The 55650-nt window shown below is 62.3% G+C and carries 56 protein-coding genes; 23 read left to right on the top strand and 33 right to left on the bottom strand.

What is annotated here, in order from left to right; genetic code table 11:
* Positions 1–24 precede the first annotated feature (24 nt).
* The 12 genes from OLZ32_RS14370 to OLZ32_RS14315 form a co-directional block, all read right to left on the bottom strand.
* On the bottom strand, positions 25–1170 hold the full coding sequence (locus tag OLZ32_RS14370; protein WP_264421462.1) for a hemolysin family protein: 1146 nt from the start codon (positions 1168–1170) through the stop codon (positions 25–27).
* Positions 1167–1682 carry an rRNA maturation RNase YbeY gene (ybeY, locus tag OLZ32_RS14365; protein WP_168304472.1) on the bottom strand — a complete coding sequence of 172 codons (516 nt, stop codon included), beginning with the start codon at positions 1680–1682 and terminating at the stop codon, positions 1167–1169. Before ybeY ends, OLZ32_RS14370 begins: the two co-directional genes overlap by 4 nt.
* On the bottom strand, positions 1682–2731 hold the full coding sequence (locus tag OLZ32_RS14360; RefSeq protein WP_003544862.1) for a PhoH family protein: 1050 nt from the start codon (positions 2729–2731) through the stop codon (positions 1682–1684). The genes ybeY and OLZ32_RS14360 overlap by 1 nt, the downstream gene beginning before the upstream one ends.
* Positions 2732–2749: 18 nt before the next feature.
* The gene (miaB, locus tag OLZ32_RS14355; protein ID WP_264421458.1) at positions 2750–4171 is read right to left on the bottom strand and encodes a tRNA (N6-isopentenyl adenosine(37)-C2)-methylthiotransferase MiaB; all 1422 of its coding nucleotides are present in this window, start codon (positions 4169–4171) and stop codon (positions 2750–2752) included.
* Between the two features lie 49 nt (positions 4172–4220).
* Positions 4221–5018, bottom strand: a complete 798-nt coding sequence (locus OLZ32_RS14350; RefSeq protein ID WP_264421456.1) for a lysophospholipid acyltransferase family protein — start codon at positions 5016–5018, stop codon at positions 4221–4223.
* A gap of 27 nt (positions 5019–5045) precedes the next feature.
* Positions 5046–5474 carry a Fur family transcriptional regulator gene (locus OLZ32_RS14345; protein ID WP_003544875.1) on the bottom strand — a complete coding sequence of 143 codons (429 nt, stop codon included), beginning with the start codon at positions 5472–5474 and terminating at the stop codon, positions 5046–5048.
* 82 nt (positions 5475–5556) lie between these two features.
* Positions 5557–6057, bottom strand: a complete 501-nt coding sequence (locus tag OLZ32_RS14340) for a GNAT family N-acetyltransferase (RefSeq protein WP_264421454.1) — start codon at positions 6055–6057, stop codon at positions 5557–5559.
* Positions 6054–6716: a tRNA (adenosine(37)-N6)-threonylcarbamoyltransferase complex dimerization subunit type 1 TsaB gene (tsaB, locus tag OLZ32_RS14335; RefSeq protein WP_017990084.1), complete on the bottom strand. Its 663-nt coding sequence runs from the start codon at positions 6714–6716 to the stop codon at positions 6054–6056. The genes OLZ32_RS14340 and tsaB overlap by 4 nt, the downstream gene beginning before the upstream one ends.
* 88 nt (positions 6717–6804) lie before the next feature.
* On the bottom strand, positions 6805–7371 hold the full coding sequence (locus OLZ32_RS14330) for a NifU family protein (protein WP_012755783.1): 567 nt from the start codon (positions 7369–7371) through the stop codon (positions 6805–6807).
* Positions 7372–7533: 162 nt separating this feature from the next.
* Positions 7534–8025 (bottom strand): universal stress protein, encoded by a 492-nt coding sequence (locus tag OLZ32_RS14325; protein ID WP_003544884.1) that lies wholly within the window; start codon positions 8023–8025, stop codon positions 7534–7536.
* A gap of 130 nt (positions 8026–8155) precedes the next feature.
* On the bottom strand, positions 8156–9220 hold the full coding sequence (trpS, locus tag OLZ32_RS14320; RefSeq protein ID WP_003544886.1) for a tryptophan--tRNA ligase: 1065 nt from the start codon (positions 9218–9220) through the stop codon (positions 8156–8158).
* Positions 9221–9350: 130 nt separating this feature from the next.
* Positions 9351–9749: a VOC family protein gene (locus OLZ32_RS14315; RefSeq protein ID WP_026160085.1), complete on the bottom strand. Its 399-nt coding sequence runs from the start codon at positions 9747–9749 to the stop codon at positions 9351–9353.
* A 187-nt stretch (positions 9750–9936) separates the two neighbouring features.
* On the opposite strand from OLZ32_RS14315, the gene OLZ32_RS14310 reads away from it, so the two are divergent.
* The gene (locus OLZ32_RS14310; RefSeq protein ID WP_003544890.1) at positions 9937–10365 is read left to right on the top strand and encodes a YcbK family protein; all 429 of its coding nucleotides are present in this window, start codon (positions 9937–9939) and stop codon (positions 10363–10365) included.
* Positions 10366–10447: 82 nt separating this feature from the next.
* Here OLZ32_RS14310 and OLZ32_RS14305 read toward each other — a convergent pair whose 3' ends face one another.
* Entirely contained in the window at positions 10448–11041 is a 594-nt protein-coding gene (locus tag OLZ32_RS14305) for a TetR/AcrR family transcriptional regulator (RefSeq protein WP_003544891.1), read from the bottom strand.
* 84 nt (positions 11042–11125) lie between these two features.
* Here OLZ32_RS14305 and OLZ32_RS14300 point away from each other — a divergent pair, with 84 nt between their 5' ends.
* Together OLZ32_RS14300 and OLZ32_RS14295 are read left to right on the top strand one after the other, a co-directional pair.
* Positions 11126–12232 (top strand): SDR family oxidoreductase, encoded by a 1107-nt coding sequence (locus OLZ32_RS14300; protein ID WP_264399052.1) that lies wholly within the window; start codon positions 11126–11128, stop codon positions 12230–12232.
* A 166-nt stretch (positions 12233–12398) separates the two neighbouring features.
* Positions 12399–12803 carry a nuclear transport factor 2 family protein gene (locus OLZ32_RS14295; RefSeq protein WP_017990087.1) on the top strand — a complete coding sequence of 135 codons (405 nt, stop codon included), beginning with the start codon at positions 12399–12401 and terminating at the stop codon, positions 12801–12803.
* Positions 12804–12830: 27 nt separating this feature from the next.
* On the opposite strand, the gene murJ is transcribed toward OLZ32_RS14295, so the two are convergent.
* The 4 genes from murJ to mutS form a co-directional block, all read right to left on the bottom strand.
* Positions 12831–14411, bottom strand: coding sequence for a murein biosynthesis integral membrane protein MurJ (murJ, locus tag OLZ32_RS14290; protein WP_003544894.1), 1581 nt, complete (start codon positions 14409–14411; stop codon positions 12831–12833).
* Between the two features lie 38 nt (positions 14412–14449).
* Positions 14450–17356, bottom strand: a complete 2907-nt coding sequence (locus tag OLZ32_RS14285; protein ID WP_264421450.1) for a [protein-PII] uridylyltransferase — start codon at positions 17354–17356, stop codon at positions 14450–14452.
* Between the two features lie 134 nt (positions 17357–17490).
* Positions 17491–17766, bottom strand: coding sequence for a hypothetical protein (locus OLZ32_RS14280; RefSeq protein ID WP_003544896.1), 276 nt, complete (start codon positions 17764–17766; stop codon positions 17491–17493).
* Positions 17767–17778: 12 nt separating this feature from the next.
* On the bottom strand, positions 17779–20505 hold the full coding sequence (gene mutS / locus OLZ32_RS14275) for a DNA mismatch repair protein MutS (protein WP_003544897.1): 2727 nt from the start codon (positions 20503–20505) through the stop codon (positions 17779–17781).
* Between the two features lie 113 nt (positions 20506–20618).
* Here mutS and OLZ32_RS14270 point away from each other — a divergent pair, with 113 nt between their 5' ends.
* The gene (locus OLZ32_RS14270; protein ID WP_264421447.1) at positions 20619–22904 is read left to right on the top strand and encodes an NADP-dependent malic enzyme; all 2286 of its coding nucleotides are present in this window, start codon (positions 20619–20621) and stop codon (positions 22902–22904) included.
* A gap of 377 nt (positions 22905–23281) precedes the next feature.
* On the opposite strand, the gene OLZ32_RS14265 is transcribed toward OLZ32_RS14270, so the two are convergent.
* From OLZ32_RS14265 to OLZ32_RS14240, 6 genes are all read right to left on the bottom strand, one after another.
* Entirely contained in the window at positions 23282–24160 is an 879-nt protein-coding gene (locus OLZ32_RS14265) for a GNAT family N-acetyltransferase (RefSeq protein ID WP_017990091.1), read from the bottom strand.
* Between the two features lie 108 nt (positions 24161–24268).
* Entirely contained in the window at positions 24269–26551 is a 2283-nt protein-coding gene (locus tag OLZ32_RS14260) for a PAS domain-containing hybrid sensor histidine kinase/response regulator (RefSeq protein WP_003544908.1), read from the bottom strand.
* Positions 26552–26606: 55 nt separating this feature from the next.
* Entirely contained in the window at positions 26607–27110 is a 504-nt protein-coding gene (lspA, locus tag OLZ32_RS14255; RefSeq protein WP_264399050.1) for a signal peptidase II, read from the bottom strand.
* Positions 27107–27967, bottom strand: a complete 861-nt coding sequence (locus OLZ32_RS14250) for a TrmH family RNA methyltransferase (protein WP_003544913.1) — start codon at positions 27965–27967, stop codon at positions 27107–27109. Before OLZ32_RS14250 ends, lspA begins: the two co-directional genes overlap by 4 nt.
* Complete coding sequence (locus OLZ32_RS14245) at positions 27964–29061, bottom strand: class I SAM-dependent methyltransferase (protein WP_264399049.1); 1098 nt, start codon at positions 29059–29061, stop codon at positions 27964–27966. Before OLZ32_RS14245 ends, OLZ32_RS14250 begins: the two co-directional genes overlap by 4 nt.
* Positions 29062–29246: 185 nt before the next feature.
* On the bottom strand, positions 29247–29837 hold the full coding sequence (locus OLZ32_RS14240; protein WP_264421445.1) for an NUDIX hydrolase: 591 nt from the start codon (positions 29835–29837) through the stop codon (positions 29247–29249).
* A 120-nt stretch (positions 29838–29957) separates the two neighbouring features.
* On the opposite strand from OLZ32_RS14240, the gene OLZ32_RS14235 reads away from it, so the two are divergent.
* Together OLZ32_RS14235 and OLZ32_RS14230 are read left to right on the top strand one after the other, a co-directional pair.
* On the top strand, positions 29958–30413 hold the full coding sequence (locus OLZ32_RS14235; protein ID WP_264399047.1) for an SRPBCC family protein: 456 nt from the start codon (positions 29958–29960) through the stop codon (positions 30411–30413).
* 35 nt (positions 30414–30448) lie between these two features.
* Entirely contained in the window at positions 30449–30883 is a 435-nt protein-coding gene (locus OLZ32_RS14230) for a GNAT family N-acetyltransferase (protein ID WP_264421443.1), read from the top strand.
* A 52-nt stretch (positions 30884–30935) separates the two neighbouring features.
* On the opposite strand, the gene OLZ32_RS14225 is transcribed toward OLZ32_RS14230, so the two are convergent.
* The 3 genes from OLZ32_RS14225 to sppA form a co-directional block, all read right to left on the bottom strand.
* Positions 30936–31268: a LapA family protein gene (locus OLZ32_RS14225; protein ID WP_221964478.1), complete on the bottom strand. Its 333-nt coding sequence runs from the start codon at positions 31266–31268 to the stop codon at positions 30936–30938.
* Positions 31269–31427: 159 nt separating this feature from the next.
* Entirely contained in the window at positions 31428–31727 is a 300-nt protein-coding gene (locus OLZ32_RS14220; protein ID WP_003544934.1) for an integration host factor subunit beta, read from the bottom strand.
* A gap of 29 nt (positions 31728–31756) precedes the next feature.
* Positions 31757–32707 (bottom strand): signal peptide peptidase SppA, encoded by a 951-nt coding sequence (gene sppA / locus OLZ32_RS14215; protein WP_264421441.1) that lies wholly within the window; start codon positions 32705–32707, stop codon positions 31757–31759.
* Positions 32708–32932: 225 nt separating this feature from the next.
* On the opposite strand from sppA, the gene lptC reads away from it, so the two are divergent.
* The 7 genes from lptC (at position 32933) to ptsN (ending at position 39257) form a co-directional block, all read left to right on the top strand.
* On the top strand, positions 32933–33598 hold the full coding sequence (lptC, locus tag OLZ32_RS14210) for an LPS export ABC transporter periplasmic protein LptC (protein ID WP_003544937.1): 666 nt from the start codon (positions 32933–32935) through the stop codon (positions 33596–33598).
* 15 nt (positions 33599–33613) lie between these two features.
* Positions 33614–34252, top strand: a complete 639-nt coding sequence (locus OLZ32_RS14205) for an LptA/OstA family protein (RefSeq protein WP_264399045.1) — start codon at positions 33614–33616, stop codon at positions 34250–34252.
* A gap of 40 nt (positions 34253–34292) precedes the next feature.
* On the top strand, positions 34293–35069 hold the full coding sequence (gene lptB / locus OLZ32_RS14200) for an LPS export ABC transporter ATP-binding protein (protein WP_138332433.1): 777 nt from the start codon (positions 34293–34295) through the stop codon (positions 35067–35069).
* A gap of 173 nt (positions 35070–35242) precedes the next feature.
* Positions 35243–36802, top strand: a complete 1560-nt coding sequence (gene rpoN / locus OLZ32_RS14195; protein WP_003544944.1) for an RNA polymerase factor sigma-54 — start codon at positions 35243–35245, stop codon at positions 36800–36802.
* 128 nt (positions 36803–36930) lie between these two features.
* A complete protein-coding gene (locus tag OLZ32_RS14190; RefSeq protein WP_264421439.1) occupies positions 36931–37854 on the top strand; it encodes a DMT family transporter in 924 nt (307 codons plus the stop codon).
* A 292-nt stretch (positions 37855–38146) separates the two neighbouring features.
* Entirely contained in the window at positions 38147–38722 is a 576-nt protein-coding gene (gene hpf / locus OLZ32_RS14185) for a ribosome hibernation-promoting factor, HPF/YfiA family (protein WP_003544948.1), read from the top strand.
* A gap of 70 nt (positions 38723–38792) precedes the next feature.
* On the top strand, positions 38793–39257 hold the full coding sequence (gene ptsN, locus OLZ32_RS14180) for a PTS IIA-like nitrogen regulatory protein PtsN (RefSeq protein WP_003544950.1): 465 nt from the start codon (positions 38793–38795) through the stop codon (positions 39255–39257).
* A gap of 235 nt (positions 39258–39492) precedes the next feature.
* On the opposite strand, the gene OLZ32_RS14175 is transcribed toward ptsN, so the two are convergent.
* Both OLZ32_RS14175 and OLZ32_RS14170 read right to left on the bottom strand, forming a co-directional pair.
* The gene (locus OLZ32_RS14175) at positions 39493–40392 is read right to left on the bottom strand and encodes a ribokinase (RefSeq protein ID WP_032987372.1); all 900 of its coding nucleotides are present in this window, start codon (positions 40390–40392) and stop codon (positions 39493–39495) included.
* A gap of 80 nt (positions 40393–40472) precedes the next feature.
* Complete coding sequence (locus tag OLZ32_RS14170) at positions 40473–41699, bottom strand: DNA recombination protein RmuC (protein WP_003544953.1); 1227 nt, start codon at positions 41697–41699, stop codon at positions 40473–40475.
* A gap of 204 nt (positions 41700–41903) precedes the next feature.
* Here OLZ32_RS14170 and OLZ32_RS14165 point away from each other — a divergent pair, with 204 nt between their 5' ends.
* The 6 genes from OLZ32_RS14165 (at position 41904) to truA (ending at position 46554) form a co-directional block, all read left to right on the top strand.
* Positions 41904–43400 (top strand): globin-coupled sensor protein, encoded by a 1497-nt coding sequence (locus OLZ32_RS14165; RefSeq protein WP_264421436.1) that lies wholly within the window; start codon positions 41904–41906, stop codon positions 43398–43400.
* 96 nt (positions 43401–43496) lie between these two features.
* The gene (gene def / locus OLZ32_RS14160; RefSeq protein WP_003544956.1) at positions 43497–44012 is read left to right on the top strand and encodes a peptide deformylase; all 516 of its coding nucleotides are present in this window, start codon (positions 43497–43499) and stop codon (positions 44010–44012) included.
* Positions 44013–44076: 64 nt separating this feature from the next.
* A complete protein-coding gene (locus OLZ32_RS14155; protein WP_264421434.1) occupies positions 44077–44361 on the top strand; it encodes a FitA-like ribbon-helix-helix domain-containing protein in 285 nt (94 codons plus the stop codon).
* A complete protein-coding gene (locus OLZ32_RS14150) occupies positions 44358–44780 on the top strand; it encodes a type II toxin-antitoxin system VapC family toxin (RefSeq protein WP_003544958.1) in 423 nt (140 codons plus the stop codon). The genes OLZ32_RS14155 and OLZ32_RS14150 overlap by 4 nt, the downstream gene beginning before the upstream one ends.
* Positions 44781–44800: 20 nt before the next feature.
* Positions 44801–45736, top strand: a complete 936-nt coding sequence (fmt, locus tag OLZ32_RS14145) for a methionyl-tRNA formyltransferase (protein ID WP_264399041.1) — start codon at positions 44801–44803, stop codon at positions 45734–45736.
* The gene (gene truA / locus OLZ32_RS14140) at positions 45736–46554 is read left to right on the top strand and encodes a tRNA pseudouridine(38-40) synthase TruA (RefSeq protein WP_264421432.1); all 819 of its coding nucleotides are present in this window, start codon (positions 45736–45738) and stop codon (positions 46552–46554) included. Before fmt ends, truA begins: the two co-directional genes overlap by 1 nt.
* A 6-nt stretch (positions 46555–46560) precedes the next feature.
* On the opposite strand, the gene OLZ32_RS14135 is transcribed toward truA, so the two are convergent.
* From OLZ32_RS14135 to dapD, 3 genes are all read right to left on the bottom strand, one after another.
* Entirely contained in the window at positions 46561–47157 is a 597-nt protein-coding gene (locus OLZ32_RS14135; RefSeq protein ID WP_003544963.1) for a hypothetical protein, read from the bottom strand.
* Positions 47144–48337 carry a succinyl-diaminopimelate desuccinylase gene (gene dapE, locus OLZ32_RS14130; protein WP_003544966.1) on the bottom strand — a complete coding sequence of 398 codons (1194 nt, stop codon included), beginning with the start codon at positions 48335–48337 and terminating at the stop codon, positions 47144–47146. The genes OLZ32_RS14135 and dapE overlap by 14 nt, the downstream gene beginning before the upstream one ends.
* A 101-nt stretch (positions 48338–48438) precedes the next feature.
* On the bottom strand, positions 48439–49299 hold the full coding sequence (gene dapD, locus OLZ32_RS14125; protein WP_003544968.1) for a 2,3,4,5-tetrahydropyridine-2,6-dicarboxylate N-succinyltransferase: 861 nt from the start codon (positions 49297–49299) through the stop codon (positions 48439–48441).
* A 192-nt stretch (positions 49300–49491) separates the two neighbouring features.
* Between dapD and OLZ32_RS14120 the strand changes: the two genes are divergently transcribed.
* The gene (locus OLZ32_RS14120) at positions 49492–50358 is read left to right on the top strand and encodes an LOG family protein (protein ID WP_003544970.1); all 867 of its coding nucleotides are present in this window, start codon (positions 49492–49494) and stop codon (positions 50356–50358) included.
* A 75-nt stretch (positions 50359–50433) separates the two neighbouring features.
* Here the strand turns inward: OLZ32_RS14120 and OLZ32_RS14115 are convergent, their stop codons facing one another.
* Together OLZ32_RS14115 and OLZ32_RS14110 are read right to left on the bottom strand one after the other, a co-directional pair.
* Complete coding sequence (locus OLZ32_RS14115) at positions 50434–51075, bottom strand: calcium-binding protein (RefSeq protein ID WP_264421429.1); 642 nt, start codon at positions 51073–51075, stop codon at positions 50434–50436.
* A 105-nt stretch (positions 51076–51180) separates the two neighbouring features.
* Complete coding sequence (locus OLZ32_RS14110) at positions 51181–51888, bottom strand: pyrimidine 5'-nucleotidase (protein WP_003544973.1); 708 nt, start codon at positions 51886–51888, stop codon at positions 51181–51183.
* Between the two features lie 191 nt (positions 51889–52079).
* Between OLZ32_RS14110 and bchE the strand changes: the two genes are divergently transcribed.
* From bchE to OLZ32_RS14095, 3 genes are read left to right on the top strand one after another with little or no spacing between them, the layout of a single operon-like run.
* The gene (bchE, locus tag OLZ32_RS14105) at positions 52080–53609 is read left to right on the top strand and encodes a magnesium-protoporphyrin IX monomethyl ester anaerobic oxidative cyclase (protein WP_003544975.1); all 1530 of its coding nucleotides are present in this window, start codon (positions 52080–52082) and stop codon (positions 53607–53609) included.
* Positions 53610–53664: 55 nt separating this feature from the next.
* Entirely contained in the window at positions 53665–54753 is a 1089-nt protein-coding gene (locus OLZ32_RS14100) for a bifunctional transcriptional activator/DNA repair enzyme AdaA (protein WP_264421427.1), read from the top strand.
* Positions 54750–55520 (top strand): isocitrate lyase/PEP mutase family protein, encoded by a 771-nt coding sequence (locus OLZ32_RS14095; RefSeq protein WP_264421425.1) that lies wholly within the window; start codon positions 54750–54752, stop codon positions 55518–55520. Before OLZ32_RS14100 ends, OLZ32_RS14095 begins: the two co-directional genes overlap by 4 nt.
* Positions 55521–55650 lie beyond the last annotated feature (130 nt).

The following is a 55650-nucleotide window of genomic DNA, read 5'->3' as shown; positions in this document are numbered from 1 at the left end:
CTTTGTCCCGTCAGTTGGGTCCTGTCAGTTGGCAGTCGATTTCGCCGGCCGATCGTCGCCGGTCTCGGAGCCGGGAGCGGCGTCGCCATCCGACTTGGCGCGGCGGCGGATCGCGTGGCGCTTGCGGGTGATGCGCAGCCGCTTGATGCGGCGCGGATCGGCGTCGAGGATGTGGAATTCGAAGCCCGGCAGCGCCTGGACGACCTCGCCGCGCACCGGGATGCGGCCGAGTGCCGAGAAGATCAGGCCGCCCAGCGTATCGACCTCGTCGACCTGCTCGCTGATGTCGAAATCCGGCCCGATCGCTTGGGCGATCTCTTCCAGCTCGACGCGGGCGTCGGCGATGAACATGTCCTCGGCGACGCGCTTGAACATCACCTCTTCGTCGTCATGTTCGTCGTCGATGTCGCCGACCACCATTTCGACGATGTCTTCATGCGAGGCAAGCCCGTCGGTGCCGCCATATTCGTCGATGACGAGCGCCATCTGCGTGCGGTTCACCTGCATGCGGCGCAACAGGTCGGACGCCAGCATCGACGGCGGCACGAACAGGATCTTGCGGATGATGCCGGCCTCGGCCAGCGTCTTTTGCAGGTCGACGCGGGCGAGATCGAAATTCTGCTTGGCCGAACGCGCGGTCTTCTGGATGTTTTCGGGCGCAACCTCGATCGCCGGCACGACGGTGGTCGGTTTCGTCGGACCGCGGCGCTTGTTGCGCGCCTGCTTGGCGACATAGGAGAGCAGGTCGCGGATATGCACCATGCCGCGCGGATCATCGAGCGTATCGGCATAGACAGGCATGCGTGAGCGGCCGGATTCCTCGAAGAGGATCATCAGTTCGCCGATGGTGATGTTCTGGTCGACCGCCTCGATATCGGCGCGCGGCACCATCACGTCGGCGACGCGCACCTCGCGAAAGCGCAGGATGTTGTTGAGCATCGCCCGTTCGTCGGGCGAAAAGGCGTCGTCGCCGGCCGCATCGGTCATCAGTGCGTCGGCGAGATCCTCGCGCAGTCGCGAGCCCTGCTGCGGGCGAAGGATGCGCGCGGCGCGCGACCAGAAGGATTGTGATCGGCCAGATGGCCGACTACTACTGCCTGCCTCGTCCGAAGAGGAGGATGGCTCGGAGTCCTTGGCGTCTGCCGCCGGCTTCGTCGTAAAGTCGCTCATGGTTCCATTTTAAGGTCTTGACCCTCGTAGGGATCAGATAGGCCGAGCTGCGCCAAAATGCGAGTCTCCAACCCCTCCATAATTTCGGCTTCGGCACTATTCATATGGTCGTAGCCGAGAAGATGCAAGAAACCGTGCACCAGAAGATGGGTCAGGTGGTCGTCGAAACTCTTTTCGAGCTCGGCCGCTTCCCGCTCCAGCGTCTCCCGGGCGATGATGATGTCGCCGAGCATCGGGCCGGGCATCTTGCCGGGCTGAACCGGAAAGGCCGGAAAGGAGAGCACGTTGGTCGCCTTGTCCTTGCCGCGCCATTCGGCGTTGATGTCCTGGATCGAGGCATCGTCCGTGAAAACAAGCGAAACCTCGGGCGGCATCGTCGGGAAGGGCTGCTTCTCGCTGTCGCGGAGATAGACCGCGGCGGCACCGAGCACACGTTCGCAAAACGACAGCAGCGTCTCCTCGCCGGGCCAGCCGATGTCCTCGACGCTGATCTGGATGTCGAGTTCGGCCATTAGCCCTGCCGGCTGACGTCTTCGGCGACGGCATAGGTGGAATCATAGGCCCTGACGATGCGCCCGACCAGCGGGTGGCGGACGACGTCGGTATCCGTGAAGCGCACGATCGAAATGCCCTCGACGCCGTTCAGAAGCTGCAAGGCCTCGACGAGGCCGGATTTGACGCCGCGCGGCAGGTCGATCTGGCTCGGGTCGCCGGTGACGATCATGCGCGCATTTTCGCCGAGACGCGTCAGGAACATCTTCATCTGCATCGACGTCGTGTTCTGCGCTTCGTCGAGGATGATGGCGGCATTGGCGAGCGTGCGGCCGCGCATGAAGGCGAGCGGCGCGATTTCGATGACGCCGGCAGTGATCGCCCGGTCGACCTTGTCGGCAGGGATCATGTCGTAGAGCGCATCATAGAGCGGGCGAAGATAGGGATCGACCTTTTCCTTCATGTCCCCGGGCAGGAAGCCGAGGCGCTCGCCGGCCTCGACGGCCGGGCGCGACAGGATGATCTTTTCGACAGCGCCCCGCTCCAAGAGCTGGGCGGCATGGGCAACGGCGAGATAGGTCTTGCCGGTGCCGGCCGGGCCGACACCGAAGACAAGCTCGGCGCGTTCCAGCGCCCTGATGTAGGCGTCCTGGGTTGGCGTGCGGGCGATGATCGTCTTCTTGCGGGTGGAAACCTGCGCCATCGTCAGCTTGGCCTTGCGCTCCATGGTCGGCAGGCTGAGCTGATCGTCGGCGGCGACCGCCATGCGGATTGCACCCTCGACGTCGGATCGTTCCACGCTGCCGCCTTTCTGAAGTTTTTCATAGAGATAGTCGAGCGTGCGCCGCGCCTGGTTGGTGGTCACGATATCGCCGGTGATGACGACCGAATTGCCGCGTGCCCGCGCATCGATGTTCAGCCGTTGCTCGAGCAGCTTGAGGTTTTGGTCGAATTGACCAAAGAGCTCGCTGGCGAACCGGTTGTTCTCGAACGTCAGGACGAAGTGATTGGTATCGCTCGGCGTGCGGGGGTGGCGCGGTGAAGAAGAAACCAATTCTTGTCCGTTCAAGCGGTCGGGCTCCTTGGGTTAGACCGCAGCCTCTGCGCGTTCGGCAAACAGGCTGTTTGTTCCGGTCCCTGTGATTCGCACTTTAATAATGTCACCGATTTGCGATGCTTTTGCATCAACATTCACTGATTGAAGCCAGGGAGAACGTCCGATTAGTTGTTCCGGCATGCGACCGGGCTTTTCGAGCAACAGGTCGATCTCTTTGCCGATGCAGGATTCGGCAAATTCCTGCTGCTGCTTCAGAAGAAGCATTTGCAGGCGTTCCAGCCGTTCTGCCTTGATCTCTTCCGGCACCTGGTCCTTCAGTTCCGCGCCGGGCGTGCCCGGCCGTGTCGAGTATTTGAACGAGAAGGCCTGTGCATAACGGACCCCCTCCACAAGTCTCAATGTATCCTCAAAATCCTCATCTGTCTCCCCCGGAAAGCCGGTGATGAAATCGCCCGACAGCGCAATGTCGGGCCGCACCGTGCGAATGCGCTCGATCAGCGCCAGATATTCGGCCGCCGTGTGGCGCCGGTTCATCGCTTTCAGGATGCGGTCGGAGCCCGATTGCACCGGCAGGTGCAGATAAGGCATCAGTGCGCTGAGGTCGCGATGGGCATTGATCAGCCGGTCGTCCATGTCGCGCGGATGGCTTGTGGTATAGCGCAGCCGCGCAAGGCCGGGGATCTCGGCCAGCCGGTAGAGCAGGTCGCCGAGGCTCCATGCCTCGCCTTGGCTCCCGGCGCCGTGCCAGGCGTTGACGTTCTGCCCGAGCAGGGTGATTTCGCGCACCCCGCTGTCGGCGAGCTTTTCGGCTTCCTCGACGATCTGGGAAACCGGCCGCGACACTTCCGAGCCGCGTGTATAGGGCACGACGCAGAAGGTGCAGAATTTGTCGCAGCCTTCCTGCACCGTCAGGAAGGCGGTGACGCCGCGGGCGCGGATCCTTCGGCTCTCGGCGATCGGTAGATGCTCGAACTTGTCCTCGATCGCATATTCGGTGTCGACGACGCGCTGGCCTTGTTTGGCCCGGCGCAACGCCTCCGGCAGGCGGTGGTAGGTCTGCGGGCCGATGACGACGTCGACGGCGGGTGCACGGCGCAGGATCTCTTCGCCTTCGGCCTGGGCGACGCAGCCGGCAACGCCGATCATCATCTCCCGGCCGTCCGCCGCCTTCTTCTTTTTCATCTCGCGCAGCCGCCCGAGCGCCGAATAGACCTTCTCGGCCGCCTTCTCGCGGATATGGCAGGTGTTGAGGAGAACGAGGTCCGCCTCTTCCATATCTTCCGTCGGCTCATAGCCGTCGCGGGCGAGCGCATCGCTCATGCGCGTCGAATCGTAGACGTTCATCTGACAGCCATAGGTCTTGATGAAGACCTTCCGGCTGTTGCTGCCATCGCGGAGGCTCTCGCTGGGAATTGCCGCCGGGGCCTGGAGAAGGGCGCTGTCCTGTGTCATGGCGCGCTATTTAGTGGTTTTTGCCGCCGGAGAAAATCGAAATCTTCTTTCAGGAGATTTCCCGCCCGCGCAGGCGGCTGTTCAGGAGGTTGCGGATGCGCAAGGCGATCGTCGCGCTCACCTCCTTGCGGCTGGTCTCGGCGCGGTAATCGACCGCCTCGCCGAAGGAAACCTCGGCGTCGATGGCGCCGCAGCGGACGATGTCGAGGAGATGCGGCAGCAGCTCGATATCACCCGGCCAGGCGGCGAGCGGCCGATGATAGCGCCCCATGGCGATGCCGTGCACCCTGGTATAGGCAACCGCCACCGGCTGCACCACGACGGTTCCCGTCGGCGAATAAGGCACGGCCATCGCGGCGGCGCCGAACAGCGAGGACTTGACCTCCAGCAGCCGGTTGCCGTCCGAGGTCGTGCCCTCGGGGAAGAGCACGACGATCTCACCGTCGGCCATGCGCCCGGCGATCTCGTTTGCCTGATGACCGGTCTTGCGCCGCTCCTCGCGCACGACGAAGACGCTCTTCTGCAGCTTGGCGAGCGTGCCGAAGATCGGCCAGTCGCGCACCTCGATCTTGGCGATGAAGACGACGTCGGCAACCGCCGACATCACCATGATATCCAGCCAGGAGGAATGGTTGGAACAGAGCATCAGCGGCCGGCGATCTTCCAGCTTGCCGCTCACTCGGACGCGGATGCCGAGGCAATAGCAGACGATCCGGTGCCAGGCGCGCGGAAGCCGGCGGCGCAGCCGCCAGTCGAACCGCAGCGCCAATACCTGCAGCGGCATGAGCACGATGCTGACGGCGAGGATGGCGACCGCGGCGAAGGCGATGCGCAGCCAGGCGATCAAATGCTGGTCTCCCGGGCTGCCATTGCTTCAGAGATCTTCTTTCTTCAGCGGAACGCCGTAGAGCTCGAGGCGGTGGTCGACCAGCCGGAAGCCGTGCTCGCGGGCGATGCGCTCCTGCAGCGCCTCGATCTCCGGCGAGCGGAATTCGATGACCGTGCCGGTCTTCAGGTCAATGAGATGGTCGTGATGTTCTTCCGGCACCGTTTCGTAGCGCGAGCGCCCGTCGCGGAAGTCGTGGCGGGCGATGATGCCGGCATCCTCGAACAGTTTCACGGTGCGATAGACGGTCGAGATCGAGATCTTCGCATCGACTTTCACCGAGCGGCGGTAGAGTTCTTCGACGTCGGGATGGTCTTCCGAATCTTCCAGGATGCGCGCGATCACGCGGCGCTGCTCGGTCATGCGCATGCCGCGTTCGGTGCAAAGCTCCTCAAGGGTCTTGGCTACATCAGTCATCGCCGGCCTATAGAGATATTCGTGTTTCGACAACGCCGCACGGCATTCGCGCCGGCCTGCATGTTATCTCGCTGCCAGGGAACTACCGAAGAACGCGCTTCATGACAAGCGCCGTGGAGAGGGCGCCGTTTTCTTGTTTGTAGTAACCCTGACGTTCGCCGACCTTTTCGAAGCCGAGCTTGCGGTAGAGGCCAAGCGCTGCCGTATTGCCGTTGTCGACCTCGAGAAACATGCTCTCGCCGCCGCGCGACCGCGCTTCCCGCATCGCCGCCTGCATCAGCCGCCAGCCAAGCCCGGCACGGGCGGCCTTCGCCTGCACGGCAATGGTGAGGATCTCCGCCTCGCCGGCGACATGGCGGGCGAGGATGAACCCCGGAAGCGGCTTTTTCAGGATGGCATTGGTCTGGCGCGCGACGAAGCCGAACACGGTATCCTGCATCAGCAGGCCGTGAAATTCACCGTCGCCCCAGGGCCGAGCGAACCGCTCGCCGTGCAGGAGGGCGACCTCGCGGCAATCCTCGCGCTCCATGGCGATGATCTCGAATTCCGGTTTCAGCGTCAGATAGGCTTCCAGCATCGTCATACTCGTCGCGCAATCGCATACCCGGCCTGCGGCTTGGCATCGGGTCCGCGCAGATAAAGGGGCTTCGGCTTTCCGGCATCGGGGGAGGCGGCAGCGCCCAGGCGCGCCACGACGGAGATCGGGAACCTGTTGGTGTGATCGCCGCCGGCGTCCGCCATCAGGAGGGCCGTCGCCGAACCGGTAACCTCGCCGTCGAAGCCGGCAGCATATGCCTGCGCTTCTGCAACGCTGACTGCCCGTGGTGCGTCGAGGGGCGAACCGTCGGCCGCAAAGGACTGGAGATAGATTTCGTCCCGCTTGGCATCCATCGCCGCCAGCACGGCGCGATGAGGCGTCTTGTCGCGCTGGGCTGATGCCATGACTTCCAGCGTGGTGACGCCGACGGCCGGTACATTGAGGGAAAGCGCAAAACCACGGACTGCGGCAACGCCGACGCGGATACCGGTAAAGGAGCCGGGACCGATGGTGACGGCAAGGCGGTCGACATCCGAAAGGGCCAGTCCCGCCTGATCGAGTGCGCGATCGACGATACCAATCAGATGTTCAGCATGCCCCTTGCCGATCATGTCCGATGCCTCCCCCAGCACCGTATCCCTGCCGCTGTCATAGACGGCGGCAGCGCAGTCCACGCCTGCCGTGTCGAGCGCCAGAATGATCATGCCATCAATTTCCGAATAAACCAGTGTCGCCTATCGATAAATCCGTTCGGCCGAACCGGAGATGAACGGCGGGACGAATTCAGGATTTTTAAGCGGCAATCACTTCCTGCACTTCCGGAACGAAATGGCGCAGCAGGTTCTGGACGCCGTGCTTCAGCGTTGCCGTCGAAGACGGGCAGCCGGCGCAGGAACCCTTCATATTCAGATAGACCTTGCCGTCCTTGAAGCCGCGGAAGGTGATGTCGCCGCCATCCTGGGCAACGGCCGGGCGCACGCGGGTCTCCAGAAGCTCCTTGATGGTCAGCACGATCGATTCATCGCCTTCGTCGAAGAATTCGTCGCCGGCATCGGCGTCTTCGGAAAGGATGGAAGCATCGCCCATGACCGGCTTGCCGGACATGAAATGCTCCATGATCGAGCCTAATATAGCCGGCTTAAGATGCTGCCAGTCGGCATTATCCTTGGACACGGAAATGAAATCATAGCCGAAATAGACGCCGGTAACGCCCGATATTTCGAACAGGCGGGCAGCGAGCGGCGAGGCTTGAGCCTCCTCAGTGCTGCGGAACTCGGCCGTGCCGTTTTCCATCACCACCTTGCCCGGCAGGAACTTCTGCGTAGCGGGGTTCGGCGTGGCTTCGGTCTGAATGAACATCTGATTCTCCATGCGGCCGGCCCATGGTCTCGGCCGTCTTTAGAATTCTTCAAAAGAAGATAAGCCGATTGACGGCTCTAATCAAGAGACTTGTACTCAAGAAATGCTACAGTTAGAGCATGATGTCGTCCGAAAACCGCTCAGAGTTTTCGGCATCATGCTCTAGCAGAGAGCATCGATTTCCTCGTTGGTCAGCGTATCCGGCAGCACGGTGACCGGGATCGGAAACGCTGCCGCGCGACCGGCGACCGACGAGACCAGCGGCCCTGGACCTTCCTTCGCAGAACCGGCGGCCAGAACCAGGATCGCCACATCGCGGTCCTCCTCGATCACGGCGTTGATCTGTTCGGCAGCACCGCCCTCGCGGATGACGACCTCAGGCTCGATGCCAATGGTCTCGCGGACGATCTGGGCGATCTTGGCAACGACCGCCTCGGCTTCCTCGCGCGCTTCGGCCCGCATGATCTCTTCGACGCCGAGCCATTGCTGGAAATCCCCGTCGGGGATCACGTAGAGCAGCACCAGCCCGCCATTGGAATTCTTCGCGCGCCGGCCGGCATAATGAACGGCGCGTTGGCATTCGGGTGTACCGTCGATCACCGCCATGAATTTGCGGCGATGACCTTCGAGCCGTGAGAGTCGCTTCGATACCATGGCGCGGACTCTGACACCCGAAGCGGAAAATTTGCAAGCCCAGTTTTTGCCCTGATGCCCCGGAAGAAATCCTCTTCTCCCCAGGGGAAGGCCCCCCTTCTCCCGCGACAGGGAGAAGAGGAGATTTATCTCAATAGAGGAAGCCGATGACGTCGCGCACCTGGCGCATCGTCACCTCGGCGCGGGCCCTTGCGCGTTCGCCGCCCTTGCGCAGGATCGCGTCGATATGGCTGGTATCGTCCATCAACCGGCGCATTTCGCCGGTGATCGGCGCGAGCACGTTGATTGCCAGGTCGACCAGCGCCGGCTTAAAGACGGAGAATTGCTGGCCGCCGAATTCGGCAAGCACGTCCGCCTTCGACTTGTCGGCGAGTGCGGCATAGATCGCCACCAGATTGTCGGCTTCCGGACGGCCCTGCAGCCCGTCGATCTCGCTCGGCAAGCCGTCCGGATCGGTCTTGGCCTTGCGGATCTTCTTCGAGATCGCGTCCTCGTCGTCCATCAGGTTGATGCGCGAGAGATCGGAAGGGTCCGACTTCGACATTTTCTTGGTGCCGTCGCGCAGCGACATGACGCGCGGCGCCGGTCCGCCGATCAACGGCTCGACCATCGGGAAATAGGCGTGCACCGGCTCGTTGCCGACGGTGATGTCGACGCCGTAGCCGGTCCTGCTGATATGCTCGGCATAGTCGAGGTTGAACTTCATCGCGATGTCGCGGGCAAGCTCCAGATGCTGCTTCTGGTCCTCACCAACAGGCACATGGGTGGCGCGATAGACGAGAATGTCGGCAGCCATCAGGCTCGGATAGGCGTAAAGGCCGAGCGAGGCCTGCTCGCGGTCCTTGCCGGCCTTGTCCTTGAACTGCGTCATGCGGTTCATCCAGCCGATGCGGGCGACGCAATTGAAGATCCAGGCGAGTTCGGCATGCTGCGGCACGGCCGACTGATTGAAGACGATATGCTTTTCCGGATCGATGCCGGCGGCGATGAAGGCGGCGGCGATCGAGCGCGTCTGGCTCGGCATGTCCTCATGCACGAGCTGGGCGGTGAGCGCATGCATGTCGACGACGCAGTAGATGCAGTCATTGCCTTCCTGCAGCGCCACGAAGCGGCGGATCGCGCCGAGATAATTGCCGAGATGCAGGTTGCCGGTCGGCTGCACGCCGGAAAATACGAGTTTCTTGAATTCGCTCATGTCGTCCTCAATAGGCTGGTGGAGGGCCCACGCCGTCACAGTTTAAATTGCTGCAGAATGCAGCAGGGCTTTTCGCCCATGTTGTTAACGCCGCGGCTTATGCACGGGCAACCGGTCGCAATCAAGGGGTTCAGGCGGCAGCGTGCTGGATCAGATCGAAAGTGTTGCCGTAGGGATCCGCAAACACCGCCACCGTGCCGTAAACCTCGTGACGCGGCTCTTCCAGAAAGCGCACGCCGACTGCCAGCATCGCGGCATGGTCGCGGGCGAAATCGTCGGTCTTCAGAAAGAAGCCGACACGCCCGCCGGTCTGATTGCCGATGGCCGCGCGCTGCGTCTCGTCTGCCGCCTGCGCCAGCAGAAAGGCGGCTCCATCCCCACCCCTCGGCTTCACCACTACCCAGCGCTTGCCCTCCGGCTGCAGCTCGTCCTGAAGGCAATCGAAACCGAGCCCATCGCAATAAAAAGCCTTGGCGCGGTCGTAGTCGTCGACCACGAGGGTGACGAGGAAAAGAGACTGGATCGTCATGGGTTGCCTCGCGTTTGAGATGTTTATTCCAGTTTGGAGCGGCAATTCCCCGTATTTTAAGCCAAATTGATCAACAGACTTACTCATAATTGAGTATAAAATTTCACAAAAAAGCTTTTTTTGAACCGAAAATCCTGCGCCTGATGCCGGCGCCGTTGGGGTCGCTGGATAGCCGATCGGAGCGACCATGCAGAACGCAATTTTGCTCGCCATGGCAGGCCTTTTCGCCTTTCAATCAGCAACGGGTGCCGTCGGTCAAGACATGAAAAGGCATGCCGCTCATCTTCCAAAATATCAGGCACGTCTCGCCTACACGGTCCAGACCGTCAGCGTTCGTGCCGGCTGCTTTCCAGGGCGCCTGCGAGCGATCCTGTCGCATATTGCTGCAAAGACCGGCCGACGCCCTGTGATAACCTCGGGCCACAGACCGCATCCCCGCCGCCTTGGGTCCCTGCACGGGAAATGTCTGGCGGCCGATTTCAGGATGCCCGGCCTGTCGGAGCGCACCATCATCGCCGCCGCAAGAAGCGCGCCGGGCATCGGCGGCATCGGCAGCTATTGCAACGGCATCATCCATGTCGACGTCGGACCGCAGCGACGATGGGTGGATTGCTGAGGAATCATGCGCTCCACCTTTTCCCATTCTGGTTTAAGGATTGCCGATTCAGTGGCGGCGAAAGGACGTGCCGCGACCGCCTCTATTGGCCGCTCCGCGGCGTCACCGCCACCCGCAAGAGGCGCATGAATAGTTTTGTATCGTCATCGAGGCTGGAACCATTCCATTGCGCGTGTTTGATCCCATCCATTGCAGCCATCATGATATTGGCCAGTTGAAGAGGCGAGGCCTGCAGTGGTCCGAGATCGATTTCCTTGGTTTCCGCAGCTGCATTCAGCGTCTGTGTCAGCATAGTCGATAGCCGTGTCCGCGCGTCGAGCGTGATATCCGCAGCCAAGGCCATATTGGCGGCAAACAGTTCTTCTGCATCGGAACTGCCGCCAAAAGGGGCGATTAACTCCCGCTGAAACACTGCTATGGCCATTTCCATGCGGTCAAGCGCGTTCCCCTGTCCTGCCAGGGCCGCTCCCACCTCATCCAATGCGAGAGTATGCGCTCGCATGGAGCCGGCTCGGAAAAGCTCTTCCTTGCTGTTGAAGCTCAGATAGAGCGATGCTCGCGAAATTCCTGCGGCGCGCGCAATGTCGGCCATGGAAGTCTTGCGAAAGCCGAAGCGCACGAACACAGGCAGGGCAGCATCCAGGATTTGAGCGATTTTTCGATCATTCTGCGTCATTTGGACAGACTGGCATTTCGTGACCATTCTGTCAAAAGACGAGTAGACAAATAATGTATAGCTGTCTAAATCGATGAAGGCGCATTGGCGCGCGGTCAGGAGATACCCATGAGTATCACATCAGATAATTCTAATGGCGCCACCGTACTGGTGACCGGCATTGGCGGATTTCTCGCAGGCCACATTGCCTTGCAGTTGCTCAAGCAGGGGTATCGGGTCAGAGGAAGCCTGCGCAGCATCGGTACAAGTGCTGCGACGGTCGGTCAGCTTGGAGCGCACACCGACGGGCAACTGCAAAATCTCGGTTTGGTGCAGGCCGATCTTGACAGCGATAGCGGTTGGGCTGCGGCTGTCGAAGGATGCGACTATGTCATTCACACCGCATCGCCGTTCCCTCCGGGATATCCCGAAAATGAGAATGCACTGATCCAGACAGCCCGCGATGGTGCGTTGCGCGTGCTTCGCGAGGCGCATCGGGCACGGGTCAAACGTGTGGTTCTGACATCCTCCATAGCTGCCACCAACCATGGCGACGGGCAGGCGCCCTTTACCGAAGAGAATTGGACCGACCCGGAAAGCCCGCGGGCGACGCCCTATTACAAATCCAAGACGCTGACTGAGCGAGCTGCCTGGGCCTTTGCTCATGAAGTCGGGCTCAATCTGGCCGTGATCAATCCAAGCATGATCCTCGGGCCGTTACTCGGGCCGAATTTCGGGACGTCTGTTGGATTGATCCACCATTTGATGACGGGACGATTCAACGGTATCCCGCGCTTTGGCTTCTCCGTCGTGGATGTGCGCGATACCGCCGATGCCCACATTCGAGCGATGACCAATCCTGCTGCCGGCGGCCAGCGGTTCATCATCGGTGGGCGGTTTTTCTGGCTCAAGGACCTTGTGGCCATTCTTGCCCATTCCTTTCCCGACCATGCCTCCCGCCTGCCGTCCGGCGAAGTCTCTGACGAGATCGTCAGGGCCATGGCGCAATCCGACCCCAATGCGCGAACCATTGTTCATGAGCTCAATCGCGATCTCAGTGTCAGTGCAGCAAAAGCCCACGGCGTCCTCGGGTGGCGCTCACGCCCAGAAGAGCAATGCATCCGCGCCAGTGCCCAAAGCCTCATCGACTTGGGATTGGTGCCGACCTCGAATGGAGAGCCGGCAACGCGACGGCCAGTGACCGCATCATAGTCGCCACCTATGCCGAGAGAATTGAACGATCCTTAGAACAGGATGATTTTAGGCCACTCGGCCTGAGATAGAATCCTGTTCCAAATTAAATAGTTAGAGCATGATGTCGTCCGAAAGCCGCCGACGCTTTTCGGCATCATGCTCCAGCTTCAATTGGAGAACGGACATGACAATCCCGACCGTTGACGCATCCCTACTGGCCAGTGAGGCCAACCTTCTTCGCGAAACGGAGCGCGCGAGGCTGCGTGCCCTGATCAACGCCGACATGGTTCGGGCGCAACAGCTTCACGCTCCGGACTTCCAGCTGATAACGCCGATCGGCGCCACGCTTTCAAAGGAAGAATATCTGGGTGCGATCGCCTCCGGGCAGATCAAATACCTGACCTGGCAGCCCGCTCATATTGCCGTGCGCCTTTATGACGGGGTCGCCGTTCTTCGGTATCGTGCTCAACTTGAGGTCGTCTTCGGCGGCCATAAAGTCGCTCTCAACGACTACTGGCACACCGACACTTATGAGCGGCATGACGAACAATGGATGGTTGTCTGGTCGCAAGCCACAGCCATAAAGTAGCCGGAGTCACGGTGGTTGCGACCGGCCTCACCCGTCCTTTGCCGGCGCCGGCTTGCGGTTCAGATTGCGTCGGATCATGCCGAGATTTGCCCCGCCGACCAGGAAAGCGGCGGCGAAATAGATCAGCATGGCGATTGCAATCAGCAACCCGAGGGTGCCGATCTTGGTGAGAAGCGGCGCGCCGGAAGCAAGCGACGGCGCCCAATATTGCTTGAGGAAGACGATGGCCGCACCCATGACGGCCGCAGCGACGATCAGCAAAGCGGTGCGTTTTGCCAGCGCCCACTCCCATGTCAGGTGGCCACGGCGCAAAAGCGTGGCAAACAGCAGCACGGTGCTGATCCAGCCGGCGGTGGCTTCGGCAACCGCGATGCCGGGCGCGCCCATATAGGGAAAGAGGGTGAGCGCCGTGGCGCAGTTGGTCGCAACCGCGATAGCCGAAAAACGCATCGGCGTCTTGGTGTCCTCGCGAGCATAGAAGCCGGGCTGCAACGCCTTGATCAGCACGAAAGCCGGCAGGCCGATGCCGTAAATCGCCAGGATCGAGCCGACGACGGCGGTGTTTTCCTGATGGAAGGCGCCGCGCTCGTAGAGCACGCGGATGATCTCGTCGGAGAGGATCCAGAGCGCGAAGGCGGCGGGGATCGTCAGGAACAGCACGAATTCGATCGAGCGGTTCTGCAGGTTTCCGGCCTCGCGCAGGTTGCCGCCCTTCAGCGCCCGGGCAAGCTCCGGCAGAAGCACCACGCCGACGGCGACGCCGACGACGCCGAGCGGCAGCTGATAGATGCGGTCGGCATATTGCAGCGCTGCGATCGCGCCGTCGCGGGACGACGCGATCGCCTGGCCGATCAACTGGTTGATCTGGGTGATGCCGCCGGTCACCGCCGCCGGCACCGCCAGGATCAGCAGCCGCTTGACATTAGGCGTCATCTTCGGGAAACGGAAGCCAATGCTCATGCCGGCCGCAAGCACGCCGACATAAACGACGGCGAGCTGCAGGACGCCGGCGGCAAGAACGCCCCAGGAGAGGTACCAGGCGGTCGCCAGCGGATCGGCGCCGGTATAGAGCGCATAAAACAGCGCCCCGATCATCACCACGTTGAGGAAGACGGGCGCGATGGCGGCGGCGAAGAAATGATGCAGCGAATTCAGCATGCCGCTCATCATCGCCGTCAGCGACATGCACATCAGATAGGGAAACATCACCGCCGCCATGCGGATCGTGATCGAGAACTTTTCGGGATCGTCGGCAAAGCCCGGCGCGATGACGAAGCGCACCAAGAGCGGCATGGCAAGTTCCATCACGATGGTGATGAGGAGCAGCACCGAAAACAGCACGCCGAAGACTTCTTCCGAAAAGCGCTTGGCGCCATCGGTGCCGTTCGCCTCGATCTCCTTGGCAAAGAGCGGCACGAAGGCGGCGTTGAAGGCGCCTTCGGCAAACAGCCGGCGGAAGAGATTCGGAAAGCGGAAGGCGGCGTAGAAGACGTCGGCCATCGGTCCGGTGCCGAGGGCCGCAGCCATCAGCGTTTCACGGGCGAAGCCGAAGATGCGGCTGCCGAGGGTGGCGCCGCCGACGGTCGCGAATTTCTTGACCAAGCTCATGCGTTTGGGCTCATGCGTGGGGACTCATGCGTTCAAGCTCATATGGGGGAACCCGCCTTCTTTTCGCTGGCGGGCGGGGTCCGGGCGGTGGCGGCCGGTGCGATGATGCCGGAGGGCATACGCTCGCGCAGCTCGTCTTCTTCCTCGGCCATGACGGCCTTCATCCGGGCGGTGATGTTGGCACGCTTGCTGTCGCCGGAAATTTTCTGGCCGACCAGATCGGTAACGTAGAAGGTGTCGATCACCTTCTCGCCGAAAGTGGTGATGCGGGCCGACTGGATGTCGAGCGACAGATCGGAAAGGACGGCGGTGATCTCCGACAGCAGCCCCGGCCGGTCGAGGCATTCGACTTCGATAACCGTGAACTTGTTCGACAGGCTGTTGGTGATGTTGACCGACGGCGGAATGACGAAGGCCTTGCTCTTCTTGCGGTTGCGCGCGCGCGTGGCGATGACCTCGGGCAGACGCTTGCGGCCGGACAGCACGTCCTCGATCATCCGGCCGATCGTCGCGGCCCGGCGCAGCTCGTCGGCATCGTCGGTAAATTCGCGGCTGACATGGATCGTGTCGAGCGCCCGCCCGTCCGATGTCGTGAAGATCTGGGCGTCGACGATGTTGGCCCCGGCCGCAGCACAGGCGCCTGCAATGACGGCGAGCAGTCGCGGATGGTCGGGCGACAGCACGGTGATCTCGGTGATCGCGTGGAAACTGTCGGTGCGCACCGTGGTGGCGAGCGCCTGGCCCGCCTTGTCGGCCTGGCGAATGAAATGGGCATGGCGGATCTGGTCTTCCAGCGGCACGGAGAGCAGATAGGGTTGGTAGTGCAGCTTGGTATAGGTATTGCGGTCCTTCTGGCTCCAGCCGGCGAGTGCCGAATGCAGCGCCTCGGCGGCCGCATTGGCCCGCTCCTTGCGGGAGACCTCCGAAAAGCCGCCGGCAAGCAGCAGCTCGGTTTCATAGTAGAGCGTGCGCAGCAGCTGGCCCTTCCAGCCGTTCCACACACCCGGACCGACGGCGCGGATATCGCAGATCGTCAGGATCAAGAGCATCTTCAGCCGGTCCAGCGACTGCACGCGGTCGGCGAAATCGGTGATGGTCTTGCGGTCGGTGAGGTCGCGGGTCTGCGCCACCATCGACATGGTCAGATGTTCTTCGATCAGCCACACGACGATTTCCGTCTGCTTCTGCGACAGGCCGAAGCGGGCGCAGAGCTTGCGGGCGACGCGGGCGCCGGCGATCGAATGATCCTCCTGGCGGCCCTTGGCGATGTCGTGGAGGAGCACGGCGACATAAAGCGCCTCGCGGTCCTCGATGCCGGGCATCAGCTTGTTGGCGAGCGGATGCAGATCCTCGGCGCGTCCCTTGTCGATCTCGGAGAGAATGTCGACGGTGCGGATCAGATGTTCGTCGACCGTATAGTGGTGATACATGTTGAACTGCATCATCGCGACGATCTTGCCGAATTCGGGGATGAAGCGGCCGAGCACGCCGGCTTCGTTCATCCGGCGCAGGATGAGCGCCGGATCCCGCTTCGACGTCAGGATCGACATGAACAGCCGGTTCGCCTCGTCGTTTTCCCGCAAGGCGTTGTCGATAAGCGCGAGGGAACGGGTGACGCGTTTCAGCGCGTCCGGATGGAATTCCAGCCCATTAATGTCGGCGACATGGAAGAGCCGGATGATGTTGATCGGATCGCGCTTGAAGACGTCGGGGTCGGCCAGCGCAATGCGGCCGCGGTCTTCAACGAATTCGACGCTGCCGGCGATCTTGCGGTTGCGATGGGTGAAGCGGCTGATGACGCCGGTGAGGCCCGGGATCGACTTCGCCTGCTGGTCTTCAAGTGCGGCGCAGAGGATGCGCGTGAGATCGCCGACATCCTTGGCGACGAGGAAATAGTGTTTCATGAAGCGCTCGACGGCCGAAAGGCCCGGGCGTGTATGATAGCCGAAAGCTTCGGCGATCTCGCGCTGGATATCGAAGGACAGACGCTCCTCGGCCTTGCCGGTCAGGAAGTGCATATGGCAGCGCACCGCCCAGAGAAAATCGTCGGCTTTCTCGAGCAGGCGGTATTCGTGCTTGGAGAGCACCCCGAGTTTGACCAGCTCCGCCTGGTCGCGCACGTGATAATAATATTTCGAGATCCAGAACAGCGTGTGCAGGTCGCGAAGCCCGCCCTTGCCTTCCTTGACGTTCGGTTCGACGAGATAACGCGTGTCGCCCGCCTTGCGATGGCGCTCATCGCGCTCGGCAAGCTTGGCGGCGATGAATTCGGGACCGGTGCCGGTGACGATCTCCTTGTCGAAGCGGGTCTCGAGCTCGGTTTCCAGCCGCTGCAGGCCGCAGATGTAGCGCATCTCCAGGATGGCGGTGCGGATCGTCATGTCGGACTTGGAAAGCGCGATGCATTCCTCCACCGTGCGGGTGGCGTGGCCGACCTTGAAGCCCATGTCCCAGAGCACGTAGAGCATGAATTCGACCGCTTTGTGCGTCTCTTCCGCCGGCCTCGGCAGGAAGAGGAAGAGCAGGTCGATATCGGAGCCCGGCGCCAGCGTGTCGCGGCCGTAGCCGCCGACGGCGGTCACCGCGAACTTGTCCTTCTGCTGCGGAAAGATATGGGCGGTGGCGAAATTGTAGAGGACGGTGGTGATCTGGTCCTGCAGCCAGGAAATCCGGTAGGCGCAATTCAGCCCGCCGCCGTCGGCCATAAGGGCCTCGCGCGCCTTCTGCCGGCCTTCGGTGCTCGCCTTCTTCAGCACCGCCAGAAGATCGGCGCGCAGAATGTCGGGCCGGTTGCGGTTGGCCTCGGCAACGGCGTCGCATTGCTTCTGCAAGAGCTCGACGTCGAGGATATTGGAGAAATCGAGGTCGCGCATCGCTGTCGCCGGGGCGGTTTCCTGTTCATGCCGGACTGCCGGTTCACGGCCTGCCGCTTGTTTCGTCTGCATGCGCTATAGCCCCTTTGCCCTGCGATTGACACGGGCTTTCATACTGCAAGAACCTTTAAATTTGGCGAAATGGTGTTGGTTCGCCGCAAGAGGCGACGGCGCTTTGACGCAAGGCGCCGACTTTCCCGAAATCGTCAGCCGGCCGCCCGCGCATTCAGCAAATGCAGCACCTGCCGTGTCTCGCGCATGATCTCCTCGAGCGCCTGCCTGTCGCATTCGCGATAGCCGGCCTTGGCAATCGAGGTGCCGAGCTCTGAGATCACGGCGCAGCAGCGGGTGATTTTCAGCATGCCGATCGGAGACGTCCAGCCGCGGGCATTGCGGTCCTTATCGGCGCGCCGCATCGTATCGAGCATGGAGCAGATGAGCGAGAGGCGCTCGGTTTCGCGAACCAGTTTTTCCATGAACATGGCGCGCCGCTCCTATTTCAGCTTTTTCTTGAGGTCGTAAAGCGCATCCATTGCCTCGCGCGGCGTCATGTCGTCAAGGCTCATCGCCTTCAGCGCCTCCTCGACCTTGGAGGAACCGCGGGCCGTTTCCTCGCGGCGCACCGCCACCTGGAAGAGCGGCAGGTCGTCGATCAGCTGGCTCGCCGGGTTCTTGCGGTCGGCATCTTCCAGACGGGTGAGCACGTCGCGGGCCCGCGCCACGACCGAGGCCGGAAGCCCGGCAAGGCGCGCGACCTGGATGCCGTAGGAGCGGTCCGCCGCACCCGGCCCGACCTCATGCAGGAAAATGACGTCGCCGTCCCATTCCTTGACGCGCATCGTCGCGTTCGATAGCCGGCCAAGCTTTTCCGAAAGCACGGTCAACTCGTGGAAATGCGTGGCGAAGAGGCCGCGGCAGCGATTGGCCTCATGCAGGTGCTCGACGGCGGCCCAGGCGATCGAAAGACCGTCGAACGTCGCGGTGCCGCGGCCGATCTCATCGAGGATGACGAGCGAACGGTCGCTCGCCTGGTTGAGGATCGCCGCCGTTTCCACCATCTCGACCATGAAGGTCGAGCGCCCACGCGCCAGATCGTCGGAGGCGCCGACGCGGGAGAAAAGCCGGTCGACGATGCCGATATGCGCCGATGTCGCCGGCACGAAAGAACCCATCTGCGCTAGAATGGCAATGAGCGCATTCTGGCGCAGGAAGGTCGACTTGCCGCCCATGTTCGGGCCGGTCAGCAGCCAGATCGCCCCGTCCCGGTCGCCGTTCTTTGGCGAGAGATCGCAATGATTGGCGACGAAGGGGCCGCCCGCCTGCCGCCGCAGCGCCTGCTCGACAACAGGATGGCGCCCGCCCTCGATGGCAAACATCTTCGAGCCGTCGACCTGCGGGCGGCAATAGGCCTGCTCCTCGGCGAGAAGCGCCAGGCCTGATGCGACGTCGATGACGGCGAGCGCCCGGGCGCCCGACTTGATCGCCTCGGCTTCCGCAACAACGGCCGCCGTCATCCTGTCGAAGGCTTCGAGTTCGATCGTCAGCGCCTGGTCGGCGGCATTGGCGATGCGGCTTTCGAGATCTGCAAGTTCGGTCGTGGTGAAGCGCATCGCGTTCGCCATCGTCTGGCGGTGGATGAAGCGGGCCTTCGCCTCCGCCGTCTCCGTCATCGGTGACGCATTGCCGGCGGTGACTTCGATGAAATAGCCGAGGACGTTGTTGTGCTTGATCTTCAGCGACCGGATGCCGGTTTCCTCGGCATACTGCAATTGCAGGCCGGCGATGACGCGACGCGACTGGTCGCGCAGTGCCCGGACCTCGTCGAGCTCGGCGTTGGCGCCGTCGCGCAGAAAGCCGCCATCGCGTTTCAACAGCGGCAATTCGTCGGCGAGCGTTTCGGCAAGCAGCTTCTCCACTGCCGCGGGAAGGGCCTGCAGCCCGGATAGCGCCTGGCCGAGCTCTTCGGGCAGCATCGCCTTGCCGAGCATGGCCGCAACTCCGCCCGCCGCGTCAAGGCCCTGGCGGATCGCCCAGAGATCACGCGGGCCGCCGCGGTCGAGCGCCAGCCGCGACAGGGCGCGCGGCATGTCGGGCACATGTGTCAGCGTGTCGCGGAGATTGCCGCAGAGCAGGGGTTCGTCGATCAGGAAGCCGATCGAATCGAGCCGCGCATTGATGCGGGCGGGGTCGGTCAGCGGCGACATCAGCCGCTCGGCAAGGAGCCTGGCGCCGCCGCCGGTGACGGTGCGGTCGATCGCCTTCAAGAGCGAACCGTTGCGATCGCCCGAAAGCGTGCGGGCAAGTTCGAGATTGGCGCGGGTGGCGGGATCGATGAACAGCGTCGAAGCGGCACTTTCCCGTTCCGGCTTTCCAAGCGGCGGCCGCTCGGCGATCTGCGTCTTCTCGACATAGGCGACGGCGGCGGCCGCCGCCGCCAGTTCGGCGCGCGAAAAGGTGCCGAAGCCGTCGAGCGTCGCGACGCCGAAATACCGCGCGATCCGGCCTTCGGCGCTGGCGCTGTCGAAGAGCACGGAAGGCTGCGGCACGGCTGTGCGGCCGAGCACGTCGAAGACCGGCTTGAGTTCGGGATCGTGGAAGATGGTGTCGGGCAGGATGAGTTCGCGCGGATCGATGCGCAGGATATCGGCAAGCAGGCGCGAGGCTTCGGTCTCGGCAAGCCGGAAGACGCCGGTGGAAATATCGATCCAGGCAAGCGCCAGCAAGGCCTCGCCACTGGCGCGAATGCGGGTCAGCGCCATCAGATAGTTGGATTCCGAGGGCGAAAGCAGCTTTTCCTCGGTGATCGTACCGGGAGTGACGAGGCGGACGACGTCGCGCCTGACGACGGATTTCGCGCCGCGTTTCTTCGCTTCCGCGGGATCCTCGATCTGCTCGCAGACGGCGACGCGGAAGCCGAGCGAAATCAGCTTCTGCAGGTAATCGTCGGCCGCATGCACCGGAACGCCGCACATCGGGATATCCTGGCCCATGTGCTGGCCGCGCTTCGTCAGCGTGATACCGAGCGCGCGTGAGGCTTCCAGCGCATCCTCGAAGAACAGCTCATAGAAATCGCCCATGCGATAGAAGAGCAGCGAACCCGGATTGTTCGCCTTGATCTCGATAAATTGCTCCATCATCGGCGTCGCCGAAGCACGGCTTTCCGCCGTGGCGAGCTCGGCAGCCGAAAAGGCTTCATTCCCTGTGTCTATTCGTGCGTTCACGGAGGTGGAGTTTTTCCCAAAAAAACAGGTGCCAACCCTATCCGCGCGCCGCTATAGATGACAACAGCATTTGAGGAAGAGCAAAGCGTCGCCCACAGGACGTTGGAGGATTTATGCCCGATATCGATAAGAAGGACCGGCCGGTGACCTCGGTTACCGACCAGGAGGCGCTCGATTTTCACGCAATGGGCCGGCCCGGCAAGCTGGAGATCAACCCGACCAAGCCGATGGCGACGCAACGCGACCTCTCGCTTGCCTATTCGCCGGGTGTTGCCGTGCCCGTGAAGGCGATCGCCGCCGATCCGCAGACGGCCTACGATTATACGGCGCGCGGCAATATGGTTGCCGTCATTTCCAACGGCACGGCGATCCTCGGCCTCGGCAATCTCGGCGCGCTGGCGTCCAAGCCCGTCATGGAAGGCAAGGCGGTGCTGTTCAAGCGCTTCGCCGATGTCGATTCCATCGACCTCGAGATCGATACGGAAAATGTCGACGAGTTCATCAACTGCGTGCGTTTCCTCGGTCCTTCCTTCGGCGGCATCAACCTCGAGGACATCAAGGCACCGGATTGTTTCGTCATCGAAAGCCGGCTGCGCGAGCTGATGGATATTCCGGTGTTCCATGACGACCAGCATGGAACGGCGATCATCGCCGCCGCCGGCCTGATCAATGCGCTGGAGCTGACCGGCCGCGACCTGAAGACGACGAAGCTCGTCTGCAACGGTGCGGGTGCTGCGGCGATCGCCTGCGTCGAACTCATCAAGGCGATGGGTTTTGCGCCAGAGAACGTCATCCTCTGCGATACCAAGGGCGTCATCTACCAGGGCCGCACCGAGGGCATGAATCAGTGGAAATCGGCGCATGCGGCAAAGACCGACACGCGCACGCTGGAAGAGGCGATGAAAGGTGCGGACGTCGTTTTCGGCCTGTCGCAGAAGGGCGCGTTTTCGGCCAAGATGATCCGCTCGATGGCGGAGCGGCCGATCATCTTCGCCATGGCCAATCCCGATCCCGAGATCACCCCGGAAGAGGTGGCCCGCATCCGCGACGACGCCATCATGGCGACCGGCCGTTCGGACTATCCGAACCAGGTCAACAACGTCCTCGGCTTTCCCTATATCTTCCGAGGCGCTCTCGATGTGCGCGCCTCGACAATCAACGACGCGATGAAGATTGCCGCCGTCAACGCGCTGGCAAACCTGGCCCGCGAGGACGTGCCCGATGACGTCGTTGCCGCCTATCAGGGCAACCGGCCGCGTTTCGGCTCGCAATACATTATCCCCGTTCCCTTCGATCCGCGCCTGATCTCGGCGATCCCGGTGGCGGTCGCGCAAGCCGCGATCGAAAGCGGCGTCGCCCGCAAGGTCATCACCGACATGGCCGGTTATGCCCGCGAGCTTTCGGCGCGCCGCGATCCGATCGCCTCGACGCTCGCCAGCCTTTACGAGCGCGTCCGCCGCCGTCCGAAGCGCATCGTCTTTGCCGAGGCCGAGGAAGAACAGGTCCTGCGTGCGGCGATGTCCTACGCCAACCAGCAGCTCGGCACCGCCATCCTGCTCGGCCGCGAGGACCTGATCCGGGCGACGGCCGAACGCGCCGGCATCGATCTCAACCGGCCGGGCCTCGAAATCGTCAATGCCCGGCTTTCGACCCGGGTCGAGGCCTATATCGACTATCTCTACGCCCGGCTGCAGCGGCACGGTTATCTCCACCGCGACGCCCAGCGGCTGATCCATAACGACCGCAACCACTTCGCCGCCACCATGGTGGCGCTCGGCGATGCCGACGGCATGGTGACGGGCATCACCCGAAACTATTCGACGGCGCTCGAAGATGTGCGCCGCTGCATCGACGAGAAGCCGGGCCACCGCGTCATCGGCGTGTCGCTGGCGCTCTGCCGCGGCCGCACGGCTTTCGTTGCCGACACGGCGGTGCACGACATGCCGACGGCCGAAGAGCTTGCCGATATCGCCGAAGAGGCCGCCGGTCTGGCGCGGCGCATGGGTTATCCGCCGCGTGTCGCCATGCTGGCCTATTCCACCTTCGGCCATCCCTCGGGCGAACGCTCCGAGCGGGTGCGCGAGGCGGTGAAGATCCTCGACAAGCGCCGCGTCGATTTCGAATATGACGGCGAGATGGCTGCCGACGTCGCTCTGAACCGCAAAGTGATGGAGCAATATCCCTTCTGCCGCCTTTCCGGCCCGGCCAACGTTCTCGTCATGCCGGCTTTCCACTCGGCCTCTATCTCGACCAAGATGCTGCAGGAACTCGGCGGCTCCACGGTGATCGGCCCGATCCTCGTCGGCCTCGACAAGCCGGTGCAGATCACCTCGATGGGCGCCAAGGACAGCGACATCGTCAACATGGCGGCGATCGCCGCCTACGGGGCGGGCTCGTAACTTCGTCCGGCGTTTCTGAGACGCCTTTTGGTGCCCGGCTGACGTGCGTCGGCCGGGCATTTATCCGGCTTTAGATTGGCGCCGAGGGGTGAATCATCATGATCGCCAAGGCCTGCTGGATCAGGATGTTTTTAGGCCCGATCGGCCTAAAATCTGAATCTTGATCTAAATCAAAGAAATAGAGCATGATGTCGTCCGAAAACCGCGCACACTTTTCGGCATCATGCTCTAGCCATTGCCGGCCGATCGTGCCCGGCCTCGAGCGCGCTTCGTGAAGATGAGATCAAGTTGAAACAAGCTTGTTGTTCTAGCCATCGTGGTCGCCAGCTGTTTCGCTTATACGAAATTGATGGCTAGGGTCGTGGCGACTAGGGGCTCTAGCTCGCGAAGCGGCCGGCGTCGGCGCCGTAATAATTCAGGTAACGGTCCGAAATGCTGGTGATCGGCAGCACGATCAGCACGTCGGTCGTGTTGAAGGCATGATCGACGACCGCGCTGGAGCCGACCATCGCACCGAGGCGCAGATAGCCCTTGATCAGCGGCGGCAGGGCCATCAGTGCGCGCTTCGGATTGATGGCCTCGACCGGCATCAGGTCCATGTTGCGGGCCAGATGCGGCAGGGCGCCGACGGCCCATTCGTTTTTCGCCAGCACATTGTGGTAGAGGAAGGACAGCGCCAGCGCGTGGCTTTCGAGATAGACGCCGGGGAAAGAGGCACAGCCGAACATGGCGCTGACGCCGTGCTTCAGCGCGTAGGCCCAGTTGCCCTGCCACAGCAGCTCGACGGTGCGCTTGGTGCGGTATTCCGGCAGCACGCAGGAGCGGCCGAGCTCCATGAAGCGCTTGTCCGGATGTTTGGCGATAAGGCCCTCGATTTCGAATTCGGAAGCCGAGTAAAAACCGCCATTGGCGATGGCGACATCCTGACGCAGCAGACGGTAGGTGCCGACGATCTGGTCTTCCGGGTCGCCCTCGATCGAGCGGTCGAGAACGAGAAGATGATCGCAGACAGCGTCATAGGCGTCGACATCGCGCTGGCGGCGCATGGCGTCCAGCGGCAGCTGCGCCTTCATTTCGTCGACGAAAACGCGGTAGCGCACGGCCTGGGCGGCATCGATCTCGCGTGCCGTGCGGGCAAGGCGGGTCTCCAGATTGCCGATGCGGCCGAGGATATCGCCGTCCTTTTGCACGGCAGCCGTCGAGGGCCGTGCAGCCTCCGCCGTGGTGTCACGATTCAGGATGTCGATGGCGGACATGACGATTCTCCCGTTGCCGGCTTATCGACGCCATAAAACACTTCTCTACGACAGGAAAGTGACATTTTGAATTTCCAGCCGCAAGAAGCGTGCCGGTTTCCGAGGCGCTCACCGCGCCTCTGCCCGACGGGCGGAAAGGGCGGCGACCGCCTGAACTTCGGTCAGCAGCCGCACCGGATCGACCGGCTTTATCATGACGCGGTTGGCGCCGTTGAGCAAGACTTGGCGGCGCGATTCGTCGCTCTTGTCGGCAGTCAGCACGATCACCGGCACCGAGGCGAGATCGAGCCGCCGCTCGTGGCCGCGCAGGCGTCCCAGCATGTCGATGCCGTTGCCGCCAGGCATCGAGAGATCGCTGATGATGATATCGGGCCGGTCATTGGCCTCGCAGAGCGCGTAGTCGAGCAGGGTCTCGAAATCCTCGACATGGCGCACCTTGTGCCCGCCCTTTTCCAGGACGACACGCACCAGCATGGCATTGATCGGATCGTCTTCACCGAGCAGGATGCTGAGCCCGCGGGTGGCAACCATTGTCTCCGTCACCGAAAGGCCGAAGCCCGGCTGGTTGTCGTTCAACGCGTCGCGCTTCTCCATGCCGCGCATGCGACCGCGCAGTACGTCGATCAGCGACTGTTCGCGCAGCGGCCGGATCAGCCAGGCATCGAAGAGGTCGAGCGGATGGGCGCTGCGCTCTTCCGGATTGACGAGCAGGACTTTGCGCAGGCCAAGTGCGGCGATTTCGGCGCGATCGGCAAGATGGGCCGAAAATTCCGCCGACATGCGATGGTCGATGATGATGTCGGTCGGCCGCCGTCCGCCCTTTGCCAGCTCGAGCAGTGTTGCCCGCGCCGCCTCGCCGTCGCCGACGAGATGGCAGAGACCGCCGAGCGCGGTGATCGTTTCGGCGATGGCAGTGCGCGCCGCACCTGCCGGCGCCAGCAGCACGACGCTGTTGCCTGAAAGCAGCGTGTTTCGCCGGTCGGGGCGCTCGCTGCCGATATCGACAGGAAAGCGGATGGTGAATTCGCTGCCTCTGCCCTTTTCGCTGGCAACCGTCAGCGCGCCGTTGAATTCGCGCATGATGCGGGCGGAGATGGCAAGGCCGAGCCCGGTGCCGCTGCTCTTGTCGGTAACGCTCCCGCCCTGCTCGAACTCGCCGAAGACGCGCGCCTGCTCCTCCTCCGTCATGCCGGGGCCACTGTCGGTCACGGTGATCGACAGGTCGTCGCCGTCGAGCGACACGCGGATGAAGACGCCGCCGACCTGGGTGAACTTCACGGCGTTGCCGATAACGTTGAACAGAACCTGGCGCAGCCGCGCCGGGTCGAAGCTCATATTTTCGGGCACGTCGGATGACACGGTGGCGCCGATCTCGATACCCTTTTCATGCGCCCGGTGGGCAAGCATCTCGACGACGCTTTCCAGAAGCTTGCGCAGCGATTCCGAGCGCGGGTGCAGCGCGAAGCGGCCGACCTCGATGGTGGAGAAATCGAGCAGATCCTCGACGAGCTGCGTCAATGCATGGCCGGACTGGCGGATGCTCGCGAGATAGTTCTGCTGTTCCTGCGTCAGCCGCGTCTCGGCGATCAGATGTGTCATGCCGAGGATGCCGGAAAGCGGCGTACGCACCTCGTGGCTGACGGTGGCAAGCAGCCTCGATTTGGCGGCGCTGTTATACTCGGCCTTCTGGCGGGCCTCCTCGCGGCCCTGCGCGATCAGCCGCTCGTCGGTCACGTCGCGGGCAACGCTCTGCAGCAGCAGACGGCCGTTCGCTGGGTCGCGGGTGACGACATCGCGCCAGAGGAAGATACGCTGGCCCTCCGGTGTCGAGATCTCGACATCGTAGCAATGCGGTATCGGACCGGGGCGGAAAGCAAGCCCGATCTCCTCGCAGGTTTTTCCTTCCGGGCGCAGCCGCCCGGTCAGGCGGCGAAATGTGTCGTTGGCGGAGATGATGCGCCGGTCCATGGTGCGGCTGACCGTGATGTCGCCGAGCACGTCGTGCACGTCGGCGAACAGCTTTGCGCCGCCGTTCCCATCCGGCATGGTTTGACCGGGGCGCTGCCCGGCCCTGCGCGAGCGAACCATCAGCAGGGCATAACTGGCGATGACGGCAAGCCCAAGAACGACGAGACCGCCAGAAAGCAGCAGCGGATCGCCGGCATGGGCCAGCAGCATCAGGATTGTTGCGGCCAGAAGGCCGGCGCCGCCCAGCCAGTAGAACAGCAGGCGCCGTGTCGGTGCAGGCCCGCCCTGGCGGTCATCGGCGCCCCGGGGTGCCGCTGCGTTCGGCCGTGGGGAAAACACCTCCATCCGCTTCTCAAGCGGCTTGGCGGCGGGTCCACCGAAGGCGGCGGACAATCTTTCCTGCAATTGTCCCAGGTTCTGCATGCTATCTAGCTAACATGAGGCCCGTTCCGAATGCCTTCAGGATTTCGATAAGATTTTAGCGGCCGGCCTTTTTCGGCAAAAGCAGCTCGTCGAGAATGACGCAGCCGGCCCCGATGGTGATGAAACTGTCAGCGAGATTGAAGACCGCGAAGGACCAGCTCTCGGTGTAGAAAAGAATGTAATCGATCACGTGCCCATAGGCGAAGCGGTCGACGAGATTGCCGATCGCACCGGCGATGATCAGCGCATAACCGAGATGGGCGATCCAGCGATCCTTCGCCGTGCGGTACCACAGCCAGATGACGAAGGCGACGATGATGAGCCGCATGCCGACGATGAACCAGCCATCCATGCCTGATAGCATCGAAAAGGCGACGCCGAGATTGTAGGTCCGGTAGAGCGCCAGCATCGGAACGACGGGCACCGCCTCCTGCAGCGGCAGGTAATGATCAACAGCGATCTTGATGGCCTGGTCGATGAGAACGGCGACGACGATGAAAAAGAGGATCGGCGCCGGGCGCGAAAACAGCGCCGGGCGTGCATGCGTCTGTTCGGTCATTTGCCCTCGGCAAGTGAGAGGAGATGGCGGCGCGCCTCGAAAAGCATGACGGCGGTGGCGACAGCGAGGTTCAGTGAATCGGCGCGGCCCTGCTGCGGAATACGGGCAAGCGCGTCGGCCTCCCTGGCCAGCTGCTCGGGCAGGCCGGATTGTTCGTTGCCCATCAACAGCACGACGGGCTTTTTCCGGTAGTCGATCGTCCGGTAATCGACCGCCCCGGCAAGATGTGTCGCGACGACGGAAACGCCGGCCGATTTCCGCCAGGCGATGAATTCCTCTGGCGTCGCCCGCGCGAGCGGAACGGCAAAGACCGAGCCCATGGTTGCCCGCACCGTTTCGAGCGAGAAGGGATCGGTCGTTTCTCCGAGAAGTATGATGCCGGAAGCCCCGGCCGCATCGGCGGTGCGGATGATGGTACCGAGATTGCCGGGGTCGCGTACCCGGTCGAGCGCCACCCATGTCTCGCCCTCGCTCAGTCGGATACCCTTGAGCGGCGTCCAGCGCTGTTCGAAGATGCCGACGACCATCTGCGGATTGTCGCGGCGGGTGATCGAGGCGATCACCTTTTCGCTGACTTCGAGCACCAGCCCGCCCGAGGCGACGGTCCTTGCCGCCATCTGCTCGACCAGCGGCTTGCCCTTGGCAGCCTTGGCATAGACCAGCGTGCGGATTGCCCAGCCGAGTTCGATCGCGTCGATGACGAGCTTCAGTCCTTCGGCCAGGAAAGTACCGCTTTCCTCGCGCGACTTCTTGTTCGTCAGCGCCTTGATGTCCTTGATGATCGGATTGGCGAGCGAAGTGACTTCCTTCACCTGTCCGACCCTGCGCGGTCCCTGATCGTGGAAGTCCTTGCTCATTTCGGCACCCAGCGGGAAAAGAGGGAGGTGGAAAGCGCGCGGCCCTGCGTCTTGCCGTCGGTGCCGGCTTCGCGAATCACCAGCTCGCCGGATTCGACCACACCGCCGGCGCCCCGCATCGTCTCGCGCATCAATTCGTGGATTGAATAGAAGCTGGCGCGGATCGAATAGGCCGTCAGCACCAGGCCCACTGCCTTCGGCGACAGGATCTCGCGGCAGACATCGAGCATCAAGGGCAGATGCTCGAAAAGATGCCAGACTTCGCCATTGGGGCCGCGGCCGAATTTCGGCGGATCGGTGAGGATGATATCGTACTGGCTGCCGCGGCGTTCCTCGCGCAGGATGAATTTCATCGCATCCTCGCAGATCCAGCGGATCGGCAGTTTCTCCATGCGCCCGAGCGCCTGGTTTTCCCGTGCCCAGCCGATCGCCTTCTTCGAGGCGTCGACATGGGTGACCTCGGCGCCGGCTGCGGCGGCAACCAGCGAGGCGACGCCGGTATAACCGAAGAGGTTCAGCACCTTCAGCGGCCGGCCGGCCTTTTCGACCTGATCCTTCATCCAGCTCCAGTGGACGATCTGTTCGGGGAAGACGCCGACATGGCGGAAGGAGGTGAAGCGGCCAAGGAAATCGACGCCGAGCAGGTTGAGCGGCCAGGTCTCGCCGAGCGCCGCCTTCGGGAAACGCCAGCGGCCGGTGCCTTCCTCGTCGGTGTCGCCGGTGAAGGCAGCATCGACCTTTTCCCAGATATGGGCGGGCAGAGAAGGCCGCCACAGCGCCTGGGCTTCCGGGCGGATGATGCGATAAGGGCCGTATTGCTCGAGCTTTTCGCCGTTGCCGCTGTCGATCAGATGGAAGTCGCCGGCCCCGAGCGATTCGAGGATGACGGGCACGCGCTCGGTCGGACGCTCGCCGCTGCGTGCCATCAGAGGACGCACGACGGCGGCAGGCACGGCAGCCTCGCGCACTGCCTCACGGGTTGCCGCGGGCCGCGCGACCGGCTTCGGCGGCCGGCCTGCCCGATCGTCCCTGCGGCTTTCACCGGAAGAACCTGATGTTTTCTTCTGGCCCGGCCGGCCTTCTCTCTGTTTCAACGTGCTCTTCCGCGTCTCTGTCGGGGTGTCTTATAGGCTTTGCGTCGGCTGCAGCGCCGCGCGTCTTTTGAAACGCGCAAAGCACACTGCGGCACTTTGAATATGCAGTAGCGCAGAAAAGCGGGGCGGATCAACTGCGCTGCCGGCCAAGCCCGCGCAAGGGGAGGGTTTTCCCGGCGCGGCGCCTACTTCAAGCCCTCGGAGGCCTGTTTGCGAAGCCAGCTTTCCGCCGCATAGAGGGCTGCCACATGCATCGACTGCATGATGACGGCGCCGGACTGCAACTCGGCGAGGATGGCAGCAAGATCCGCAAACAGCAGCTCGACCTTCTCGCCGGGGTCGAAAGACGGTTCGCCGGCCCGGCTGAGACCAAGCGCCAGCCAGCTCGTCACCATATTGCTCTGGCTGGCGGCATTCGGATAGGAGGTGAGCAGCCTGACGAAGGTCGAGGCTTCATAGCCGGTTTCCTCCCGGAGTTCGCGCTCGGCCGCCGCCATCGCCGCATCGCCGGCCTTGCTGTCGCCGGGTTCGAGGCTGCCGGCGACCAGACCGAGCACGATCTCGCCGCGGCCGTGCCGATATTCCCGTGTCAGCAGCACGCGCCCGTCAGGCATCACAGGGATGACGTTGATCCAATCGGGGTAGTCGAGCACATGGAAGGGCGCGACGACAGTTCCATCTGCGGTGATGCAATCGTCGCTCCGGACCCGGATCCAGCGATCCTCATAGGTGATGCGGCTTGCCGTCACGCTCCAGGGCTTCAGTTCGTCGTTCATCGGCCCATCCCCTGCGTCATATGTGTGTCAGATCGCAACCGGCAGATAACATTCCGCGCCGCCTTGGCAAAGCGCTTTCCCGCTGGGATAAGATGAGCGAATCGAAGATGGGGCCATCGAATGGATTTCACGGGCGAAGAACGCATCGCCGCGCCGCGGGACGTCGTCTGGGCAGCACTCAACGATCCCGAGATCATGCGCGGCTGCATTCCGGGCTGCCAGGGCATCGAGCGGCTGTCGCCGAGCACTTTCGAGGCGACGATCAAGGTCAGGTTCAGCCTGCTGTCTGCCACCTTCCACGGGCTGCTGACGCTTTCCAATGTCGATGCGTCGAAGAGCTATACGCTGTCGGCCGAAGGCAAGGGCGGTCTTGCCGGTTTCGCCAGGGGCAGCGCCGATATCGTGCTCGAGGAAAGGGGCACCGAGACGATCCTGCACTACCGGTCGAAGGCTGAACTGGGCGGCAGGCTCGCCCAGCTCGGCGCCCGCCTGCTCGATTCGACCTCGCAGAAGCTCGCCGAAGGGTTCTTTTCGGACTTCAACGCCGCCGTCGTCGCGAAGATGGCGGCGGGTTAGGCTTGGCGCGGGACGGGGGTGTTTAAATCGACGTTATGACGTGGACCATCAGGCCGCCGCGGGCGGAAGACCAGGAAATGCTCGCGGAGATCTATCTTTCCGTGCGCCGCGAAACATTCGTCTGGGTCGATCCCGGAAAATTCCATCGCGAGGATTTCGCCGCCCATACCAATGGCGAGACGGTCTTCGTCTGCGCGCATGAAAGCGGCAGCGTCGCCGGCTTCCTGTCGCTCTGGCCGGAGGACGATTTCATCCACATGCTCTACCTAAAACCGGAATTCCAGGGTCAGGGTGCAGGCACGGCGCTGCTGCACGCCCTGCCGGAATGGCCGCAACACCGGTATCGGCTGAAATGCCTGGTGAAGAACCGGCGTGCAAAGGCGTTCTATCTCGCCCACGGTTTCCACGTGACCGGCAACGGCACCTCGCCGGAGGGCGATTATGAGGAACTGAGCTTTTTTCCGGTTTGAAGACCGCCGAAAGCCGGCGGCCGAACCCGAGCCAATCGAATATTGACCCGTTTCACCGCGCCGGCAGCTGCCCGGCGATTTCCTCGGCGCGGTTCTTGTGGCGGTCGGCCTCGCTTTGCCAGCGGATGGCTTCCTTGGCCTCGGTGCGGGCGCGCTTGCGGTGTTTGCCCTGGCTGAACCAGGTGGCGGCCGCCCCGATCAGCATGCCCGCGATCAGCGCGACGACCAGGAAGACGAAGAAGGGCGCTGAAACTGCAAGCACCTGATCATCAGGCCGGAACGGATTGAAGGCGAGTGTGACGCTCTGCCGGTTGGCGACGCAGAAGACGATGAGGATGACGCCGAGCGGCAGCAGAATCAACAGGTTGACGATCTTCTTGGCCATTTGATGTCTCCACGCGGCAGATTGCGCCGGTCTTTTGAAGGGCGCGTTTCATGCTTGCAGCGCCGCGCGCCTTTGTAAGACGCGTAAAGCACGACGCGTTACCAGAATAGGAAAACGGCCCTCGAGTTCAAGTGCGGTTTCGCCGCAGGCAGCGGCGGCTCAATCCTCTTCGTCGGCCTGGCCGGGATTAAGCCGCTCGCGCAGCTCCTTGCCGGTCTTGAAGAAGGGAACCCACTTCTCCTCGACGAAGACGGTATCGCCGGTCCGCGGATTGCGGCCGGAGCGCGAAGGGCGGTTCTTGACCGAAAAGGCGCCAAAGCCCCGCAATTCGACTCGGTTACCCGCAGCCAGTGCATCCGTGATCTCGTCGAGAACCGCGTTGACGATATTCTCGACGTCGCGATGATAGAGATGCGGGTTGCGTGCGGCAACAATCTGCACCAATTCGGACTTGATCACTTTCGCCCCCTTAAATTATTGATTTCTTATCAATCGTGGCCAACCTGCCAAACTGAAAGCAGCCCGTCAAGAAGCAACTTTGGGGGCAGGATTCCATTGATATCCTGGGTTTTCATGAGATCATCATAACCGAAGATCGTAATCAACCGAGAAACAGCCCCAGCGAGCAGAAAGGGCGTATTGCTCTTCTTGTCCCAGTCCACCATCGGCAGATCGCTGTCGACGCCGCGCGATGTCAGATAGGCGCGGATCTCGGCCTCGCCGCCGATCGCATCGACGAGTTTCACCTTCAGCGCCTGGCGGCCGGTATAGATCGTGCCGTCGGCCAGTTTCAGCACCTCGTCGCGCGGCAGCTTGCGCCGGTCGGCGACCAGGTCGACGAACCAGTTATAGCTGTCGACCACCATGTTGCGGATCATCGTCTTGGCTTCCTCGCTCGCCTCGTGGAAGGGCGAGGGCTCGGCCTTCAGCGGCGAGGACTTGATCTCCTGCAGCGAGACGCCGATCTTGTCGAGCAGCGGCTGGATCTGCGGATACTGGAAGATGACGCCGATCGAGCCGGTGATCGAGCTGTCGCCGGCAATGATCGTATCGCCGGCGGTGGCGATCATGTAGCCGGCGGAGGCGGCAAGCGTGCGCACGTCGGAGACGACAGGTTTCTTGGCGGATATCGCACGGATCGCCTTGAAGACTTTTTCGCCGCCATAGGTCGTGCCGCCGGGTGAGGAGATCGAAATCACCGCTGCCTTCACCTGGTCGCTGGTCTCGACCTTCTTCAACCGCTCGAGAAGCTCGTCGTCATCGACGATCAGCCCGGATATCGTCACATGGGCGATGTGCGGGCGCTGCGTCCCGGCATCGCCGAGAGCAAAGCGGTAGAAGGCGAAACCAAGTGCCACGATGAGGGCCACCGCGATGAGGCGCCAGAAGCCCAGCTTGCGGCGCAGCCGCCGACGATCGGCGATGATCGAACTGTCCATAGAAACCTCCAGCGCTGGCACCGGCTTCGGCATGCCGCCGATCGATCCGGTGAAATAGGGTGGCAGCGGCCCGTACGAACGCCACTTTTCAATGTTTTTCCGTTTTGTTGCTTGTTGCAGAAAAAATTCCATATTGGCAAGCCAATGTAATAATGCGAAACGAACTGTGATTGGCGGCCGGCTTTGTTATCGAGGCGCGGCGATCACCGCACATGGACGAGGCCTATGCTCGATACCCTGAAGAACAACGGACATGCCGCCTATTCAGGGTCCGGCAGGAGCGCCTATGGCGATGCGTTGTTCCATTCCGCCCGCGTGCGGCGGCTGAAGATATTGCTGCCTGTGGCAGCCCTGATCGTTTCAGCCGCTGTCGGCGCCGTGACAGTGATCCGCACCTATCTGCCCGAAAACATCAAGATGGAGGGCGCCAAGATCGAGAACGGCAAGGTCGTGATGGAGAAGCCGGCGATATCAGGTCGCAATTCCGACGGCATCAATTATTCGATGCTGGCCGAAAGGGCGCTGCAGGATATCCGCAATCCCGATCTCATCACGCTCGAAACCATCAAGGCCGCCGTGCCGATGAATGACGGTCTGATCGCCCGCGTCGTCGCCTCGACCGCCGATTACAACCGCGCCACCGACAACCTGCATATGACGGCCCCCTTCACCCTGGTGCTGAGCAGCGGCCTCAATGCGAATTTCCAGTCCGCGCAGCTCGATATCAAGGGCGGAAACATGCGCAGCGACGACCCCGTCACCATCACCAAGGACAATGCCTCCATTGTTGCGAAGACGCTTCAGATAACCGATAAGGGGCGGGTGATCACATTCGAGGGGAATGTTCGCATGAATGTCGATCCATCCACCATCCGTAAACAGGGCACTTAACCAGCCGGGTCATCCATGACAAAAGATTGTCGCATTTCCACTTGCAAGACAGGCATGGCATTCATTGCCGGCGCATTTGCCCTTATTCTGACGGCCACGGACGCCGGCGCGCAGGCGACGGCGACGATGCCGGGCATGAAGCTGTCCAACGACCAGCCGATCCAGATCGAAAGCGACAAGCTGGAGATCCACGACCAGGAACACACCGCGCTCTTCACCGGCAACGTCAAGGTCGTCCAGGGGACGACGACGATGCAGTCCGGCAAGATGACCGTCTATTACAAGGACAAGGCGGCAAAGCCGGCTGCTGACGGCGCGCAGCCCGCAGCACAGCCGGAGCAGTCGGCCTCGCTTGCATCGGGAAGTGCCGATATCGACAAGATCCTGGTGACGGACAAGGTCTTTTTGAGTTCGGGCACGCAGACGGCGACTGCCGATGATGGCAATTTCGACATGGCCTCGCAGACATTCATCCTCACGGCGGATGAAGGGAATAAGGTTATTCTGTCGGACGGGCCGAACGTCTTTACCGGCTGCAAACTGACGGTTCATATGCAGACCGGCCAGGCGCAGCTTGAAAGCTGCGGCGGGCGTGTCCAGATTCAGCTCGATCCAAAATCGCAGCCGAATGCGCAGCAGCAGAAGCAGAACTGAGAAGCCGGCCTCCCACGTGAAATTATCATCGCTATCCACCATGTTCGGCAAGCCCGGGCCACAAGCTGCGGGCGGCGCCGACAAGAGCCGCTATCAGGGAACGCTGATCGCACGGGGTCTGACGAAGACCTATGCCACCCGGCGCGTCGTCAACGGCGTCTCGCTGGTGGTGCGCCGTGGCGAGGCCGTCGGCCTGCTCGGCCCGAACGGCGCCGGCAAGACCACCTGTTTTTACATGATCACCGGCCTGGTGCCGGTCGATGAAGGCACGATCGAGATCGACGGCAACGATGTCACGACCATGCCGATGTACCGCCGCTCGCGCCTCGGCGTCGGTTACCTGCCGCAGGAAGCCTCGATCTTCCGCGGTCTGACGGTGGAAGAGAATATCCGCGCCGTCCTCGAAGTGCATGTGAAGGACAAGGCCGAGCGCGAGCAGAAGCTGAACGAGCTGCTGGAGGAATTCCATATCCAGAAGCTGCGCAAAAGTGCCGCCGTCGCCCTGTCCGGCGGTGAGCGCCGCCGTCTCGAAATCGCGCGTGCGCTTGCGACCGACCCGACCTTCATGCTGCTCGACGAACCCTTTGCCGGCGTCGACCCGATCTCGGTCGCCGACATCCAGAATCTCGTTCACCACCTGACGGCGCGCGGCATCGGCGTTCTCATCACCGACCACAATGTGCGCGAGACGCTGGGTCTCATCGACCGCGCCTACATCATCCATGCCGGTGAGGTGCTGACCCATGGCCGGGCGAACGACATCGTCAACAATCCGGAAGTGCGCCGGCTCTACCTCGGCGACAATTTCAGCCTGTGAGGCCGGATCCGGATGATTTTAGGCCGGATCGGCAGAAATTCACCGTGCCGTCATAGTTCCGCTTGACCAAATACAATAAAAAAGCAATTTTTGGGCCAACTTGGATTTCCGTGGCCTGAAGCCTTGATCGGACGCGGTTTCCCGGAGGAATCGAGGGGAGTTTCGCGTCCGTCATGGCACTGTCCGCCAATCTTTTCCTGCGCCAGACCCAGTCCCTGGTGATGACACCGCAACTGATGCAATCCATCCAGTTGCTGCAGATGACTCATTTCGAACTCAACCAGTTCATCGCCCTGGAAGTGGAGAAGAACCCGCTGCTCGAATTTCCGTCGAACGACGGCGAGGCGGGCGGCGAACGCGGCGATGCCGAAGATGGGGAGTATGCTCATCAGCCCGAGGATGCCGGCTCCGACGACGGCTATGACAACCGCACCGAGGCGCTCTCCAGCGACTGGTATGACAATGGCGGCAGCGCCAGCACCAGCCGGCTGAACGACGAACTCGACGCCAATTACACCAATGTCTTTCCTGACGACGGCGCCCCGCAGCGCCTCGATGCGCCGGAACTCGTCAGCCAGTGGAAGTCGATGCCGGGCAGCGGCGAGGGCGCCGACTACGATCTCGACGATTTCGTCGCCGGCCAGGTGTCGTTGCGCGATCATCTCGCCCAGCAGATCCCCTTCGTCCTACCTGACATGGCCGACCGGCTGATCGCGCAGAATTTCGTCGACCAGCTCGACGACTGCGGTTATCTGCAGGCCGATATCGTCGAGGCTGGCGAGAGGCTGGGCACGAGCCTCGCACAGGCCGAGCGCGTGCTCGCCACCCTCCAGAGCCTTGATCCGCCGGGTGTTTTCGCCCGCAGCCTCGCCGAATGCCTGGCGATCCAGCTCAGGCAGAAGGACCGATACGACCCGGCCATGCAGGCTCTGGTCGAAAACCTCGAACTGCTGGCCCGGCGCGACTTCGCCACCTTGAAGCGGCTTTGCGGCGTCGATGAGGAAGATCTTCTCGACATGCTCGGCGAGATCCGTCAGCTCAATCCGAAGCCTGGCAGCGGCTTCGAAGCGGGTGTTTCCGAAGCGATCACGCCGGATGTAGTCGTCAGGCCCGCCTCGGACGGCGGCTGGCTGGTCGAGCTCAATCCGGATACGCTGCCGCGCGTGCTGGTCAACCAGTCCTATTTTTCCCGTGTGACGAAGAACGGCGAGGACCACGCCTTCCTCTCCGATTGCCTGCAGAGCGCCAACTGGCTGACCCGCAGCCTCGACCAGCGGGCAAAAACCATCATGAAGGTGGCAAGCGAAATCGTCCGCCAGCAGGACGCCTTCCTGCTGCACGGCGTCGATCACCTGCGTCCGCTGAACCTGAAAACGGTCGCCGAAGCGATCAAGATGCATGAATCCACCGTCAGCCGCGTCACGTCGAACAAATATATGCTAACGCCGCGCGGCCTCTTCGAACTCAAATATTTCTTCACCGTCTCGATCAGCGCCGTCGCCGGCGGCGACAGCCACTCGGCTGAGGCCGTGCGTCACAAGATCCGCGCGCTGATCCTGCAGGAGAGCCCGGAGGCGGTGCTTTCCGATGACGATATCGTCGACATGCTGAAGAAGGGCGGAATCGATCTCGCCCGCCGCACCGTTGCGAAATACAGGGAGGCAATGAACATCGCCTCTTCGGTCCAGCGCCGCCGCGAGAAGCGGGCGCTCGCCAAGGTCGCAGGCTTCTGACGCAGCAATGCTTCGACCTCGATCGAAGCATCCGACCCGCAAATCCGGTTATTCCTTTCCAGCGCCACGCGTCTTTCAGACGCGCAGCGGCGCTGCAACCCTTTGAATTGTCTTCAACGAAGATCGAAATGCCGACCATGACGTCGCAAAATTCCAACCTTGCCAGGGAACTTTTCCTGCTACTTGTGCTGGCGACCCTTTGGGGTTCCTCCTATAGCTTCATCAAGATCGGCGTCGAGACGATCCCGCCGATAACGTTGATCGCCGCCCGTACGCTGATTGCCGGCGGCATTCTGCTGGCCGTCCTGCACCACCGGCGTGTCCGTCTGCCGCGCGATCGTGCCACCTGGCGGCGGTTTTTCGTTCAGGCCTGCCTGAACAGCGTCGTCCCCTTCACCCTGATCGCCTGGGCGGAACAGTCCGTCGATGCTGGATTGGCGGTGATCCTGAATTCGGCAACGCCGATTTTCACCTTCCTGCTGGCCGTGCTGATCACCCACCATGAGCAGGTGACACTGCGAAGGCTTTTCGGCGTCATATCAGGGCTTGCCGGCATCTGCCTCGTCATCGGCGTCGAAGCGCTCGGTGGTCTCGGTGAAAATCTGATGGCGCAGCTTGCCATCATCCTGGCGACCATCTGTTATGCAGGTGCCGCGATTTTCAGCAAGAATTTCAAGGGGCTCGATCCCGCATTGCCGGCGGCCGGCTCTTTGATCTCAGGCGCGGTCATTCTCTTGCCGACGAGCCTCGTCGTCGATCGGCCGTGGGAACTCGATCCTTCGGCGGCATCGATGTTGGCGCTGCTGGCCCTTTCCGCCTTTTCGACGGCGCTTGCCTTTGTGATCTATTTCCGTCTCGTCCAGACGCTGGGCTCGGTCGGAACCACCGCGCAAGCCTATCTCAGAGTGCCGATCGGTGTTGCGATCGGCATCGTCTTCCTCGGCGAAAGGCTGAGCCCGACGGCCTGGATCGGACTCGTCTGCGTCATATCAGGTGTCGCAGCCATGACGATCCCCGCAAGAAGGGCCGCAACGCAAGCGCGAAATGCGTAAGGCGGATGGGGTGGCGATCGGCGGTATGCCTTGCCCGACAAGGCATCCGCCACACGTTGACCGCGTGCCGCCGAGGGTGATTCGGCGCCCTATTGACTTTTCGGCACGCTCTGGCTAGAAGCCCGCCGCAATCGATGCCGTGAACGGCGTCTGGAGTTATCCCCAGCATCAGAAGGGCACTAAGGACCCGCAGGCCTAAGCCGATCTTGCTTGAGATTGTGCGAAGTGCTTGGATGAACCTGAGGCTTGGCGTAAACTGATACCCGCAAACGACCATAAGAAGGGAAACTCCATGAGTGTGCGTGTATCCGGGAAACATATGGAAATTGGTGAATCCTTCCGTCAAAAGATCGAGGACCAAATTGGTATGGCCATCACGAAATACTTCGACGGGGGATATTCCGGCCAGGTGACCGTGGAAAAGGCGAATTCTCGTTACTCGGCGGATTGCAAACTGCATCTCGACAGCGGGGTGGTGCTGCATGCAGCCGGCGAGGCGACCGACCCGCAATTGGCTTTCGACGCGGCTTCCCAGCGGATCGAAAAGCGGCTGCGGCGTTACAAGCGCAAGCTCAAGGACCATCACGCCGGAAGCCATCTGAATGGTTTTGCAGAGGTCTCCTACACGGTTATGGATTCCGTTCCTGATCACGATGATGAAATCGCCGACGATTTCGCTCCGGCGATCGTCGCTGAAAGCACGAAGCAGCTGAAGACCATGTCGGTCGCCACCGCCGTGATGGCGCTCGACATGACCGATGAGCCGCTTCTCTTGTTCCGCAGCCCCGGCAAGGAACATCTGAACATCGTTTACCGTCGGCACGACGGAAATATTGGCTGGATCGATTCAGCCAGTATCAAAGGCTGAGATCAGGGTGGTGAGCGGCGGTATTGCCGCCGCTCCTTGCATTTGATCCCGGCGACAGAAGGAAAAAGAAATGGCATTGGCAGATTTGCTCCATCAGGATGCGATCATTCCCGCCCTCAGAGTAAATTCCAAGAAACAGTTGCTTCAGGAATTGGCTGCAAGAGCCTCCAGGATCACCGGGCTTTCCGAACGGGAGATTTTCGACGTCACCCTGCAGCGCGAACGCTTGGGCTCGACCGGAGTCGGCAACGGCATCGCCATTCCCCACGGCAAGCTGGGCAACATCCATTCGATCGTCGGTATCTTCGCCCGGCTGGAGCAGCCTGTCGATTTCGAGGCGCTGGACGACCAGCCTGTCGATCTCGTGTTCCTGCTGCTGGCGCCGGAGGGCGCGGGCGCTGATCATCTGAAGGCCCTGTCGCGTATCGCCCGCGTGCTGCGTGATCACGATCTGGTCGCCAAGCTGCGCGCCACCGATTCCGCCTCGGCGATCTACGCCTTCCTCAATGAAGAGCAGACGTCGAACGCTGCCTGAGCTGCATTATCCCCGAAATGCACAAGGCGCCGGATCTCCCAGGCGCCTTTTGCATTATGAGGGGCTGGACTATCAGAACTCTTCCCAGTTTTTCTGCGCCACGACAGCCGAACCGCGCGACGATGAAGGGACTGAGCGGAACGTGTCGAGTAAACCCGGTGCCGGCAGCCCCATCAGGCCACAGCCTCCGCGGTCCCATCATCATACGAAACAGCCCGTTCATTCCTTCAAGATTTCATATCCTGTCTGCGACTTCCTCGCTCAAGGGGATCGAAGGTTGCGCTCCGGCCTTGAGGCATGCGAGCGAACCGGCAACCGCCGCACGGCGCAGCGCCGAGACAAAATCGAGGCCGTCGTCGAGGCTGGCGGCGAAATAGCCGCAGAAAGTGTCTCCGGCGCCGACCGTATCGACAGGTTCGATCTTGAGACCCTGCGCCCTCGAAATCGACCCGTCGCGAATGGCGATGACCCCGTCGGCGCCGAGCGTCACGATCAGCGTCTGGCCTGTCTCCGCATGCAGGCGCACAAGGGCGGCCTCGCGCGCCGGCGCGTCCATGCCCTCCTGCCCGGCGAGCCGCTCGAACTCGGTCTCGTTGGCAATGACGATATCGGCAAGTCGGCCGAGACGCGGGGCATCGGGGATCAGCGGCGCGAGGTTGAGGATGCTGGTGACGCCCTTGGCGCGGGCCGCCGACAGCGCGCCCTCGACGGCGGCAGCCGGCACTTCGAGCTGCAGCATCAGGATATCGCCTTCGTTCATGCGGCCGATCGCGGTCTCGGCATCGGCAGGCGTGACCTGGCCATTGGCGCCGGGAACGACGGCAATCATGTTTTCGCCGTCGCCGCCGACGAGGATCAGCGCCGTCCCTGTGGGGCCGTCGACATGTTTGATCAGAGAAAGGTCGGTACCCGCATCATCGAGCAGGGCCAGCGCCTCCGCAGCGAAAGCATCCTTGCCGACGGCGCCGGCCATATGCACGTAACGGCCGGCGCGGCGCGCTGCCAGCGCCTGGTTGGCGCCCTTGCCGCCGGCGGCCGTGGCAAAGCCGTTGCCGGCCACCGTCTCGCCGGGCTTCGGCAGGCGCTCGGTCGTGGCGATGAGATCCATGTTGATGGACCCGAAAACTGTGATCATGAATGTGTCCCGTCTTCTAGAGCATGCGGACGACATCATGCTCCTACTGTTTCATGCGAGCGCGACACTGCCCGAAGCGGTCACTCCTCGTCAACCACCCGCAGCTTCAGAAGACCGGTGCGGCTTTCCACCGATTTGGCCGCCGTTTCGCCGTCGCGGGCGGGCTTGGCATCGCCGCCGCCTGCCTCGAATTCCAGCGCTTCGATCCTGGCGCCGCGCCTGGTGAGCTTGTCGGCTGACGTGACCACCATGTCGATATCCTTCTGCGCCATGGCGAAATGGCCCTGCAGCTTGCGTACCCGCTCATCGAGGCGGCTGAGGTCGTCCATCAGGATCGCCACCTCGCCCTGGATCAGATGCGCCTGCGCCCGCATGCGCTGGTCCTTGAGCACGGCCTGGATGACCTGGATCGACAGCATCAGCAGCGACGGTGAGACGATAACGAGGCGCGCGCGGTGCGCCTTCTGTACCACCGGCTCGAAATGCTCGTGGATCTCGGCGAAGATCGATTCCGACGGCACGAAGAGAAAGGCCGTATCCTGGGTTTCCCCTTGGATCAGATATTTCTCGGAAATGTCCCTTATATGGACCTCCATGTCGCGGCGGAACTGCTGGCCGGCGATCTTGCCGGCCTCGGGGCTGCCGGCGTCGCGGATCGCGTTCCAGGCTTCGAGCGGAAATTTCGCGTCGATCACCAGCGGCGGCGCGCCGTTCGGCATGCGGATCGTGCAGTCCGGCCGCGATCCGTTGGACAGCGTCTGCTGGAAGGCGTAAGCGCCCATCGGCAGACCGTCGGCGACGATCGTTTCCATCCTCGACTGGCCGAAGGCGCCGCGCGTCTGCTTGTTGGACAGAATGGCCTGCAGCCCGACGACATCCTTGGCGAGCGTCTGGATATTGTTCTGCGCGGCATCGATAACCGCCAGCCGCTCCTGCAGCCGCTGCAGGTTCTCATGCGTCGATTTGGTCTGCTCGGTGATCGTCGAGCTGACGCGCTGCGACATGCCGTCGAGGCGTTGGCTGATCGTCTGGTTGAGTTCGCTCTGCCGCGCGCCGAAGACCTCGGTCATCGCTGCGATGCGGCCCTGCATCTCCGCCTGGATCTTCAAAAGCTCGGCCATGCGCGCTTCGTTTTCCTGAGCACGAAAGCTCGCTTCCTCCGCCTGCTCGTGGCGAAGGCTGGCGCCGCGCAGCAGAAGTACGATCACCAGCAGGGCGAGGGCGACGAGAACGCCGCCGACAAGCGCCAGCATGGCCGGGCTGATCGAGGCAAGGGCAAGGGCGAGCGATTCGGAATGGATGGTCATGTCGCAAGCATAACAGAAGAAATGGCGATATATAGATCAAAACGTGAACGGAATGAGCCGCCCTCAATATCCTTCCAAGCGATCGCTCTTCCTCGTTCGGGGAGAAGAAATCGCCGTCCGATTTAACGATTGCTCAACCATATTGGCCAAAACCTGCGACGCAGAAATTCCTTCCCGCGCGTCGCGCCAAGTACAGAGATCCCCATGACCGCCCAGCAAACCGACAGTGCCCTCAGGCAGCGCCTCGATTTCATCGAACTGGATGAGGCAGCGCGCAAGTCGATGCGGGATCTGCGCCCTGTCATATCGGAGCTGATCGGCGGCGCCCTCGATAAATTCTACGCCAAGATCGCCAAGACCCCGGCTGTCGCAGGCTTCTTCGCCGATAAGAACCATGTCGGCCATGCCAAGAAGCGCCAGCAGGACCATTGGGCCAATCTCGCCGGCGGCGCATTCGACGAGAGCTATGTCAACGGCGTGACCGCGGTCGGCCGGACGCACGCCCGTATCGGACTGGAGCCGCGCTGGTATATTGGCGGCTACGCCATCGTCATGTCCGAGCTCGTCAAGGGCATCATGGAGAAGCAGTGGCCGTCGATCTTCGCGCGCCGAGAGGGCAAGGCATTGGCACAGAAGCTGTCGGCGGTCATCAAGGCCGGCATGCTCGACATGGATTATTCCATCTCGGTCTATCTCGAGACGCTCGAAGCAAAGCGCCGCGCTTTGGAAGAGCAGCGCGCTGAGGCCGAGTCCGATCAGGCGATCGCGCTGGAGCAACTGCGCCGCGGTCTGGAAGCGCTGTCGAACGGCGATCTCGAAGCCACCCTGCCGTCCGACCTGCCGGGCAATTTCCGGCAGATGGCCGAGGACTACAACCGCGCCGTCAGGGCGCTAAGCCAGTCCTTCGCCTCCGTGCGCGAGACCTCCGGCCATATCATGAGCGGTGCCGACGTCATTTCCAATGCGACCAACGATCTGGCGCTGCGCACTGCCCAGCAGGCGGCAGGCGTCGAGGAGAGCTCGGCCGCCCTGCAGCAGTTGTCCGTCAGCGTCGGCCAGACAGCCGCCAATGCCGAGAAGGCGTCGGATGCCGTGCGCGAGACGCAAGAGAAGGCGAAGAACTCCGGCGAACTCGTCACCAGCGCCGTCTCGGCGATGGCCGGCATCGAGAAGTCCTCGACCGGGATCTCCAAGATCATCGGCGTCATCGATGAGATCGCCTTCCAGACCAATCTGCTGGCGTTAAACGCCGGCGTCGAGGCGGCGCGTGCCGGTGATGCCGGCAAGGGTTTTGCCGTCGTCGCCCAGGAAGTCCGCCAACTCGCCCAGCGCACGGCGGAAGCAGCCAAGGAGATCAAGAACCTGATCTCGCAGAGCTCGACCCAGGTCAATCAGGGCGTCGGCATCGTCTCCAGCACCGGAGAGGCGCTGAACGACATGATCAGCCGCATCGACATCATCAACCGGTTCGTCGCCGATATCGCCTCCGCCGCCCGCGATCAGGCAACCGGCGTCAACGAGGTTAGCCTCGCCGTCCGCAACATGGGTGCGATCACCCAGCAGAATTCGGACATGGTCGAGCATTCTTCGGCAGAAACCCGCCGCCTGAAGGACGAGGTGGAGACCCTGATCGAGCTGCTGCGGCGTTTCCGCGCCCGGCCGGAAGGCCGTTCCGCCGGTGCTGCCCGCCGGGCGGCCTGAGGCTCCATGGCGAAATTCCAGGCGGGGATGCAAAAAAGCGTATTCCCCGGCTGCCGGATAATTCCATAGTCGGAAAAGATGGGTTATGGGAACGCCATGACCATCAAGCCACTCATCATTCTTCCCGATCCCGTTCTCCGCCAGCTGTCCAAGCCGATCGAGCGGGTGGATTCCGACCTGCAGCGTCTTGCCGACGATATGCTGGAAACCATGTACGACGCGCCGGGCATCGGCCTTGCCGCGATCCAGATCGGCGTGCCACGCCGTATGCTCGTCATCGACATCTCACGCGAGGGCGAGGAAAAGCAGCCGCAGGTCTTCATCAATCCTGAGATCGTCAAATCGTCCGACGAGCGTTCCGTCTATGAGGAAGGCTGTCTTTCGATTCCGGATTATTATGCCGAGGTCGAGCGCCCGGCTGTCGTCGCGGTCAAATATCTCGATCGGAACGGCAAGGAACAGACGGTCGAAGCCGACGGCCTGCTCGCCACCTGCCTGCAGCACGAGATCGACCACCTGAACGGCGTGCTCTTCATCGATTACATCTCGCGGCTGAAGCGGGAGATGGTGATCAAGAAATTCACCAAGGCGGCGAAGTCCAAGGCGCTCTGACGCTGCGTTGAAAATTCACCGGCGAGGCACTATGATATCACTGATATCATGATGGAGGTGCCGAATGGGTGATTTTCTGATCAGAAATATTTCCGAAGCAATGAAGCGAGACATTGCGGAATCGGCGCAGCGGAGCGGCAACAGCCTTTCTGATGAGGCCAAGGAGCTTTTGCGGGAAGCGCTGAAAAGAAAGACAGAAGCAAAGCCCGAGACCATGTCGGCGTATGAAGCAATACGCGCCGCTTTCGTCAGCGAAAACGCAGTCGACGATGAATTTACTACAATCATGGACGAAATCGAGGCGGCGCGGAAAAAGGATTTCGGCCGGCCGTTCGAGGATTTCGAATGATCGTTCTCGATACGAATGTGATTTCCGAGTTTGCCAGGCCATTGCCGAATGAAAAGGTGAAGGCCTGGATATTGCGCCAGGATGGCTCGAGAATCTGGCTTTGCACGGTTGGCTTGATGGAGCAGATTTACGGAGCCGAAAGGGTTTTCTTGAAGACAGGATCGGACCGCTTCTTTCGCGCGATCGAGAATTTGGTGAAAGGCCAGTTCCGCGATCGTATCGTCGGCTGGGATTTGGAAACGGCTATGGCAACCGGTCGCTTGCGGGCGAAACGCGAAAACATGGGGCGGCCTATTTCGGTCCAGGATGCTATGATTGCCGCCATTTGCCTTGCAAACGGCGCGACGCTTGCAACCCGCAATACCCGAGATTTCGAGGGGCTTGATCTCAAGCTCGTAAACCCGTTTGAAGACGGCTGATCCTCAATTGGCGAGATAAAATGTCTCTTCGCATCATCTTCATGGGAACCCCGGAGTTCTCGGTTCCGACCCTGCGCCTGCTCGTCGATGCCGGCCACAGGATCGTTGCGGTCTATACGCAGCCACCACGGCCGGGCGGGCGGCGCGGCCTCGATCTGCAGAAATCGCCGGTGCATCAGGCGGCCGAACTGCTCGGCCTGCCGGTCTTCACCCCGGTCAATTTCAAGGACCCCGACGAGCGCGAGAGGTTTCGTGGCCTGAATGCCGATGTCGGCGTCGTCGTTGCCTACGGCCTGTTGCTGCCGGAAGCGATTTTGAACGGCACCAGGGATGGCTGTTACAACGGTCATGCCTCGTTGCTGCCGCGCTGGCGGGGTGCGGCACCGATCCAGCGGGCGATCATGGCCGGCGACGCAAAGACCGGCATGATGGTGATGAAGATGGACAAGGGCCTGGATACCGGCGCCGTGGCCCTCACCCGCGAGGTCGAGATCGGCCCGAACATGACGGCTGGCGAGCTGCACGACCGGCTGATGCTGGTCGGCGCCAAGGCGATGGCGGAAGCCATGGTGAAACTCGAAATGAACGACCTGCCGCTGACGCCGCAGCCGGAAGACGGCGTGCTCTATGCCGCCAAGATCGACAAGGCCGAGACGCGCATCGATTTTTCCAGGGATGCCAGCGACGTGCACAATCACATCCGCGGCCTGGCGCCGTTTCCGGGCGCCTGGTTCGAGCTTGAAATCGGCGGCAAGCCGGAGCGGGTGAAGGTGCTGGCGTCCGAACTGGCTGAGGGGCAGGGTGCTGCCGGGCAATTGCTGACGGACGATCTCTTGGTCGCCTGCGGCTCGGGCGCGGTGCGGCTGACCAGGCTGCAGAAGGCCGGCGGCAAGCCGCTGGCGGCCGCCGATTTCCTCAGGGGCACGCCGCTTGCGGCGGGCACGAGGCTTTCCTGATGCCGCGTTTCCGCATGACCGTCGAATATGACGGCGGCCCCTATGTCGGCTGGCAGCGGCAGGAGAATGGCCACTCGGTGCAGGGTGCGATCGAGGCGGCGGTGCTGTCGCTGACCGGCGAGACGGTGTCGCTGCGCGGCGCTGGACGCACCGATTCCGGCGTCCACGCCATGGGGCAGGTGATTCATGCCGATCTTTCGAAGGACTGGTCGCCCTACCAGCTGCAGAATGCCTTGAACGCGCATCTGAGGCTTGCCGGCGAGCGCGTCTCCATTCTCGACGTCGAGGCGGCTGCCGAATTCTTCGATGCCCGCTTTTCGGCGCTGCGGCGCCACTATCTCTATCGCATCGTCAGCCGCCGGGCGCCGCTGGCGCTCGAAGCCGGCAAGGCCTGGTGGGTGCCGAAGGTGCTCGATCACGAGGTCATGCATGCCGCCGCCCAGAGGTTGGTCGGCCGGCACGATTTCTCCACCTTCCGCGCCGCCCATTGCCAGGCAAACAGCCCCGTGCGCACGCTCGACCGGCTGGATGTGACGCGCCGCGGCGAGCTGATCGAGATCCGCGCCGCGGCGCAGAGTTTTCTCCACAACCAGATCCGCTCCTTCGCCGGCACGCTGAAGCTTGCCGGCGAAGGCAAATGGACGCCTGATGATGTCGAGGCGGCGCTTGAAGCGCGCGACCGCAAGGCCTGCGGCCCCGTGGCGCCGCCGGACGGGCTCTATTTCATGCAGGTGGATTATCCCGACGTGATCCCCGATCGCCGAAGGCCGGTCACCGATAACGATGACAGCGCCGATGAAAGTGACGATCTATCGTAGGCTTGATCAGGCGGGATAGATGCCGAGGAAGTGCTGCAGATATTCCGAAAGGATCATCGATGGCACGAGCAGCACCAGTGTCAGCGCCCCGACCATCAGCGCATGACCATGGCAGATCATCCGGAGGATGCGCGCCAGCACAAAGACCTGCGCCAGCATGAAGGCGAGCAGCAGCAGCGAGACGAGGCCGACGGAGCCGGGCAGGAAGAACACCAGCGCCAGCAGCAGCCCGTTGATGTAGGAGAGCGGCACGCCGAGCCAGTTGACGCTGACGACGACCGGGGCGAAACGCTCGCCCATGCGGACCGCAAGCAGCAGCAGCCCGGCAAAGACCAGCGGCACGAACCAGTTGGCGACCTCGACGAGGCCGAGCCTGATATAGAAGGGAAAATCGACATCGGCTTCCGGCGGCATCGACCGCAGGAAGGCCTGTCGCCACCAGAGCCAGGAAATACCCATCGGCGGCAGGCACCAGAGCATCGCCCAGAACGAACGGTTGACGCCGCGCTCCGACATGTCGAGGTAGCGGAAGCCACGCGGATCCAGCCGGATCAGCAGCCAGAGGCCGGCCAGATAATATTGAACCTCCCTAAAGCCCGGCATTGGCGAACCAGCGGGCGATGAAGGTTTCGTAGATTGCCGTCAGCGTCTCCAGGTCGGCGACAGCGACGCGCTCATCGACCATGTGCATCGTCTGGCCGACGAGGCCGAACTCGACGACCGGGCAATAATCCTTGATAAAGCGCGCATCCGATGTGCCGCCGGTGGTCGAAAGCCGCGGCGACTGGCCGGCAACGCTTTCGATGGCTGAAGACAGCGAGGCGATCAGCGCATTGTTGCGCGTCAGGAAGACATGGCTCGGCCGATCGGCCCAGACGATATCGTAGGCCACCGGTTCGCGGCCCGGCCGCAAGGCGCCATCCCGGGCCGCGGCGTCGAGACGGCGCAGGATTTCGGCACGCAGCGTTTCGACGGTCCAGCTGTCGTTGAAGCGGATGTTGAAGCTTGCCGATGCCTTGGCCGGAATGACGTTGGTTGCCGGATTGCCGACATCGACCGTGGTCACTTCGAGGTTCGACGGCTGGAAATCGTCGGTGCCGCCGTCAAACGGCGGGTCCATCAGCGCCTGCGTCAGCTGCAGCATGCCGCGCACCGGATTGTCGGCAAGATGTGGATAGGCGGCATGGCCCTGCACGCCGTGAACGGTGATTTTACCCGACAGCGAGCCGCGCCGGCCGATCTTGATCATGTCGCCGAGCCTGTCCGGATTGGTCGGCTCGCCGACAAGGCAGGCATCCCAGCGCTCGCCGCGCTCGGCCGCCCATTGCAGCAGCTTGATCGTGCCGTTGATCGCCGGGCCTTCCTCGTCGCCGGTGATGAGGAAGGAGACCGAGCCGGCCGGTGGCCCGTTTTTCTCGATATGGCGGGCGACGGCGGCGACGAAACAGGCGATGCCGCCCTTCATATCGACGGCGCCGCGGCCGAAAAGCTCGCCCTTCGAAATCTGGGCCTCAAAGGGCGGATGCGTCCAGGCGGCTTCGTCGCCGACCGGCACGACATCGGTATGGCCGGCAAACATCAGATGCGGACCGTCCTTGCCGAGGCGGGCATAGAGGTTTTCGATCTCGGGTGTTCCCTCTTCGCTCGCCTTCACCCTGTCGACCGTAAAGCCGAGCGGCGCAAGCATCGACTCCAGCGCCGACAGCGCGCCGCCTTCGGCGGGCGTCACGGACGGGCAGCGAATCAGCGTCTGGAGATTGGCGACGGGGTCGGTAGCGGTCATGGCGGTCGAACTATCCGGCGGGAATGGCAAAGACATGGCAAGGCGGGGCCGCCTCGCGTAAAAAGACGCCGTCTGTTTACCGGATCAACGTCCCGGTGTCATCAATCTCTGAGCAGTTCGTTGATGCCGGTCTTCGAGCGGGTCTTTTCATCGACGCGTTTGACGATGACGGCGCAGTAGAGATGCGGCGCCGGCTGGCCGTTGCCCATCGTCGCATTGCCCGACGGCATCGAGCCGGCGACGACGACGGAATAGGGCGGCACTTCGCCGTAGGTCACCTCGCCGGTGGCGCGGTCGACGATCTTCGTCGACTTGCCGATAAAGACGCCCATGCCGAGCACCGAGCCTTCGCGGATGATGCAGCCTTCGACCACCTCGGAACGGGCGCCGATGAAGCAATTGTCCTCGATGATCGTCGGGCCCGCCTGCATCGGCTCCAACACGCCGCCAATGCCGACGCCGCCGGAGAGATGCACATGCTTGCCGATCTGCGCGCAGGAGCCGACCGTGGCCCAGGTATCGACCATGGTGCCTTCGCCGACATAGGCGCCGAGATTGACGAAGGAGGGCATCAGGATCGCGTTCGGTGCGATGTAAGCCGAGCGGCGCACGACGCAGTTCGGCACGGCGCGGAAGCCGGCGGCGCGGAAGTGGTTCTCGCCCCAGTTTTCGAACTTCGAAGGAACCTTGTCCCACCAGGTGGAGTTGCCCGAGCCGCCCTTCACCACGTCCATGTCGTTGAGGCGGAAGGACAAGAGCACGGCCTTCTTCAGCCACTGATTGACCGACCAGGCGCCGTCGGCGGAGCGTTCGGCGACACGGGCCTTGCCGGCATCGAGCAGATCGAGCGCTGCTTCGACCGCATCGCGAACCTCGCCCTTCGTCGACGTGTTCACATTGTCGCGATTGTCGAAGGCGGCTTCGATGATCTTTTCGAGGGATGCGAGGTCGGTGGCGCTCATGAGAATTCCTTAAACTTCGATCTTTATCGTGGAGACGGCGGGTCTCCGGAATGCGGTTGGCGGGGGTCAATCCTGCTCTACAGCATGAACCCGTAGAACGGAATGATTTTTCCGACAAGATCATATCTGGATTCAAGGCGTTATAGCGACATATCCGGCTTCGTGGCCGGCAATACTGAAAGGCATTTCGACATGGCGAAGGGACGAAACGGCGGTTCGCGGCGCAAGGATGGCGTATGGGACCCGCTGAAGAGCAGCTCGACCGACAGGCAGCGCGCCGAAGCCGTGCCGAAGACGCCGCAGACGCTATCGCCTGCCTACCGCCTTGCCTATGTCGACGAGGATTTCCTATGCCGCGAGGAATTGCGGCCGATCCGCCTGCAACTGGAGTTGTTGAAGACAGAGATGATGCTGACCGAACGCGGCATCAAGTCGACCGTCGTCATGTTCGGCGGTGCCCGTATCCCCGCCCCGGGCCAGAGCGCCTGGGCAGCCCGCAACGATATCCAGCGGGTCAATCTGGAGGCGGCCTCCGTCTATTATGACGAGGCGCGCAAATTCGCCCGGCTCTGCTCGAAATATTCGGCTACCTTGAATTTCCACGAATATGTCATCGTCACCGGCGGCGGCCCCGGGGTGATGGAGGCGGGTAATCGCGGCGCGGCCGACGAGGGCGCCCCTTCGATCGGCCTCAACATCGTGCTGCCGCACGAGCAGGCGCCGAACGCCTATGTGACGCCGGAGCTCAGCTTCAACTTCCACTACTTCGCCATCCGCAAGATGCACTTCATGGTGCGCGCCAAGGCGATCGCCGTCTTTCCCGGCGGCTTCGGCACGCTCGACGAATTCTTCGAATGCCTGACGCTGATCCAGACCGGCCGCATGGAGCGCCTGCCGCTGATCCTTTTCGGGGAGGCGTTCTGGCGGAGCATCATCAATTTCGACGCATTGGCCGAGTTCGGCACGATTGCGCCCGACGACGTCAAGCTGATCAGCTTCGTCGATACGGCCGAAGAAGCATGGAAGATCGTTCAGAATTTCTACGAGCACCGCGAATAGGCGCTTCAGAGGCACAAACTGCGGAGCCTCTCCCCGTCGAGGCGGGGAAAGGCAAGGACAAGTCGTCGCTTGGCTTTAGAGAAGCGGCCGGTCCGGCATATCGTCGATCGAGATGACGCCGTCCTTGTTGCTGTCCATCCGAGTGAACAGCTTGCCCATGGCGGCTTCGGCTTCCTGTTTGGAGATCTGGCCGTTCTGGTCGGTGTCGACCCGGTGCATCATGATCGAGGCACGCATGATGTTGCCACCATGGCGCATCCAGCGATGTCCGTCACGACCGTCGTGGCCATCGCGCGGCGGCCGTCCCTGGTCATTGTTGTCGGCGGTTTCAGGCGCCGCGGCTGCGGCGTTCGCATCCTTGTTTTCGCCGGCCTCCTGCTTGCGCTGGTCTCGCATCGCCTGCATCTGCGTTTTCCGGTACTCACGGATTTCGCCCGGGGTCAGCGAGCCATCCTTGTTGGTGTCGATCGCGGCGAAGATCTTGTCGAGGCCGGCGGTCGCCTCGTCCTTGGAGACCTGTCCATCCTTGTTCGTATCGAATTGCTTCAGCATGCGGACATAGGTGATTTCGCGGAAGGCAGCGGCGCCCGGACCGGGCCGGCCCATGCCGGCATGCTGGCGCGGCCCGTCACCCGGTGCGGCAAAAACTGCCCCGGCGGCGGCGCCGAAGAAGAGGGTGGAGGAAAGAGCTGCCAGTATCAGCTTGTTGCGGTGCATCGTGTTTGCCTTTCGTAAGGTGTCCCTTCACGAAAGAAGATATGGCCGCGGACCCGGAAGACCCAGTTAAACATCGGTAAGCTTAAGTGAAAACTTCGTAATGCTTCAGCCGGTAATCTTGCCGAGGAAGACGGCGAGGTCGTCGGTGACGAAATCGATATGATCCTCCTCGCCGCTGGTCTTTTCCCACCATTCGACGACCGTCTCTTCCAGATTGCGCGGTACGAGCAGCACGGTCTGCATGCCGAGCGCTTTGGGCACCGTCAGGTTGCGCGGCAGATCCTCGAACATGGCCGCCTTGTTGGTTTCGACCCGCTTCAGCGCCGTGAACTTGTCGTAGGTTGCCTGCGCCGGCTTCGGCACGTAATCGGCGGCGACGATATCGAAGATATCGTCGAAATGCTCGAGAATGCCGAGCGCCTCCGCCGTCATTTCGGCATGCCTGACGCTGCCGTTGGTGAAGATGAACTTGCGCCCCGGCAGCGCCTTGATCGCCTCGCCGAGGTCCGGCTGCGGCGTCAGCGCCGTGTAGTCGATCGCATGCGCCTTTTCGAGAAAGTCGTTCGGGTCGATGCCATGATGGATCATCAGGCCCTGCAGCGTCGTGCCATGCTCGAGGTAATATTGCTTCTGCAGCTTGCGCGCCTCTTCCCGCTCCATCTGCAGGAGTGCCGCGACATAGGCGGTCATGTTCTTGTCGATCTGCGCGAAGAGATTGACATGATGCGGATAGAGCGTGTTGTCGAGGTCGAAGACCCAGTCTGTAACGTGCTGGAAATCGGCTTTGTCAGGCGTGCGGTCGATCTTGGTCATGGCGGTCTTATGGCACGGCTCCTGTGGGAAACAAAAGGCTTTTGGCTCCCAGGTTCGCCTGAAACAGCAGCTTCCGCAAAAATGCCGTCAGATTTTCACAACTTTAAGAGGATTTTGGCTGAATATTGCCATTGATCGCTGGTGACTTTCTGCCTGCGTCAGACAGGGGGACCCGCAAGGGGTAAAGTCGCATGAAGATCGTTCTGATCAATCCGCCGCATACGGCGATCGGCAGTCGCATTCCCGATGATCACCTTCCACCGCTCGGCCTTCTTTCGGTCGGCGGCCCGCTGATCGACGACGGTCATATCGTCAGTCTCATCGATGCCGAGTTCGGACCGATGACGATAGCGGAGATTGTCAGCCGTGTGGCGGCCAGCAGCCCCGATCTGGTGCTGATCGGTCATTCCGGCTCGACCTCGGCCCATCCCACCGCCCGCGCGATCGCAGAGGCGGTCAAGCACAGCGATCGTGCTATCCGCATTGTTTATGGCGGGGTCTTCCCGACCTATCACTGGCGGGAGGTGCTGGCCGAGACCGAGGCATTCGATATCCTCGTGCGCGGCGAAGGCGAGGAAACGATGCGACGGCTTGCCGGCACCCTGGCGACGGGCCGCCCGCTCGCAACCGTTCCCGGCATCGCCTTTCGCGATGGCGATGGCGAAATCCTGGCAACACAGCCGGCGCAGGCGATCGCCGATCTCGATGCCTATCGCGTCGGCTGGGAGTTGATCGATCATCGCCACTACAGTTATTGGGGCGGCAAGCGCGCTGTCGTCATGCAGTTTTCGCGCGGCTGTCCGCATCTTTGCAACTACTGCGGCCAGCGCGGTTTCTGGACCCGCTGGCGTCACCGCTCGCCGGAACTGTTTGCCCGCGAGATCGCCAGGCTTTATCGCGAAGAGGGTGTGGAACTTATCAATCTCGCCGACGAGAATCCGACCTCCTCGCGAAAGGCGTGGCTCGCTTTTCTCGAAGCGCTGATCACCGAGAACGTGCCGGTGCAGATCGTCGGATCGACACGGGCCGATGATATCGTCCGCGATGCCGATATCCTGCACCTCTACCGCAAGGCGGGTGTCGTGCGCTGGTTGATCGGCATGGAAAACACCGACGAGGCAACCTTGACGCTGATCAAGAAGGGTGGAGCAAAGACAACCGACAGGGAGGCGATCCGCCTTCTGCGCCAACACGATATCCTCTCCATGGCGACCTGGGTCGTCGGTTTCGAGGAGGAGAAGCTGAGCCATCTCTGGCGCGGCTTCCGGCAATTGCTCTCCTATGATCCCGACCAGATCCAGGCGCTCTATGTGACGCCACATCGCTGGACGCCCTTCTTCCGCATTGCCCGCGATCGACAGGTCATCGAAACCGACATCCGTAAATGGGACTACAAGCATCAGGTACTGAAGATGCGGCACCTCAACCCGATCGTGCTGGTCGCCTGCGTCAAGCTCATCGAGGTGGCGGTCCAGGCGCGGCCGAAGGCACTGCTGCGCATACTCTTCCATCGCGATCGCGAGCAACGCCATTCCATGCGCTGGTATACGCAGATGGGTCGTCGCGTCTGGTTTCATGAGATCCTCGAATTCCTCTTCCGCCGCCGCCATCTCAAAGATGGCCCGACGCTCGAGAATTTCTGGGGCGCCCCGCAGGATTCAGAGGAGGAATCCATGTTGCGCCCGCAACGGCATGTGAAAAGCCTCGACGCGGCGGAATAAAATAGACGCCCGATTTTCGGCGGACGGCGCAGGCACGGAATGCTAGAAAGCGGTCATGCTTTTCGAACGCCCCGATGACGATACGCTCTATGATGCCCTGATCGCGCGCAGTGCCGATTATGAGGGCCAAGCCTATGTCTGCGTCAAGACGACAGGCATCTTCTGCCGCCTGACCTGCCCGGCGCGCAAGCCGAAGCGGGAAAATACGCTCTTTTTCGATACGATCGCCGCCTGCATGCATTCCGGCTTCCGCCCGTGCCAGCGCTGCAGGCCGCTGGAGCAGCCGGGCAGGGAACCGATCGTCGACGAGTTGCTTGCCGCGCTCGACCGCGAGCCGCAGCTGCGCTGGACCGAGGATGAGCTTGTGCGCCGCGGCCACGATCCTTCGACCGTGCGCCGCGCCTTCAAACGCGGGCTCGGCATGACCTTCCACGATATCGTCCGCTATATCAGGCTGGGCGAGGCGGCCCGGCAGCTGGCCGATGGCGCGCGTGTCATCGATGCGCAGCTCGATGCGGGATATGACTCCGCGAGTGGTTTCCGGGCGGCTTTCCAGCGGCTGGTCGGCATGGCGCCGGCGCTGTCGCAGAACCGCAAACTGCTCTTTGCCGACTGGTTCGACACGCCGCTCGGGCCGATGGTAGCCGTTGCCGACCAGACGCATCTGCATCTTCTCGAATTCCACGACCGTAAGGCGCTGCCGACCGAGCTCGAGGCGCTGCAGAAGCGCGTCCGCTCGTCGGTCGCGATCGGCCGCACGCCGGCGATCGATCAGATCGAGGCGGAAATCCGGGATTATTTCGAAGGGCGGCTGACAGTCTTCAGGACGCCATTGGCGCTCGGCGGCACACCCTTCGAAAAACATGTCTGGGCAAAGCTCATGGAGATTCCTGCCGGCCAGACGCGCGCCTATGGCGATCTTGCAAGGGACATGGAAAGGCCGGAGGTGGTGCGCGCCGTCGGCCGCGCCAATGGCGCCAACCAGCTTGCCATCATCGTGCCCTGCCATCGCATCCTCGGCGCGGACGGTTCATTGACCGGCTATGGCGGCGGGCTCTGGCGCAAGCAATGGCTGCTGCGGCATGAAGAGAAGATCAGCGCACAAGCACCTAACCAAGCACCCAACATGGAGGAGACGGCATGAACCAGACTGAAAAGGCCGAGTTGTTCGGCACGCTGCACAGCAAGGGCAATCCTGTTATTCTTTACAATATCTGGGATGCCGGCACGGCCAAGGCCGTCGCCGATGGCGGCGCCAAGGCGCTTGCGACAGGAAGCTGGTCGGTGGCCGCTGCCCATGGTTATGCCGACGGCGAGAAGCTGCCGATGTCGGTGCTGGTCGAAACGGCGAAATCCATCACCGCTGCCGTCGACCTGCCGCTTTCGGTCGATTTCGAAGGCGCCTATTCGGCCGAACCCACGGGGGCGGCCTCCAACGTCGCCAAGCTGGTGGAGGTCGGTGCCATCGGCATCAATTTCGAGGATCAGGTGGTCGGCGGCGATGGCCTCTATCCGGTGGAAAGGCAGGCGGCCCGCATCCGCGCAATTCGCGAGATGGCGGAGGGCAAGAATATCCCCTTCTTCATCAATGCCCGCACCGATCTCTTCCTGGCCGAGAGCGATCTTTCCAAACATGCCGGTCTGGTAGACGAGGCGATCGAGCGCGGCAAGGCCTATGCGGCCGCCGGCAGCAGCGGCTTCTTCGTACCTGGTTTGATCGATCCCGCCTTGATCGAGAAGGTCTGCGCGGCATCGCCGTTGCCGGTCAACATCATGATGCGGACGGGCGCTCCGGATGTGAAGACGCTCGCCAAGCTCGGTGTCTGCCGCGTCAGTTATGTCCCGGGGCCTTACCGGTCGATGATGGAAAAGTTGAAGCAGGAGGCGGCGGCGATTTATAGCCCGCTCTGACGTCGAATGTCCGAGGGCCGCAGATCTAAAGCATGTCGCGCAAAAGTGTGCAGCGGTTTTGCGACAACGGCATGCGTAAAAACAAAAAGCTAAAGTGCGATGAGCGTATCCGAAAGATCGCGACGCGCTT

The sequence above is a fragment of the Rhizobium acaciae genome, assembly GCF_025941625.1.
Lineage (GTDB): Bacteria > Pseudomonadota > Alphaproteobacteria > Rhizobiales > Rhizobiaceae > Rhizobium > Rhizobium acaciae.
The sequence above is the reverse complement of the archived record's forward strand: the minus strand, read 5'-3'. Positions and strand labels throughout refer to the sequence as shown.

Bases quoted from the DNA above. Each gene is read 5' to 3' on its own strand.
- murJ (WP_003544894.1), bottom strand. From the start codon at position 14,411: ATGAGCTTGGTCAAGAAATTCGCGACCGTCGGCGGCGCCACCCTCGGC.
- OLZ32_RS14340 (WP_264421454.1), bottom strand. From the start codon at position 6,057: ATGACGATGCTGGAAGCCTATCTGACGCTGAAACCGGAATTCGAGATC.
- lptC (WP_003544937.1), top strand. From the start codon at position 32,933: ATGCTCGATACCCTGAAGAACAACGGACATGCCGCCTATTCAGGGTCC.
- OLZ32_RS14310 (WP_003544890.1), top strand. From the start codon at position 9,937: ATGCAGAACGCAATTTTGCTCGCCATGGCAGGCCTTTTCGCCTTTCAA.
- OLZ32_RS14240 (WP_264421445.1), bottom strand. From the start codon at position 29,837: ATGAACGACGAACTGAAGCCCTGGAGCGTGACGGCAAGCCGCATCACC.
- OLZ32_RS14190 (WP_264421439.1), top strand. From the start codon at position 36,931: ATGCCGACCATGACGTCGCAAAATTCCAACCTTGCCAGGGAACTTTTC.
- OLZ32_RS14345 (WP_003544875.1), bottom strand. From the start codon at position 5,474: ATGACTGATGTAGCCAAGACCCTTGAGGAGCTTTGCACCGAACGCGGC.
- lspA (WP_264399050.1), bottom strand. From the start codon at position 27,110: ATGACCGAACAGACGCATGCACGCCCGGCGCTGTTTTCGCGCCCGGCG.
- OLZ32_RS14315 (WP_026160085.1), bottom strand. From the start codon at position 9,749: ATGACGATCCAGTCTCTTTTCCTCGTCACCCTCGTGGTCGACGACTAC.
- OLZ32_RS14170 (WP_003544953.1), bottom strand. From the start codon at position 41,699: ATGACCATCCATTCCGAATCGCTCGCCCTTGCCCTTGCCTCGATCAGC.
- OLZ32_RS14235 (WP_264399047.1), top strand. From the start codon at position 29,958: ATGGATTTCACGGGCGAAGAACGCATCGCCGCGCCGCGGGACGTCGTC.
- OLZ32_RS14155 (WP_264421434.1), top strand. From the start codon at position 44,077: ATGGGTGATTTTCTGATCAGAAATATTTCCGAAGCAATGAAGCGAGAC.
- OLZ32_RS14135 (WP_003544963.1), bottom strand. From the start codon at position 47,157: ATGCCGGGCTTTAGGGAGGTTCAATATTATCTGGCCGGCCTCTGGCTG.
- OLZ32_RS14285 (WP_264421450.1), bottom strand. From the start codon at position 17,356: ATGCAGACGAAACAAGCGGCAGGCCGTGAACCGGCAGTCCGGCATGAA.
- OLZ32_RS14280 (WP_003544896.1), bottom strand. From the start codon at position 17,766: ATGTTCATGGAAAAACTGGTTCGCGAAACCGAGCGCCTCTCGCTCATC.
- OLZ32_RS14250 (WP_003544913.1), bottom strand. From the start codon at position 27,967: ATGAGCAAGGACTTCCACGATCAGGGACCGCGCAGGGTCGGACAGGTG.
- hpf (WP_003544948.1), top strand. From the start codon at position 38,147: ATGAGTGTGCGTGTATCCGGGAAACATATGGAAATTGGTGAATCCTTC.
- OLZ32_RS14115 (WP_264421429.1), bottom strand. From the start codon at position 51,075: ATGCACCGCAACAAGCTGATACTGGCAGCTCTTTCCTCCACCCTCTTC.
- OLZ32_RS14150 (WP_003544958.1), top strand. From the start codon at position 44,358: ATGATCGTTCTCGATACGAATGTGATTTCCGAGTTTGCCAGGCCATTG.
- OLZ32_RS14330 (WP_012755783.1), bottom strand. From the start codon at position 7,371: ATGTTCATTCAGACCGAAGCCACGCCGAACCCCGCTACGCAGAAGTTC.
- OLZ32_RS14295 (WP_017990087.1), top strand. From the start codon at position 12,399: ATGACAATCCCGACCGTTGACGCATCCCTACTGGCCAGTGAGGCCAAC.
- OLZ32_RS14205 (WP_264399045.1), top strand. From the start codon at position 33,614: ATGACAAAAGATTGTCGCATTTCCACTTGCAAGACAGGCATGGCATTC.
- OLZ32_RS14370 (WP_264421462.1), bottom strand. From the start codon at position 1,170: ATGAGCGACTTTACGACGAAGCCGGCGGCAGACGCCAAGGACTCCGAG.
- OLZ32_RS14305 (WP_003544891.1), bottom strand. From the start codon at position 11,041: ATGACGCAGAATGATCGAAAAATCGCTCAAATCCTGGATGCTGCCCTG.
- fmt (WP_264399041.1), top strand. From the start codon at position 44,801: ATGTCTCTTCGCATCATCTTCATGGGAACCCCGGAGTTCTCGGTTCCG.
- trpS (WP_003544886.1), bottom strand. From the start codon at position 9,220: ATGAGCGAATTCAAGAAACTCGTATTTTCCGGCGTGCAGCCGACCGGC.
- OLZ32_RS14100 (WP_264421427.1), top strand. From the start codon at position 53,665: ATGCTTTTCGAACGCCCCGATGACGATACGCTCTATGATGCCCTGATC.
- OLZ32_RS14110 (WP_003544973.1), bottom strand. From the start codon at position 51,888: ATGACCAAGATCGACCGCACGCCTGACAAAGCCGATTTCCAGCACGTT.
- OLZ32_RS14120 (WP_003544970.1), top strand. From the start codon at position 49,492: ATGGCGAAGGGACGAAACGGCGGTTCGCGGCGCAAGGATGGCGTATGG.
- OLZ32_RS14230 (WP_264421443.1), top strand. From the start codon at position 30,449: ATGACGTGGACCATCAGGCCGCCGCGGGCGGAAGACCAGGAAATGCTC.
- ybeY (WP_168304472.1), bottom strand. From the start codon at position 1,682: ATGGCCGAACTCGACATCCAGATCAGCGTCGAGGACATCGGCTGGCCC.
- def (WP_003544956.1), top strand. From the start codon at position 43,497: ATGACCATCAAGCCACTCATCATTCTTCCCGATCCCGTTCTCCGCCAG.
- tsaB (WP_017990084.1), bottom strand. From the start codon at position 6,716: ATGATCATTCTGGCGCTCGACACGGCAGGCGTGGACTGCGCTGCCGCC.
- OLZ32_RS14270 (WP_264421447.1), top strand. From the start codon at position 20,619: ATGCCCGATATCGATAAGAAGGACCGGCCGGTGACCTCGGTTACCGAC.
- truA (WP_264421432.1), top strand. From the start codon at position 45,736: ATGCCGCGTTTCCGCATGACCGTCGAATATGACGGCGGCCCCTATGTC.
- rpoN (WP_003544944.1), top strand. From the start codon at position 35,243: ATGGCACTGTCCGCCAATCTTTTCCTGCGCCAGACCCAGTCCCTGGTG.
- OLZ32_RS14265 (WP_017990091.1), bottom strand. From the start codon at position 24,160: ATGTCCGCCATCGACATCCTGAATCGTGACACCACGGCGGAGGCTGCA.
- miaB (WP_264421458.1), bottom strand. From the start codon at position 4,171: ATGACACAGGACAGCGCCCTTCTCCAGGCCCCGGCGGCAATTCCCAGC.
- dapD (WP_003544968.1), bottom strand. From the start codon at position 49,299: ATGAGCGCCACCGACCTCGCATCCCTCGAAAAGATCATCGAAGCCGCC.
- OLZ32_RS14225 (WP_221964478.1), bottom strand. From the start codon at position 31,268: ATGGCCAAGAAGATCGTCAACCTGTTGATTCTGCTGCCGCTCGGCGTC.
- OLZ32_RS14325 (WP_003544884.1), bottom strand. From the start codon at position 8,025: ATGGTATCGAAGCGACTCTCACGGCTCGAAGGTCATCGCCGCAAATTC.
- OLZ32_RS14165 (WP_264421436.1), top strand. From the start codon at position 41,904: ATGACCGCCCAGCAAACCGACAGTGCCCTCAGGCAGCGCCTCGATTTC.
- ptsN (WP_003544950.1), top strand. From the start codon at position 38,793: ATGGCATTGGCAGATTTGCTCCATCAGGATGCGATCATTCCCGCCCTC.
- lptB (WP_138332433.1), top strand. From the start codon at position 34,293: ATGTTCGGCAAGCCCGGGCCACAAGCTGCGGGCGGCGCCGACAAGAGC.
- OLZ32_RS14095 (WP_264421425.1), top strand. From the start codon at position 54,750: ATGAACCAGACTGAAAAGGCCGAGTTGTTCGGCACGCTGCACAGCAAG.
- sppA (WP_264421441.1), bottom strand. From the start codon at position 32,707: ATGGACAGTTCGATCATCGCCGATCGTCGGCGGCTGCGCCGCAAGCTG.
- bchE (WP_003544975.1), top strand. From the start codon at position 52,080: ATGAAGATCGTTCTGATCAATCCGCCGCATACGGCGATCGGCAGTCGC.
- OLZ32_RS14175 (WP_032987372.1), bottom strand. From the start codon at position 40,392: ATGATCACAGTTTTCGGGTCCATCAACATGGATCTCATCGCCACGACC.
- OLZ32_RS14260 (WP_003544908.1), bottom strand. From the start codon at position 26,551: ATGCAGAACCTGGGACAATTGCAGGAAAGATTGTCCGCCGCCTTCGGT.
- dapE (WP_003544966.1), bottom strand. From the start codon at position 48,337: ATGACCGCTACCGACCCCGTCGCCAATCTCCAGACGCTGATTCGCTGC.